This window comes from Pseudomonas sp. B329 (assembly GCF_023127835.1).
GTDB classification, from domain to species: domain Bacteria; phylum Pseudomonadota; class Gammaproteobacteria; order Pseudomonadales; family Pseudomonadaceae; genus Aquipseudomonas; species Aquipseudomonas synxantha_A.
Window position 1 is genome coordinate 1 of sequence record NZ_SPKP01000030.1, and the last position, 57671, is coordinate 57671.

General features: G+C 58.8%; 52 protein-coding genes, 1 tRNA gene and 1 pseudogene (1 of these 54 running past the window's edge). 33 read left to right on the forward strand and 21 right to left on the reverse strand.

Annotated features, from left to right (window positions below; translation table 11 throughout):
* Positions 1-87 precede the first annotated feature (87 nt).
* The 6 genes and pseudogenes from E4P00_RS16740 to E4P00_RS16765 all read right to left on the reverse strand — a co-directional run bounded on the left by E4P00_RS16740 (position 88) and on the right by E4P00_RS16765 (position 6734).
* Entirely contained in the window at positions 88-3930 is a 3843-nt protein-coding gene (locus tag E4P00_RS16740; RefSeq protein WP_216091311.1) for a hypothetical protein, read from the reverse strand.
* A gap of 109 nt (positions 3931-4039) precedes the next feature.
* Positions 4040-4462, reverse strand: a complete 423-nt coding sequence (locus tag E4P00_RS16745; protein WP_216091312.1) for a YqaA family protein — start codon at positions 4460-4462, stop codon at positions 4040-4042.
* Between the two features lie 3 nt (positions 4463-4465).
* A complete protein-coding gene (locus tag E4P00_RS16750) occupies positions 4466-4912 on the reverse strand; it encodes a DUF411 domain-containing protein (protein ID WP_032875638.1) in 447 nt (148 codons plus the stop codon).
* Between the two features lie 82 nt (positions 4913-4994).
* The gene (locus E4P00_RS16755) at positions 4995-5453 is read right to left on the reverse strand and encodes an SRPBCC family protein (protein WP_032875636.1); all 459 of its coding nucleotides are present in this window, start codon (positions 5451-5453) and stop codon (positions 4995-4997) included.
* Positions 5454-5558: 105 nt separating this feature from the next.
* Positions 5559-5789: pseudogene (locus tag E4P00_RS16760) on the reverse strand (aldo/keto reductase); the annotation flags it as partial.
* Between the two features lie 39 nt (positions 5790-5828).
* Positions 5829-6734 carry an AraC family transcriptional regulator gene (locus E4P00_RS16765; RefSeq protein WP_248132191.1) on the reverse strand — a complete coding sequence of 302 codons (906 nt, stop codon included), beginning with the start codon at positions 6732-6734 and terminating at the stop codon, positions 5829-5831.
* 103 nt (positions 6735-6837) lie between these two features.
* On the opposite strand from E4P00_RS16765, the gene E4P00_RS16770 reads away from it, so the two are divergent.
* Genes E4P00_RS16770 through E4P00_RS16790 form a run of 5 tightly spaced genes read left to right on the forward strand, consistent with a single transcriptional unit; the run spans position 6838 to position 11243 of the window.
* The gene (locus E4P00_RS16770) at positions 6838-7398 is read left to right on the forward strand and encodes a carboxymuconolactone decarboxylase family protein (RefSeq protein WP_032875627.1); all 561 of its coding nucleotides are present in this window, start codon (positions 6838-6840) and stop codon (positions 7396-7398) included.
* Between the two features lie 39 nt (positions 7399-7437).
* Positions 7438-8499, forward strand: a complete 1062-nt coding sequence (locus E4P00_RS16775) for an acyl-CoA dehydrogenase family protein (protein ID WP_248132193.1) — start codon at positions 7438-7440, stop codon at positions 8497-8499.
* Positions 8496-9299, forward strand: a complete 804-nt coding sequence (locus tag E4P00_RS16780; RefSeq protein ID WP_005788050.1) for an ABC transporter ATP-binding protein — start codon at positions 8496-8498, stop codon at positions 9297-9299. Before E4P00_RS16775 ends, E4P00_RS16780 begins: the two co-directional genes overlap by 4 nt.
* Positions 9286-10485 carry an ABC transporter substrate-binding protein gene (locus E4P00_RS16785; protein ID WP_078821286.1) on the forward strand — a complete coding sequence of 400 codons (1200 nt, stop codon included), beginning with the start codon at positions 9286-9288 and terminating at the stop codon, positions 10483-10485. Before E4P00_RS16780 ends, E4P00_RS16785 begins: the two co-directional genes overlap by 14 nt.
* A gap of 53 nt (positions 10486-10538) precedes the next feature.
* Positions 10539-11243 (forward strand): ABC transporter permease, encoded by a 705-nt coding sequence (locus E4P00_RS16790; protein ID WP_248132272.1) that lies wholly within the window; start codon positions 10539-10541, stop codon positions 11241-11243.
* Between the two features lie 47 nt (positions 11244-11290).
* On the opposite strand, the gene E4P00_RS16795 is transcribed toward E4P00_RS16790, so the two are convergent.
* Positions 11291-14755: a membrane-targeted effector domain-containing toxin gene (locus tag E4P00_RS16795; protein WP_248132195.1), complete on the reverse strand. Its 3465-nt coding sequence runs from the start codon at positions 14753-14755 to the stop codon at positions 11291-11293.
* A 316-nt stretch (positions 14756-15071) separates the two neighbouring features.
* On the opposite strand from E4P00_RS16795, the gene E4P00_RS16800 reads away from it, so the two are divergent.
* Entirely contained in the window at positions 15072-15266 is a 195-nt protein-coding gene (locus E4P00_RS16800; protein WP_005788056.1) for a hypothetical protein, read from the forward strand.
* Between the two features lie 15 nt (positions 15267-15281).
* On the opposite strand, the gene E4P00_RS16805 is transcribed toward E4P00_RS16800, so the two are convergent.
* The gene (locus E4P00_RS16805) at positions 15282-15662 is read right to left on the reverse strand and encodes a fe2+ zn2+ uptake regulation protein (RefSeq protein WP_032875618.1); all 381 of its coding nucleotides are present in this window, start codon (positions 15660-15662) and stop codon (positions 15282-15284) included.
* A gap of 237 nt (positions 15663-15899) precedes the next feature.
* On the opposite strand from E4P00_RS16805, the gene E4P00_RS16810 reads away from it, so the two are divergent.
* Both E4P00_RS16810 and E4P00_RS16815 read left to right on the forward strand, forming a co-directional pair.
* Positions 15900-18179, forward strand: a complete 2280-nt coding sequence (locus tag E4P00_RS16810) for an acylase (protein ID WP_248132197.1) — start codon at positions 15900-15902, stop codon at positions 18177-18179.
* Between the two features lie 214 nt (positions 18180-18393).
* A tRNA-Cys gene (locus E4P00_RS16815) sits at positions 18394-18467 on the forward strand.
* 277 nt (positions 18468-18744) lie between these two features.
* Here E4P00_RS16815 and E4P00_RS16820 read toward each other — a convergent pair.
* A complete protein-coding gene (locus tag E4P00_RS16820; RefSeq protein ID WP_005788061.1) occupies positions 18745-19707 on the reverse strand; it encodes a LysR family transcriptional regulator in 963 nt (320 codons plus the stop codon).
* Positions 19708-20019: 312 nt separating this feature from the next.
* On the opposite strand from E4P00_RS16820, the gene E4P00_RS16825 reads away from it, so the two are divergent.
* From E4P00_RS16825 to E4P00_RS16850, 6 genes are all read left to right on the forward strand, one after another.
* Entirely contained in the window at positions 20020-21339 is a 1320-nt protein-coding gene (locus tag E4P00_RS16825; RefSeq protein WP_078821290.1) for a serine hydrolase, read from the forward strand.
* Positions 21340-21642: 303 nt separating this feature from the next.
* Positions 21643-22395, forward strand: coding sequence for an alpha/beta hydrolase (locus tag E4P00_RS16830; protein WP_005788065.1), 753 nt, complete (start codon positions 21643-21645; stop codon positions 22393-22395).
* A 542-nt stretch (positions 22396-22937) separates the two neighbouring features.
* Positions 22938-23876: a DUF481 domain-containing protein gene (locus E4P00_RS16835; RefSeq protein ID WP_232289424.1), complete on the forward strand. Its 939-nt coding sequence runs from the start codon at positions 22938-22940 to the stop codon at positions 23874-23876.
* Positions 23877-24004: 128 nt separating this feature from the next.
* The gene (locus E4P00_RS16840) at positions 24005-24985 is read left to right on the forward strand and encodes an MBL fold metallo-hydrolase (RefSeq protein ID WP_216091438.1); all 981 of its coding nucleotides are present in this window, start codon (positions 24005-24007) and stop codon (positions 24983-24985) included.
* Between the two features lie 586 nt (positions 24986-25571).
* The gene (locus E4P00_RS16845; protein WP_248130128.1) at positions 25572-26297 is read left to right on the forward strand and encodes an META and DUF4377 domain-containing protein; all 726 of its coding nucleotides are present in this window, start codon (positions 25572-25574) and stop codon (positions 26295-26297) included.
* A 178-nt stretch (positions 26298-26475) separates the two neighbouring features.
* Entirely contained in the window at positions 26476-26658 is a 183-nt protein-coding gene (locus tag E4P00_RS16850) for a hypothetical protein (RefSeq protein WP_143508449.1), read from the forward strand.
* Between the two features lie 62 nt (positions 26659-26720).
* Here E4P00_RS16850 and E4P00_RS16855 read toward each other — a convergent pair whose 3' ends face one another.
* Positions 26721-26966: a hypothetical protein gene (locus E4P00_RS16855; RefSeq protein ID WP_032875609.1), complete on the reverse strand. Its 246-nt coding sequence runs from the start codon at positions 26964-26966 to the stop codon at positions 26721-26723.
* 552 nt (positions 26967-27518) lie between these two features.
* Here E4P00_RS16855 and E4P00_RS16860 point away from each other — a divergent pair.
* Both E4P00_RS16860 and E4P00_RS16865 read left to right on the forward strand, forming a co-directional pair.
* Entirely contained in the window at positions 27519-28502 is a 984-nt protein-coding gene (locus E4P00_RS16860) for a GlxA family transcriptional regulator (RefSeq protein ID WP_248132274.1), read from the forward strand.
* Positions 28503-28539: 37 nt separating this feature from the next.
* Positions 28540-29487 (forward strand): ADP-ribosylglycohydrolase family protein, encoded by a 948-nt coding sequence (locus tag E4P00_RS16865; protein WP_078821293.1) that lies wholly within the window; start codon positions 28540-28542, stop codon positions 29485-29487.
* Here the strand turns inward: E4P00_RS16865 and E4P00_RS16870 are convergent.
* Genes E4P00_RS16870 through E4P00_RS16890 form a run of 5 tightly spaced genes read right to left on the reverse strand, consistent with a single transcriptional unit; the run spans position 29458 to position 35886 of the window.
* Positions 29458-30705 carry an FAD-dependent oxidoreductase gene (locus E4P00_RS16870; RefSeq protein WP_078821294.1) on the reverse strand — a complete coding sequence of 416 codons (1248 nt, stop codon included), beginning with the start codon at positions 30703-30705 and terminating at the stop codon, positions 29458-29460. The two genes, E4P00_RS16865 and E4P00_RS16870, sit on opposite strands and share 30 nt — an antisense overlap.
* Positions 30706-30707: 2 nt before the next feature.
* Positions 30708-32279, reverse strand: coding sequence for an aldehyde dehydrogenase (NADP(+)) (locus tag E4P00_RS16875; RefSeq protein ID WP_248132199.1), 1572 nt, complete (start codon positions 32277-32279; stop codon positions 30708-30710).
* A gap of 60 nt (positions 32280-32339) precedes the next feature.
* On the reverse strand, positions 32340-33287 hold the full coding sequence (locus E4P00_RS16880) for a dihydrodipicolinate synthase family protein (protein WP_032875598.1): 948 nt from the start codon (positions 33285-33287) through the stop codon (positions 32340-32342).
* A gap of 35 nt (positions 33288-33322) precedes the next feature.
* Positions 33323-34249, reverse strand: coding sequence for a 4-hydroxyproline epimerase (locus tag E4P00_RS16885; RefSeq protein WP_078821296.1), 927 nt, complete (start codon positions 34247-34249; stop codon positions 33323-33325).
* An 11-nt stretch (positions 34250-34260) separates the two neighbouring features.
* Entirely contained in the window at positions 34261-35886 is a 1626-nt protein-coding gene (locus E4P00_RS16890) for an APC family permease (protein ID WP_032875592.1), read from the reverse strand.
* A 186-nt stretch (positions 35887-36072) separates the two neighbouring features.
* Here E4P00_RS16890 and E4P00_RS16895 point away from each other — a divergent pair, with 186 nt between their 5' ends.
* Positions 36073-36897: an AraC family transcriptional regulator gene (locus E4P00_RS16895; RefSeq protein ID WP_216091433.1), complete on the forward strand. Its 825-nt coding sequence runs from the start codon at positions 36073-36075 to the stop codon at positions 36895-36897.
* A gap of 149 nt (positions 36898-37046) precedes the next feature.
* Positions 37047-39110 carry a maltose alpha-D-glucosyltransferase gene (treS, locus tag E4P00_RS16900; RefSeq protein ID WP_248132201.1) on the forward strand — a complete coding sequence of 688 codons (2064 nt, stop codon included), beginning with the start codon at positions 37047-37049 and terminating at the stop codon, positions 39108-39110.
* A gap of 65 nt (positions 39111-39175) precedes the next feature.
* Here the strand turns inward: treS and E4P00_RS16905 are convergent, their stop codons facing one another.
* Positions 39176-39604 (reverse strand): glycine zipper domain-containing protein, encoded by a 429-nt coding sequence (locus E4P00_RS16905; protein WP_248132203.1) that lies wholly within the window; start codon positions 39602-39604, stop codon positions 39176-39178.
* 227 nt (positions 39605-39831) lie between these two features.
* On the opposite strand from E4P00_RS16905, the gene E4P00_RS16910 reads away from it, so the two are divergent.
* Positions 39832-40290 carry an Hsp20 family protein gene (locus E4P00_RS16910; protein WP_103734430.1) on the forward strand — a complete coding sequence of 153 codons (459 nt, stop codon included), beginning with the start codon at positions 39832-39834 and terminating at the stop codon, positions 40288-40290.
* Between the two features lie 49 nt (positions 40291-40339).
* Here E4P00_RS16910 and E4P00_RS16915 read toward each other — a convergent pair whose 3' ends face one another.
* A complete protein-coding gene (locus E4P00_RS16915; protein WP_248132205.1) occupies positions 40340-41236 on the reverse strand; it encodes a LysR family transcriptional regulator in 897 nt (298 codons plus the stop codon).
* A 285-nt stretch (positions 41237-41521) separates the two neighbouring features.
* Here E4P00_RS16915 and moaB point away from each other — a divergent pair, with 285 nt between their 5' ends.
* The gene (moaB, locus tag E4P00_RS16920) at positions 41522-42061 is read left to right on the forward strand and encodes a molybdenum cofactor biosynthesis protein B (RefSeq protein ID WP_005788101.1); all 540 of its coding nucleotides are present in this window, start codon (positions 41522-41524) and stop codon (positions 42059-42061) included.
* Entirely contained in the window at positions 42058-43263 is a 1206-nt protein-coding gene (glp, locus tag E4P00_RS16925; protein WP_248132207.1) for a gephyrin-like molybdotransferase Glp, read from the forward strand. The genes moaB and glp overlap by 4 nt, the downstream gene beginning before the upstream one ends.
* Positions 43264-43341: 78 nt before the next feature.
* On the opposite strand, the gene moaE is transcribed toward glp, so the two are convergent.
* From moaE to moaA, 4 genes are read right to left on the reverse strand one after another with little or no spacing between them, the layout of a single operon-like run.
* Positions 43342-43794, reverse strand: a complete 453-nt coding sequence (gene moaE, locus E4P00_RS16930; protein ID WP_078821300.1) for a molybdopterin synthase catalytic subunit MoaE — start codon at positions 43792-43794, stop codon at positions 43342-43344.
* 3 nt (positions 43795-43797) lie between these two features.
* Positions 43798-44049 carry a molybdopterin converting factor subunit 1 gene (gene moaD / locus E4P00_RS16935; protein WP_078821301.1) on the reverse strand — a complete coding sequence of 84 codons (252 nt, stop codon included), beginning with the start codon at positions 44047-44049 and terminating at the stop codon, positions 43798-43800.
* A complete protein-coding gene (gene moaC, locus E4P00_RS16940) occupies positions 44046-44540 on the reverse strand; it encodes a cyclic pyranopterin monophosphate synthase MoaC (RefSeq protein WP_103734433.1) in 495 nt (164 codons plus the stop codon). The genes moaD and moaC overlap by 4 nt, the downstream gene beginning before the upstream one ends.
* A gap of 46 nt (positions 44541-44586) precedes the next feature.
* Positions 44587-45585, reverse strand: coding sequence for a GTP 3',8-cyclase MoaA (moaA, locus tag E4P00_RS16945; protein ID WP_078821303.1), 999 nt, complete (start codon positions 45583-45585; stop codon positions 44587-44589).
* 411 nt (positions 45586-45996) lie between these two features.
* On the opposite strand from moaA, the gene E4P00_RS16950 reads away from it, so the two are divergent.
* The 12 genes from E4P00_RS16950 to E4P00_RS17005 form a co-directional block, all read left to right on the forward strand.
* Complete coding sequence (locus E4P00_RS16950; RefSeq protein WP_032875563.1) at positions 45997-48321, forward strand: FdhF/YdeP family oxidoreductase; 2325 nt, start codon at positions 45997-45999, stop codon at positions 48319-48321.
* Between the two features lie 132 nt (positions 48322-48453).
* The gene (locus E4P00_RS16955) at positions 48454-49875 is read left to right on the forward strand and encodes a cytochrome ubiquinol oxidase subunit I (RefSeq protein ID WP_248132208.1); all 1422 of its coding nucleotides are present in this window, start codon (positions 48454-48456) and stop codon (positions 49873-49875) included.
* Positions 49876-49890: 15 nt separating this feature from the next.
* Complete coding sequence (gene cydB / locus E4P00_RS16960) at positions 49891-50907, forward strand: cytochrome d ubiquinol oxidase subunit II (RefSeq protein ID WP_078821305.1); 1017 nt, start codon at positions 49891-49893, stop codon at positions 50905-50907.
* A complete protein-coding gene (locus tag E4P00_RS16965) occupies positions 50894-51052 on the forward strand; it encodes a DUF2474 domain-containing protein (RefSeq protein WP_103734436.1) in 159 nt (52 codons plus the stop codon). Before cydB ends, E4P00_RS16965 begins: the two co-directional genes overlap by 14 nt.
* A gap of 248 nt (positions 51053-51300) precedes the next feature.
* Positions 51301-51990, forward strand: coding sequence for an isochorismatase family protein (locus E4P00_RS16970; RefSeq protein ID WP_032875555.1), 690 nt, complete (start codon positions 51301-51303; stop codon positions 51988-51990).
* Between the two features lie 64 nt (positions 51991-52054).
* Positions 52055-52681 carry an isochorismate family cysteine hydrolase YcaC gene (gene ycaC / locus E4P00_RS16975; RefSeq protein WP_003191542.1) on the forward strand — a complete coding sequence of 209 codons (627 nt, stop codon included), beginning with the start codon at positions 52055-52057 and terminating at the stop codon, positions 52679-52681.
* A gap of 208 nt (positions 52682-52889) precedes the next feature.
* Positions 52890-53921: a phosphate ABC transporter substrate-binding protein PstS gene (gene pstS, locus E4P00_RS16980; protein ID WP_078821307.1), complete on the forward strand. Its 1032-nt coding sequence runs from the start codon at positions 52890-52892 to the stop codon at positions 53919-53921.
* Positions 53922-53996: 75 nt separating this feature from the next.
* On the forward strand, positions 53997-54965 hold the full coding sequence (pstC, locus tag E4P00_RS16985; protein WP_005788132.1) for a phosphate ABC transporter permease subunit PstC: 969 nt from the start codon (positions 53997-53999) through the stop codon (positions 54963-54965).
* Positions 54962-55855: a phosphate ABC transporter permease PstA gene (pstA, locus tag E4P00_RS16990; protein WP_005788134.1), complete on the forward strand. Its 894-nt coding sequence runs from the start codon at positions 54962-54964 to the stop codon at positions 55853-55855. The genes pstC and pstA overlap by 4 nt, the downstream gene beginning before the upstream one ends.
* 76 nt (positions 55856-55931) lie before the next feature.
* The gene (pstB, locus tag E4P00_RS16995) at positions 55932-56693 is read left to right on the forward strand and encodes a phosphate ABC transporter ATP-binding protein PstB (protein ID WP_019817112.1); all 762 of its coding nucleotides are present in this window, start codon (positions 55932-55934) and stop codon (positions 56691-56693) included.
* 55 nt (positions 56694-56748) lie between these two features.
* The gene (locus E4P00_RS17000; protein ID WP_032880962.1) at positions 56749-57447 is read left to right on the forward strand and encodes a hypothetical protein; all 699 of its coding nucleotides are present in this window, start codon (positions 56749-56751) and stop codon (positions 57445-57447) included.
* Positions 57447-57671: the 5' end (the start) of a hypothetical protein gene (locus E4P00_RS17005; RefSeq protein WP_032875543.1), read on the forward strand. 402 nt of this gene lie beyond the right edge of the window; only the first 225 of its 627 coding nucleotides appear in the window; its start codon is at positions 57447-57449; the stop codon falls past the right edge of the window. Before E4P00_RS17000 ends, E4P00_RS17005 begins: the two co-directional genes overlap by 1 nt.

Sequence of the window (57671 nt, forward strand, 5' to 3'; positions counted from 1 at the left end):
TGCCATTCACCCTGAAAAAAGGGACAGTCTACGGTTAAATAGAACTGCCCCCTCTAATTCTCCTGATATTTTTATTTTACATTGGGGCTAGTTCCCTGATGAAATTGAAGGAAGTACGGCCAAAGCGTACCTGATGTTTTCGTTAACGCCCGCGGATTGGCTGACTCCCGTATACATGTTATAGGTTTTAGACCTGCCACCCTGAACCACAGGAGTTATCCAAGCGGGTTGGATCCCGCCACTCCATCTGATAGGTACCTGGCCATACGCCGTGTAGATAGAAGGCCATTTATCTTCCGGGATTTGCGTATACGGTGGTTGGACCCTTTCACTGAAGTTGTGGTGGCCAAAGGGATATTTGTCACCGGCCAATATAACTACATACCAGCAGTTTGATACTGTGACAGGATAGCTGACCTCTTGACTCGCACTGTCCCTCACGTAGACTCGAGTGGTGCCGTTACTTTTGCTTCTGACGTTTCCATTGGCATCTACAACTGCTACTGGAGAGTTTTGTGGTCGAATTGAATAGTAATAAGGAGGCGTTCCACTTGCTGGCTGACGAGTAAGTGCGGCTCCAGGAAAATCAGCAATCTGCAATGCGCCTGTGGAGTTGAAGTGCCAGCCATTCAGGTACATGGTTGAGGTGTCAATGATAAGAGGTTTAGACTCGACGATGGTATAGGTCGTCTTTGGAAACTCAACTGCCCGGCTCTGATCGTCGATACCATTATAGGCCACGTAAAAACTCAACGTTACCTGGCTATTATTTGCCACCCTGTCCAACCAACTACGCAGCACAGCTTTATCTCTCAAACCATTGGCGGCCTCCGTGGCGCTGATCAGTTCGCCCTCCATCACCAGTAGATCTTCTATACCGTCGCTGCTGAGTATCATCCACCCTAGTTGGTCTTTGTCGCTCAAAGGCCACTTATCCACTGATGCCTTGGCGTCGCCGGTAAAACTACCCAGGTTCAGCGTGCCTCCATCAATAATACTGTTGATGAGTGGCTGCGGTAAGTCCGTGGCCGGAATCGTATTGACTTTCACCGTCTGCACCTGCGACGGGCGTGGGTCAGCCACGCCCGTGCTCACCACCGAATACTTCAAGCACACGGTACTGTTCACACTATGGTGCAAGACCTTGGCCGAGGTCAGGTTGAACACTACCGTGCCTCCATCCAGCCCATTCTGGCTGGTTGAATAAGAGGTGCCGTCGGCAAAAAACCAGTAAAGCGTGATGAAATCTTGGCTACTCATACCGTCATAGCGAACCGTTGCCGTCGTATTGTGTTGAATGGGCAGCGGGTCCACTGTCACATTCGGCCCTGTATCGGTGGTGCCATTGATAAACGGGTGGGGAAGATCTCCTGATAATGCCTGAATGGTGTACGTGCGCCGACGGAAGTGCACTGCATTGGCTTTGTTGGTGCTACGATCGAAACTGGCCCAGAAATCGATGAACAGCGGCATTCCATCCTTGAGTCTGCGCAGATCCGGCGGCGTCGGTGGCATGATGCCCTGACTCTCGCCCTCAGGCGTTACCAGGTTCTCGCTGTAGGTATCCTCAATGTAATCCGCGCCATCGTCGTAGATACCTTCATATCGCATCCACATCCGCTGAAACCGGTGAATGAACGGCCAGATATTGATCAGGGTGCGCTCCCGGCCAGTAAGCTGGGAAATTACCAATACCGGGTTATCATGCCCTTCGATGGTGGGGATCGGTAGCGTGGTCAGGGGCAGTAACAGCAGATCCAGTATGGGCGACGGTATTCTCCGCGTGCCGCGCAGCACAAAGTACTGCACGGGAATCTGGCGGCCTTCGGAAAGAATGTTGGCGCCTACTACTTCGCTCGGTACGTCAAAGTGCACTGTTCTTGAGGTGTTGCCATTCTTGGTTTCTTCATAAGTGCCAATGCCCGGTACGCCGCTGAACACTGCCAGGATCCGGTCGCTGGGTGACATGTTCAGAAACGATACTTCAATCGTCGCTCCGGTCGTTGCGGACTCCGGCCTTAGTTGGTCTGGGTCTCGTGAGGCTTCAAGCACTTCCGGCCTCAACAGCTCACCTATTGCTTTACCGACCGTCACGTCAAGCGTCTCAGAGCGCAGTGTTGTGTTGCCGCGTATGAGGGAATAGCTCAAGCGAATGGAGCCGTTGTTATTCACGTCGACATAATTTCGATCTACCGGAAACGAAATCTCTCCTCCTACCACGACGTTAATCGTGTCGCCTGTGCTGCCACCCACCCCAGAGCCTACCCAGCGCCACACGACGGTGTCACCTCGTTGGAAGGTATAGGGGAGAGTGACATTGACCTGGAAGATCACATCGGCCGGATCGAGGTTGCCATTTTCATCTACGCCCTCAATGTGCGGCGCAGGCAGGTCGGCGCGACGTTCGCCTATTTCTACTATCAGGTGCTCGGATTCGCGCACCGTCAGCACATCGGCTTCCTGTATCGTGTTCACACCGTCATTGACGCGATAAAAGACGTCGATCGGCCCGAGCCCGACGAACTGTGCGAAATTTGCCGGCGTCACAATCCGAAAGCGTGTGGGTGGTGGTGGGTCGCCGGCCTGCTGGGTTTGTTCATAAAACACTAGGCCGCCGCCGGGTCGGTGCGCCTCAAAGCGCAAGGTGACGGGATAGTTCGGACTGTATGGCACGAAGGCCGGGAAGTTGACTTTGAGGTAGGGGACGGTCGGATCGATCAAGCCGCCTTCGTTTTCCTCGATTTCAACTGCAGGCATGTTGGAAACAGTACCAAAAACTGTGACAGACAGACTTTGGGAATAGCCAATCTCAGTGCCTAGCGGGAATTGCAGCGTATAGGAGATTTGCATCGAGCCGTTGATCAGGTCTTCGAGGATGCTGTTCTCGACGGTGGTATATGCCGAACGCCCGGGCCGGGCAGCAAACGCTGGCAATGGGATGGTGACTTTCGTTTTATCTTCGCGTGTACCCACGATGGTAGCTACGATCTGAGTGCCTGCTGGCGTTGGGGAGCCATTCGGGAGCCGTGTGGGCGCAACCACTTCGAGTTCGAAGTGACTCTCTGCGTACTGGTCGAAATCGACGTTATTATTGTCTGTTCCATCCACCAAAAAGTGGGGGCGCATGAGTGCGTCTGGATCCAGGTTACTGTTCAGGTTTACGACCTGAGACCACTGCTGCACTTCCCCTGAGAAGTTCAGCACCAAGTCGTAGATCCGGAACCGGATAGTCAACAGACCGCTACCGCCCAATTCGATGACCTCCCACGGGACGAACACCTCGATAGGCGTCAGTCCCTCGGCCTGATCCGCGTCCAACTGCAGCTCTACCAAACGACCGTTCCAATACAACTCGATGGTGTCCCCTACAAATGCATCTGGGTAGTGATCAATGGTAATGAGCACACCATCACGTGCGCGCTCGGGGTCGAGTACGGCATCTGAGCCACTCAAGTCCTCTGGCAGGTGAAGGACCAGCGCCGAATGGTAGGGGAGTCCTGGGTCCTGATCCACGCCCCCTGGCCGGGTATCTTTCAGGAACCAGGTTTCTTCCTCCGATGTACTTTCAGTGCCAGACCCGTGACGCCTGACCAGGCCATAGCAGGGGTACACAATACCTAGCGGTACATGCTCGCGTAGTACCGAGAGTTGGTAGCGTCTTTGCGTTTCCTCGCCAGCAACAATTTCCCCCCAGGCGACCGGAAAACGCCGATCTCCCATATACCATTCGTAAGAATCGCCGACGTTCTTCGTGGTCCAGCTCTCGAAGGTAATCAGCAAACGGTTTTCGAGGCTGCGTATGCCAACCCCTACATCAGCCAGAAGTTCGGGAAGGGGACGTACAGTGTTGTCGTTGTAGGGCGGCGGCTCCAGGTCTGCGATGCGTGGTGGGTGCAGGATGGGTGGACTGTCTGTGCGTTTATCGGACATGGTGGTGACCCTTCAGGCTGATTTGAGAAACGTGCCAAACAGGGTCAGCAAATATGAGAGAGTGGTCACCGTCTAGCTGTGAGAAATGACAGTGGCGACGAGCGGTCAGCTACTGAATAATGAGTGTCAGCGCGCTATAACGCACGCCCTTGGCCAGGGTTACCAGCAGCAAAAAACGCCACAACGGCTCTCGCATCACCCCGGCCACCAAGGTCAGCGGGTCGCCGATGATAGGTACCCAACTGAGCAACAGCGTCCAATGCCCCCAACGCAGGTAATGCCCGCGGGCTCTATCCAGCTGTTTGGCACTCACCGGAAACCAGCGCCGTTCCTTGAAGCGCTCTACCGAACGCCCCAGCAGCCAATTGACCACCGACCCCAGCACGTTGCCCAACGTGGCGATACCCAGCAGCAGCCACAGGTTGTAATGCCCGCTGATCAGCAGGCCGACCAGCACGGCTTCAGATTGCAGGGGCAATAACGTTGCGGCGCCAAACGCCGCGACGAACAGCCCCAGGTAACCCATCAGCACCGGTCAGTGGGCCGGGTAGTCGGCCACCACCACATCCTTGCCTTCACGGGTCAGACCGATGACTTGATACGCCTCGCTACGCCCTTCCACTTCCATACCCGGCGAGCCCAAAGGCATGCCCGGTGCGGCAAGACCCAGCAGGTCATGACGCTGGCGCAAGGCCAACACCTGCTCGGCGGGTACATGGCCTTCGACGAACTTGCCGTCGATCACAGCGGTATGGCACGAACCGAGGCGCGGGGCGACGCCCAGGCGTTGCTTGACCGCGCTCATGTCTGCTTCAACGTGGTCGTTGACCTTGAAACCGTTGTTTTCCAGATGGCTGATCCATTTTTTGCAGCAACCGCAATTGGCATCGCGGTGTACATCGATGGGAATCAGCTCGGCGGCCTGGGCCAGGGGGGTGGCAAGCAGGGTGCAGAGCAAGGCCAGTCGCAATGGGTTTTTCATCAGGGGTCTCACTGAAAGCGCAGCAATAAACCGCGCATTCTCCCTGCTTTTTACACTGAGACGCGCTGGTAATGTTTCTAAATTATACGAAGCCTGGGCTTTCCAACCGCTGCTTGAGCTGGTCCAGGGCAATGGCGGAGAGTTTGATCATGCGTTTGTGCAAGGTAGCGAGTTGCAGTTCGGTTTCATACGTCAATACGCGCTTGAACCGAGTGCCACCCTGATGGGCTTGCAAAAAATAATGGATACAACCGTCCACCGCCAGTGAGGTGAACACGGTCCTGAACTCATCGGGGCAGCGGGCAATTTGCACGCGGTAGCTCATGGATACGCGAATGCCCAGCAGATCGATGTCTTCAGTAAAGCGCGAGCCGACCGGTAATGAGCCGCGGGTGCCGGTGTCGGCGCTGAGGGAGGTGGGGTGCCATTCGTGCCAGCGGTCGGGCTGGGTAACATAGTCGTAGACAATTTCGATTGGGGCCTGGATGAAGCGTTCCTGACTGATCTGCTCCAAGCGGATCGGCTGCTCAGTCGCGTGCATGGCACACCTCCTGTGTGGCGGGTTTTTACACTGGGAGCTGTCAGAATAGTCTGGCTCCCGCGCTTCGCACGGGAGTATTCAGGCCGTTGATCAGCACGCTGAAAATTAGATATCCAACAGGGCCATCACTTCCTTGGGGTAGCGCAAACCGGCGGTTGCATCGGCCGGGAAGATTGCATCCAGCCCAGCCAGTTCGTCCTTGCTGAGGGTGATCGATACCGCCGCGACATTCTCTTGCAAGTAGGTACGCCGCTTGGTCCCGGGGATTGGGATGATGTAGTCACCTTGGGCCAATACCCAGGCCAGTGCCAGTTGCTCGGCCGTCACGGATTGGTTGGTGCACTTGCGTGCTCGGCCCGGCACGGGTTTACAAGGTTAGGCTTGTGCCCTGCGATAGGCGCCAGGTTGCTGCCCGGTGACTTTATGAAAAGCCCGGGTAAATGCGGCCACCGACTGATACCCGGCTGCCAGCGAGACCTCGGCCACGGTCTGGTCCGCCTTGAGCAGCCCACAGGCATGGCGCATACGTATCACCAGCAATACCTGCCCCGGCGACTGCCCGCATAACTCCCTGAAACGCTTGAAAAACGCCGAACGGGATAACCCCGTGCACGCCGCCATGCTTTCCAGGCTCCAGGGCTCGGCCGGGCGCGCAATCAGCTGCTCCAGCAGGCCGGCAAATGCCGGTTGCCGGCCCAGCGCTGCCAGGCCGCCCAGCTCGGTGTTGTCGATGACTTGCTGGCGCAGTACATATAAAAACAACAAGTGGCAAAGACGTTCGAGCAAGGCCGAGGAGGGCGCGGGTAGGCGCTCGCACTCCTGCAGGATCAATTCGAACAGATTGCGCGCAGCGGTCAACGATGGATCACCGGCACGCAGGATGATCCAGGCGGGCAGGCTGTCGACAATCATCGCCGACAAGCCGGATTGGAAATGGAAGAAGCCGCAAACCAGGCCCACGCCATCCATGGCACTGCTGTCGAGGGGCAGCATCGGCCGGCGAGGGCACTCTTGGGCGCTTGCCGCGGTACTTTCCCCGGACAACCGATAGGCCAGGTCACGCAGTAGAAACACGGCGTCACCATTGTTCAGGTGCCGGGACGTTGGATCACCGTCGATATGCAGCCAGCAATCGCCCTGCACGATCAAATGGAAGCTTGCCTGGGCCAGGCTGTGCGTGCTGGCGTGCCAGTCACCGCAGTAGCGGCCGACGTGAAACAAATTGGTATTGAGTTCAAGGCTATCTAATAACCAATCGACAAGAGTGCTGGACGAATTCATCTAATGGAAAGACTCAAGAGCAAGTAATCGCTACTTTAGCCTATTGAGCGATTTTTTTAGAACCAACAGACTGGCGCACTCGAACCCAACAGGAGACCACTCCATGTCCCGTGTACCGTTGCTCACCCCTGACACCGCCCCGGAAGCGGCGAAACCTTTCCTGGAAAATGCGCAGAAGGCCTCGGGTTTCATTCCTAATCTGCTGGCGGTGTTGGCCAATGCACCGGCGGCGCTGGAAACCTATATCACTGTCTCCGGCTTGAATGCCAAGGCCGAACTGAGCCTGGCCGACCGCGAAGTGGTGCAGTTGATTGCTGCTACTACCCACGGGTGCGATTTCTGTGTCGCCGGCCACACCGCCGTTGCGCGCAACAAGGCCAAGCTGCCCGAGAACGTGATCGAGGCCCTGCGCCGGCTGGGTGAGCTGCCTGATACTCGCTATGAGACACTCGCCGCCTTTACCCGCGAAGTGATCGCCACTCGGGGTGATGTCAGCGATGCCGGCTTTGAGGCGTTTCTCGCGGCCGGCTATACCAAGGGCCACGCGCTGGAGGTCATCCTGGGCGTAAGCCTGGCAACCCTGTGCAATTTCGCTAACGTGTTTGCCCGTACCCCGCTGAACCCGGAACTGGCGCAGTACCGCTGGGAAAAACCGGCAAGCTGAATCGGCGTTGGTCCACCTGCTGTAAAAGGAGAGACATGAATGCTTGACCCAATCTTGAGCCGTTGGCTCGATGTTCAAGCGCAGGCCCTGGACGTGGGCAGTTGCGATCCACAGGAAGTGCTGCCACGCCTGGCAGAAGCCAATATTCTGAAAATCGGTGTGCCCACCCAACTGGGCGGGCTGGGCGGTGATGTGGCGGGTGCCGTCGAGGCCATCGCCAATGTGGCCAGCCATTCCCTGGCGGCGGCATTTGTGTGCTGGGGCCAGCGCTCGTTTATCGAGTACTTGTTGCAGAGCCCCAATCAGCGCCTGCGCGAACACCTGATGCCGGACCTGCTCAGCGGCAAGTTGGCCGGAGCCACCGGGCTGTCGAATGCGATGAAGTTCATATCGGGTATCGAGTCGTTGCAGATCAGCGCCGAGCCCAACGAGCATGGCTGGACGCTCAACGGTCGTCTGCATTGGGTGACCAACCTGCGCAAGAATGGTTTTGTCGCCGCAGCTGCTATCGAACATGCGGGCGGTGGTACGCCGTTTATCCTGGCGATCCCGGATTCAGTGGCGGGCTTGCAGCGCTCCCGCGATCTGGAGCTGCTTGGGTTGCAATCGAGCAACACCGCTGCCCTTGGCCTGGAAGGCGTGGAGCTGAGCCGTGACTGGTTGCTGCACGAGGACGCGCGCAAGTTCCTGCCGGCAGTGCGCCCGGCGTTCCTTGGTTTGCAGTGCGGCATGTCGATTGGCCTGGCCCGCCGCTCCCTGGCCGAGGTGGCCAATCATCTGGGGGCCAGCCGTACGGTGTTGCGCGAAGAGCTGGAAGCCTTGCGGGCGACGCTGGACCATCTGGTCAGCGAGCTCAAGAGCGGGTTGCTGGCTGGGCGTTTTGCTGCCGAGTCGATCCCCTTGTTCAAGCTGCGCATTGCCCTGGCAGAAACCGCCGCCAGCGCCGTGCAGCTTGAACTGCAGGCCAGTGGCGGCAAAGCCTACCTCACCGCCCACGGTAGTGGCTTTGCGCGGCGCTGGCGCGAGTCGGCATTTGTGCCGATTGTGACGCCCAGCCTGGTGCAACTGCGCACTGAGTTGCAGCGCCAGGCCAACCTATGAGCCAGGCGGTCATGACGGCCCAGGGGATTTGCCTGGGGTATGCCAGCGGCCCGGTACTGCAAGGGTTTGACTTACAGTTGCAGGCGGGCGAAGTGGTGTCGATCCTGGGGCCCAGCGGCGTGGGCAAATCCAGCCTGCTGCGTGTGCTTGCCGGCTTGCAGCTACCCCAGGCCGGTCGTGTGCATGTGTTGGGCGAACCCTTGAGCGGTCCGCACCCACGGGTGGCGGTGGCCTTTCAAGACCCCAGCCTGTTGCCCTGGTTGAACCTGGAAAAAAACGTCGCCTTCGGCCTGGACTTCGCCCGCCAGCCGCACCTGAGTGTTGAAGAGCGCCGCCGTCGTGTCGACCACGCCATCGCGGCGGTAGGCCTGGAACATGCGCGCCAGCAGTTCCCGGCGCAACTGTCCGGCGGCATGGCCCAGCGCACCGCGCTGGCCCGCTGCCTGGCCCGCCAGCCTCAAGTGCTGCTGCTGGATGAGCCCTTCGGCGCGCTGGACGAAGTGACCCGCGCCGACATGCAGCACCTGCTGCTCAAGGTCAACCGTGAGCAAGGTTCGGCGGCGGTATTGATCACCCATGACATTGACGAAGCGCTACTGCTGTCCGACCGCATCCTGCTACTGGGTAACCGCCCGGCGCGGACGTTGGGTGAATGGCATATCGACTTGCCGCAACCTCGGGACGAACAGGTCGAGGCCATCGGCGCGCTGCGTATCGATATTCTGAAAACCTTACGGCAGGCGAGCCGCCCTCAACCCAACCCCCTTGAACAACAGGAGCTTAGCCATGTGTCTGGATGACCTGACCCACTCGCGCCGTGACTTTCTCAAACTCTCGGCGGTGCTCAGTGCCGCCGGCGCCTTGCCGCTGTTGAGCAGCCTGCAGGCGCGCGCCGCCAATGAGCCCGACGCGCCGGTGCGTATCGGTTATCTGCCGATCACCGACGCTACGCCGTTGCTGGTTGCCCACAACAACGGCCTGTTCGAAGCCGAAGGCATCAAGGCCGAACGTCCGGTGCTGTTGCGCAGTTGGGCTCAGGTGATCGAGGCGTTCATCTCAGGGCAGGTCAACGTGATTCATCTGCTGTCACCGATGACCGTGTGGGCGCGCTACGGCAGCAAGGTGCCGGCCAAAGTCGTGGCCTGGAACCATGTGGGTGGCTCGGGCCTGACCGTATCGCCAGGCATAACCGATGTGAAGCAACTGGGCGGCAAGTCGGTGGCGATTCCGTTCTGGTACTCGATCCATAACGTGGTGGTGCAGCAACTGTTCCGCGACAACGGCCTCACGCCGGTGACGCGTGCGACCGGCAGTTCGATTGCCGCCAATGAAGTCAACCTGATCGTATTACCGCCGTCGGACATGCCGCCCGCACTGGCCAGCAAGCGCATCGACGGCTATATCGTCGCCGAGCCGTTCAACGCGCTGGCCGAGAACCTCAAGGTCGGCCGCGTGCAGCGCTTTACCGGTGATGTATGGCGCAACCACGCGTGCTGCGTGGTGTTCATGCACGAGCACGACCTGACCAACCGCCCGGAGTGGTCGCAGAAGGTGGTGAACGCCATCGTCAAGGCCCAGGTGTGGACCCGCGACAACCGCGAAGAGGCGGTGAAACTCTTGTCCAAGGATGGCCCGAACCGTTACACGCCACACGCCGAGCCGGTGTTGAGCAAGGTCCTGGCTCCGGCTGCCAGCGACCGTGCCGGCTATGTGAAAGACGGCGCGATCCAGCACGCCAATTGGGACGAGCACCGCATCGACTTTCAGCCTTATCCCTTCCCCAGTTACACCGAAGAACTGGTGCGCCGCCTCAAAGACACGCTGATCGAAGGCGACAAGAAGTTTCTTGCCGATCTCGATCCGGCATTCGTCGCGAAGGACCTGGTGGACGACCGTTTCGTGCGTCAAGCGATCGAAGCGGTGGGCGGCATGAAAACCTTCGGCTTGCCGGACGGCTATGAGCGGCATGAGGAGATTGGCGTTTGAACAACGGTAGAATCCTGGGCTGGTCGCTGGGGTTGAGCGGCTTGGCAGGTTTGATGTTGCTGTGGTGGCTGGGTGTGAAAGTGTTCGGCGAGGCCGATGGCCTGTCGGCGCGCTTTTCGCTGGCGGCCACCGCAAGCAGCCTGTGGGAATTGCTTGGCCGCAGTGAGCTGTACCTGCACATCGCCGTGAGCCTCAAGCGTATCTTTGTCGGGCTGTTTCTTGCGCTGTTGATCGGGGTGCCACTGGGTCTGCTGGTGGGCAGTTCGCGCAATCTGGAGGCGGCGACTACGCCGGCCTTCCAGTTTCTGCGGATGATCTCGCCCCTGTCCTGGATGCCTATCGTGGTGATGCTGATGGGGGTAGGGGACCAGCCTATCTATTTCCTTCTGGCCTTCGCCGCGGTGTGGCCGATCATGCTCAACACTGCTGCCGGCGTGCGTCAACTCGACCCGCGTTGGTTGCAGTTGAGCAAGAGCCTGAGTGCCACGCGCTGGGAGACGTTGCGTCGAGTCATCATTCCTGGTGTGGTCGGGCATGTGCTGACCGGCGTACGCCTGGCCATCGGTATCCTATGGATCGTGCTGGTGCCGTGCGAGATGCTCGGGGTCAGTGCAGGGCTGGGCTATTACATCCTCGATACCCGTGATCGCCTGGCGTATTCGGAGTTGATGGCGATGGTGGTGGTGATCGGGCTGTTGGGGTTCGCGCTGGATGCGCTGGCACGTGGGCTGCACCAGCGCTGGGTGCAGCGGGGATAAACACGCACATTCGAGCGACACACTGTCGCTCGAAGCGCAGGGCAGGGTTAAACCTGAATAACCAGGTCCCCTGGCAAGTTATCGGCTGAGAGCGGGTTTTGCAGGTTGGGCGAGGGTTTGTCGAAGACCCCAATACTGATACTGCCTGTCATCTCGGCCAGGCCTGGAACACCCTCTGTGGTGTTCATGTGTGAATGGCCGACCAAGGCAAGCCATTTTTCCGTTCCAGAGTTGGCCTGGATCACTTCGGACGCGTAGTAATTGAACTCTTCGAGGCGTTGCCTGGAGCCGAACCCTGTCTCCGTACGGCCTAGTTTTGCGTCTTTATGCCGGGTCAAATAGTAGTGATCCAGCGGCAGTACTTCGATGCCGTGCAACTCGAACTTGGCTTTGAGCTCGTCAAAGGTCGGTTGGGTACGAGGGAGGTTAGGATTGGCAAGGTTGCCGATGCCATCATCCACAATACCCTTGGGCGGTAAGTCGATGACGCCTTCGAAATAGATCTTCTTCACCCCCTCCTGTTTGAATTTCTCAACGTTGTCGAAGAGCAACTTAAAGCTGGCCATCTCTTTATGGGACTCTCCGAACACGATGCCATTGGAAACTTTCAGTGCCTCTGTGATCACTTCGGCTGCGGGCGCGGTCTTGGAGATTTTCGGCGCCACTATGCGTGGTGGCAGGGCGCCCTCTTTGATGGCGTCATAGGTCTCGTACATTTCCTCGATGAATTTTTTCAGGGTTTCATCTTTGCCGTCACCGCGCAGGAAGTGCCCTGGCTCCAGTTTCCCTTTCATGCTTTCTACATAGCTGCCTTTGGGCAGCTCCTTTCTTGTGACTTTGCTGCTGATCCTGGGACGTGTAGGTCGACCTATCGGGTCGAATCGATGCGCTTGCGGATGACTCGGGGCGTATGCCACAGGCATGTAAGTATGCGTCGGAACGAACGCCTCGAGAGGCGGGCCGTAAGGCTCCCGGGTGCCTGCATCCACGGCGTACCATTTGCCCTCATGTAGAACGGCAGAGGCTTCCAGGTTTTTGTCACCACGCTTGAACAGGCCGATAGCGACATCATCGAAGGCCGCGCCTGCCTCGATCAGGTCGCTGCCCCTGGCCATGCCTCGCAGACGCTGTATGCCGTCACCGGCTGCGCCAGCACCTGCCAGAGCCAGCTTGCCGGCGCCCACCGCCGCATCGCCTAAACCACCCAGCGGATTGAAAGCGCTCAAGACGTCGGCGCCGATTATTCGGGTGGCGCGCGCCAGTTTGCTGATGGCGTTGCCGGTTTTATGCGCGCCCTTGAGCAGTTTTGACACGGTGCCCACGCCGGCAGTGAGAAAACCGAAGACGTCAAATGCCAGATCGACAGCCGCATCTTTATAGTTGCCGTTACGCCAATTGACGATGGCCGTTCTCAGCGGAATCAGGTCGAGGATAAATTCGCCGATGGTATTGAGGGTGTCACGGGTCCTCTCCGTAGACGTCCTACCTTCTGCTTGCCGCCTGACGGCGTCACTGTCGATGCCCTGCGCGTTGACTATCATCTGGGCGATGTCGTGGATGCGTGGGTTTTTGAATGTATTGACAGGGGGTGCTTCTCGGGTCTTTTCGATACCCAGATTACTCAGGTTCTTGCTGAGTGGGAGCGCTTCGATCTTGGTGACTTCATTGGCTATGTATTCATCCGCTGCGATGCGTCCCGAAGAAGCTTTTTGGATAGTCGCGGTGACCGGGTCGAATTCGTAAACGTGTTTCTCGCCCTTGAGCTCTGCTTGCATCAAAATTCTTGGGCTGGTGTGGAACAGTTTGTTTGGCCAAAACGGAATAGGCGAGCTGCGGTAGGTGTTCTCTTGATAAAAACTAAGCTTTGCGTTGTTTAAAATGTCTCGATCTGCGACAGGCAACTGGGTAATGGCATTCATCCACGTGTAATGGTGGATTTTTTTACAATGGGTCGTTACTTCGGCGAATTGTTTATCAAATTCCTGGGGGACGTTGAAGTGTGGGCTGTGGGTGAAAAGAGCGACGGCACCCAGGTTGACGCCCTTGGTGTTATTGCGGATCACCCAGTCGTTGGTGTTGATTTTCAGCCCTTGCATGGTGAGCTCGCGCAGCGAGTAGAGAGGGCCGAAGCGTTGGCCCTTGAGCCCCATCTTGTGATAATTCAGACAAAAGAGTTTGTCATCCAGAGGAAAGTCATCACCCAAGTGCTGCTGGATTCGTTCTTGTGCCATTCTTTCTCGATTCGGCAAGGGCTTGTCGAGCAAAGCGGACGCCTCTTTCAACGCTTCATGTTGAGCATTGAAAGCTTTGCGGGCGTACTCGAAATCCTCCGCGGTGTAGTGTGCGTCGTCGAAGCGGTAAATCACGTCGTTGGCCACACACCAGTCAATCAGTGCATTTTTCTTTGCCGCTTCACTGGCTGGGTATTGCGACGGGGCTGCGCACATCACTTCGGCGAAGCTCATGTTCATCGTCCTCCCGGGCGTGTGGGCTTCGATACCGGCCACCGCGATACATAAGTTTGCCCACGCCTGGCTGTGGCAACGTACTGACGCTGGAATGTCTTTGATCAAAAACTGGGGGGCGACCCGCATCAGCAGCAACCGGGCTGCCAGCGCGGCGGTAGCAGGGGAAGTACGGCCAGTGCTGCTCAGGTGATTGGCAAGGGCCTCAACCACGGAGGCGGGCGATGAGTCCCTGTGGATTTCGACGCCCAAATCAAAGCCGGCCACTATGTTTCGATTGGATTTTTGATCCAGCGCTTCAGGGTCGAGGCTCAAATGGATGGTCGCCAGCACATAGTCATTGGCGCTGCTGCTTGTGGCAATCCCGCCCACACTGGCTTGAACCGCGGCGCCTAGCGCTGCGGCTTGCGGTGAGTCGAGCAGTTTCTCCAGCGCGGCAGCAGGGTCTTGCATCAGTTGTGGAGACAGGGTGACGGCGTTGGCAAGGTAGTCCAGGGCGCCGACGCCAGGCTTGGGCAGTGGCAAGCCTGGCAGATTCGCGCTATTCGACGCGATGACATTGTAGGCCGTGCGCTGATGTTCAATGCTCAATGGCAGTGTCCAGGCCAGAGCACCACTCAAGTTGCCCAATGGGTGCTTCTGGACGTGCTCGCAGAGGTTCTGGGCAAGCTCCTGCAGCTCTACTCGGGTCTTGGGATAGTAAGGGCTTGCTGCTTTGATGAGCGATTCGAGGCTGGCGGTGCGTGGGGACGCATCGGCGGACGCAAGCGTGAGATGGGTGGACAGGAAATACGCGGCCACGGCCTCTGGTGTTGCGTCTTCGGGCAGTTTCTCCAGCGCCGTATCGAGGGCCTTGGCAAGGTTATGCAGCTCCTGGCGGTCGCTTAATTTTTTTCTCAGTGTCTGGCGTCCATCCGGCAGCGCTGGCTCAGCGGTGGCGGTGGTATCGCCCACCTGAGCGTCAACATCTGGCGGTGTTTGAGGAAGGTCGGTAGATAGCGGCGAAAGTCGCAAATTACGAAGTGGGGCAGCATGTTGAATGTTCACAGTCACTCACCTTTCAGGCATGGAAACGTCAACGCTCCAAAAGGCTACATACCTGTAGCCTGAGCGCACTGATTCGTGTGCGCTCTGGGCATTACGGTTCCCGCATGGCTACCTGTGGTGTGTGAGAAATCAAGTCAGCAAGACGCGAGAAGATTGCCCTCTCAATGATTAAAACCGACGGCCCGTGTGAGCGCCGAACAAGCCAAAATTTTTGATCGCCTGTAACATGAGACGCAGCCGACCCGGTTCGTCCCGATTTTCGGGTATGTGCGGCGAAACACAGCGGATACATTCTTTAAGGTTCAGGAACTTCGTCATGACCCAAAAGCAACGCTTGAAATACTCGATTCTGATCGCCCTGGCCGTGCTGGCCTCGATGTTCGGCCTGTCCTACCTGCAGAACATTGGCGTGATCAGCGAAAAGACCTTCCAGTACCTGGCCATTGCGATTGCCGTGGTGGTAGTGGTGATCAACGGCATCATGCGTCGCAAGGTCAAGCCGCACTTCTGATCAGCGCGGCGTGACTCAGGCGCGACCTTCGAGCACTTTGGCAGCCTCTTCATGGAGGCTGTAGCTTTTATCGGCATTGAGGGTGATCACGCCCTCGCTGCACAGACGCTTGAGCACCTCACGCACACTGAGAAACGACAACGGGATGCCCAGCTCCAGCAAGTGGCTGTGCACGCCCCGCACCCCCAGGGTGCGCTGATTGTCGGCGGCGTTGAGGAGGGCGTCGATGACCTTCAGCCGAATCAGGCTGGTGCGCAGACCGAAACACTTGAGCAAATGGCGAATGCGCTGGTTGCCCTGCTGTTCGGGCGCCTTGCCAAAGCCTTGTGAACCGTTGCCATAGTTGGCCTCGGCTGTCGGTGAATGTCCATCCGTGGGCACTTGCGGGTTGTACATGCAAAAACTCCTTATCAGAGCCTGATCAGGAAAATGATGGTGCTCTTATTCAATAAGACGAACGAGAGAGCAAAATCATGAAGTGCCGAATGTAGAAAATTTGTCGGTATCAGGTTTGTCACACTGTCGCCGGCCTGGATAAGCCCCGTTCGTGGCTAAATTCTTCCCGGTTAATTGCGTCCTTACGGTGGGGTAGTTGTATCTACCGAGGGTATTCAATTTGACTGCGGGGTCTGCGTGATTATTTCCAACGGGTTGTTCAGGGGCTGCGTGGCAGGGGTGTTGCTGGGGCTGAGCTTTGCGGCCTCGGCGCGCGAGCATGTGGCTCAGGCGTCGGCCGATATTCGCCGTACCACTTACGGCGTGCCACATATCCGCGCCAATGACGAGCGCGGCCTGGGCTTTGGCATCGGTTACGCGTATGCCCAGGACAACCTGTGCCTGCTGGCCAATGAAGTGGTCACGGTGAACGGCGAGCGTGCGCGCTATTTCGGCCCCGAGCAGGCAACCCTGGAGGAACGCAACAACCTTGCCAGCGATGTGTTCTTTACCTGGCTCAATACACCCGGCGCGGTGCAGGCATTCTGGCGTGCGCAGACCCCGCAGATCCGCCAGCGTATCGAAGGCTACGTGGCCGGCTATAACCGCTATTTGAAGGAGCAGGGCGCGCCCGCACAATGCCAGGCGGCGTGGGTACGACCGCTGGTTAAAGAGGATCTGGTCAAACTGACGCGCCGGTTGCTGGTAGAAGGTGGCGTTGGCCAGTTCGCCGAAGCCTTGGTGGGCGCCACGCCGCCCCAAGCCATCGCCGGTGTGCAACCCGGCGCGCAGGCATTTGCACAGGACGCCGCGCATCAGCAACGCTTCAGCCTCGACCGGGGCAGTAATGCCGTCGCGGTGGGGCGTGATCGTTCTTTCAATGGCCGTGGGATGTTGCTGGCCAACCCGCATTTCCCATGGGTGGGTGGCATGCGTTTCTACGAAATGCACCTGACCATCCCTGGCCAACTGGATGTAATGGGTGCCGCACTGCCAGGGTTGCCCGTGGTGAATATTGGCTTCAACCAGCACGTGGCGTGGACGCATACCGTAGACACCTCCAAGCACTTCACCCTGTACCGGCTGACCCTGGACCCCAAGGATTCCACGCGCTATATGCTTGACGGCAAGTCCGTTGCCCTGGATAAAACCACGCTGACCGTGCAGGTCAAACAGGCCGATGGCAGCCTCAAGGACGTTGCCCACACCGTCTACAGTTCGCAGTTCGGCCCCGTGGTGCAATGGCCCGGCAAGCTGGACTGGGACAACAAATACGCCTTCAGCCTGCGCGACGCGAACCTGGGCAACGACCGCGTGCTGCAACAGTGGCATGCCATGAACCGTGCGGGCAGCATCACTGAGCTGCAAACTGCGGTGCACACCCTTCAGGGCATCCCATGGGTCAACACCCTGGCTGCCGATGATCAGGGGCAGAGCCTGTACATGAACCTGTCGGTAGTACCCAACGTCAGCGCCGCCAAACTGGCGCAATGCAGCGACCCACGGGCCGGCCTGCAAATGATCATGCTCGATGGCAGCCGCAGCGCCTGCGCCTGGGACATCGACCCCAAGGCTGCGCAAGCAGGGATCTTCCCGGCGGCGCAGTTGCCGCAGTTGCAACGCACCGACTATGTACAGCACTCCAACGACTCTGCCTGGATGGCTAACCCCGAGGCGCCGCTGAGCGGGTTCTCGCCGGTGATCAGCCAGGACAATATTGGCCTGAGTCCACGCGCACGTTTCGCCCTGCAACGCCTGCAATCCCTGGACAAACAGCCGATCAGCGTCAGCGACCTGCAAAACATGGTCATGGACAACGAGGTGTACCTGGCGGGCCAAGTCATGCCGGACCTGCTCGATTTTTGCGCCAAGCAACTTGGCACCGACGCCGCCGCGCTCCAGCCACTGTGCACCAGCTTGAAAACCTGGGATCGGCGCGCCAACCTCGACAGCGGCATCGGCCTGGTGCACTTCATCAACCTGATGCAGCACCTGCAGCAAACTCCCGATGCCTGGCGTGTCGCCTTCGACCCGGCCCACCCCCTGACCACGCCCCGCGGCCTCGCCATCGATCGCGCGCCGGTGGCCGCCGCGCTGCGTGAAGCCATGCTGGCGTCCAGCGCAGACGTCAACCAACTCGGCCTGAGCCGTTGGGGTGAGATCCAGGTCAGCGGCCAAACCCCCATCCACGGCGGCCCGCAAGAACTGGGTGTCTACAACGCCATGCAAACCGTGCCCCGCGAAGATGGCAAACGCGAGGTCGTCAGCGGCACCAGTTACCTGCAAATCGTCACCTTTGATAACAACGGCCCCAACGCAGTCGGCGTGCTGGCGTTCTCCGAATCCAGCAACCCGGCGTCCCCTTACTCAAAGGACCAGACCCAGGCCTTCTCCGAGAAAAAACTGCGCCCGTTGCCGTTCACCGACGCTCAGATCAAGGCCGATCCGCAGTACCAACTCCACACCGTGAAGGAGTAGGGCAGGCCCGCAACCCCTTGATGCCAGAGCAGAATATTTTTTGAAATCAAGGGGTTGCAGGCATAGGCAAATGAGTACATAATGGCGCCCATCGAACGCAATGAAGCATTAAAAACTTCAATGTATTCAATGAGTTAGAGTATAGGCAAGCTTCACATAGCCCACTCAAGTTTGTATGCGGTGAATGTCAGCGACAAGGACATTGATCGTTTGAGGCCGAGTAGCAAAATGGTTATGCAGCGGATTGCAAATCCGCCTACGCCGGTTCGATTCCGACCTCGGCCTCCACTCTTAGAAACCCCGTAGATTAACGTCTACGGGGTTTTTTATTGCCTGTGATTTGAGAAGTGTTCCGCAACCCTACTCATTGTTGATCGCAATGAGGGGGCAGAACAATGCCAGGGGAGGGTGTGGTTGGCCTTTTGCTCCAGCAGATTGATCCATGTCGAAAGCAGCCTCCAACTCCCCCCAGCCCTGCATACAACGGAGGGGAAAGAGAGAAAGTTCGGTTCTCATGCAGGCCAGCGCTTCGTTTGCTCAGATGGAACTCGACCGTAGTCTGAAGTTAGTCTGAGATGACCGCTGGCTGAGTTACGACAGGTCGGCGTCTTTCTGCCTCGTCGACGATCAGTGCGATGGTTTTTCTGGCGATGGGTGACAACGTGCGGCCGGCATGAAACACGATGGTTTCCGGGATATAGCGCAGATGTGTGGGGATCGCGGGCTGGATTTTTTGGATTAGATCAATCAGCACCCCACTCCCCAGATCAGGCGCTAGCCAAGATTGCCAAGTGAGCAGTAGGGCGTCGCTAGTCAGCGTGGCCTGACGCAGGCAGTTCAGCTCATTGCACACCAATGTCCACGGCAGCAGTGTCGTCGAGGGCATTCCGAACAGCGCCCGGGCGTGCACGTCGTCCGTGGTCACGGCAGCCCACGGGTAGGCGAGTAGCTGCTGATACGTCACTGGCTCGACCTGTCGAGCCAGTGGGTGCTCATGGCGACAGAAGATAGAGGCCGGTTGTGGCGGCAAACTCCGAACGTCAAAGCGTGGGTCCACCCCCTGTTCGACCCGCACGCTCGCTACGACAAACTCGATGTCTTCCCGTGCCAGTTGGTTGGCCAGGTGATGCCAGTAATTGACCTCAGGGGTCACCACCAGCTTGGGCGAACTCTTGCGCAAGGCCAGCAGCACGTTGGGAAGGGTGGTGTTGGCGGTCATCATGCCGACGCCGAAGTTGAGTTCACCTCCCTGCCCCCCGGCGATGTCGCTGGCCTCCGCGACCAGCTTGTCGGCGCACGCCAGCATCTCGCGTGCCCGAGCAATGAGCTGGTGACCGGCGAATGTCAGCGTCACTGAACGGGTGTCCCGATCAAACAGGCGTACCCTCAGGTCTTTTTCCAGCGACTGGATGCTACGGCTGAACGCCGTCTGCGAAAGATGGGCTCGCTCTGCGGCCCGGGAGAAGTGTAGTTCCTCTCCAAGCAAGACCAGGTGACGAATTCGCTTCAAGTCAATTAAGTCGCTCAATGCATCAATCACTCTTCATATTTGCATTGGACGGTTGTACCTCACTCCCAGAAACTTCGCCAGAGTTTGCGCTTGGTTGGCAGCCTGTCCGTTTGCGTTTCGATGTCCTGAAACGATGACGGCCGGCTCAACTTTAAAAAAGAGTGAGACCTTCTCGAAGATCTTCAAAGGCATTCACGATCTGCAATTGAGTACAGAGCTCCGTGGTGATCTTGCGGCCTTAGGCCTAATTGGTTGCCGTGAATGGAAAAGGCCTGCCGGCCACCCGATTGCGACGCAATCCGAGTAATCAAGCGTGCGAAGGAGACAAACATGCAAGTGAAAATAGACGCTCTGCAAACCTTGCTGGGCAGCGCGACCCTGTCATGTTCCCAGGCTCAGGCTGACGTCCAGCCGCAGTTCCTCAGTGCCGACGCCAGCGATCCACAGGTCATAGGCTGGATGCAAGGTTCACCGCCGGCGCCGGAAAAGGTCGTGGGGTTCAGCAGCATCCTGCAGTTCCCGCAGACGCGCTGGTCGTTCTCGCATCTGCGCGAGCTGTTGCCAAGCGTGCAGGTCGCGCGTGGAAAGGGAGCAGCCAGCCCGTTACCTCGCGCCGAACGCGAAGACATCGACGCCCTGGTCTTCACTCCACTGGGCAGCGACCGCACTATGACCTGGGAACAGTCATTGAAGGCCAACTACACCGATGGGATCCTGGTACTGCACCGTGGGCAGGTGGTCTATGAACGCTACTTCGGCGCGTTGACTGATCAGGGCCAGCACATTGCGATGTCGGTCACCAAATCTTTTATCGGCACCTTGGGGGCGATGCTGGTCGAGGAAGGTAGTATCGACCCACAGGCGAAGGTCAGCCACTACGTTCTGGAGTTGAAGGACAGTGCATTTGGCGATGCCACGGTACGCCAGGTAATGGATATGACAGTCGGTGTTCGCTACTCGGAAGACTACGCCGACCCCAAAGCGGAAATCTGGGAGTACTTGCGAGCCGCCCATATGACGCCGCGGCCGGAGGGGTACGCCGGCGCTACCACGGTGACCGAATACCTGATGAAACTGCGCAAAGAGGGCGAGCACGGTCAGGCCTTTGCTTACAAGACGGTCAATACTGACGTTTTGTCTTGGGTGATCCAGCGCGCAACGGGGAAACCCATCGCGGTCAATCTACAAGAGCGCATCTGGAGCAAGCTGGGCGCCGAGCAGGACGCCTACTTGATCGTCGATGAAGTGGGTACCGCGTTTACCGGTGGCGGTTTCAACACCTCGTTGCGCGACTTGGCCCGTTTCAGCGAGATGATGCGCCTGGGCGGCAAGTTTAACGGCCAGCAGATCGTGCCCAAGAGCGTGATCGCGGATATTCGCGGGGGCGCCAGCCAGCAAGACTTCGCGAAGGCGGGCTATGAGCTACTGCCAAACTGGAGTTATCGCGACATGTGGTGGGTGTCCCACGACACTCATGGCGTCTACTCGGCGCGTGGGCTTCACGGACAAAGCATGTATATCGACCCCAAGGCGAAAATGGTCATTGTGCGTTATGCCTCGCATCCCCTGGCTCGCAGTTTGAACTTCGATCCGACTACCTTGCCCGCCTATCGAGCGGTGGCCAATCACTTGATGGCCAACTCACTATAGTGCGATGAAAAGCGGTAATAGCAGGCATTGGAGAATGGGCGGCAGTGTTCCGCGATGTACCGTTCGCCAATGCTGACTCGTTGATCAGCGCAGGTCTGAACGATTACTTATTTAACTTTTATATTTATACTGGGTGATACTGTGGGCTCGCTAACTAATCCTCAAAAGCCTAGTTTTAGAAGTCGCGCACTGATAGCCTATCTTTTGTTGATCAGGCGAAAATCAGTTTATGGCTCCTTGGACAAAGTGCTCAAGAGTTTTCGAAAATCACGAGAGCAGGGTCCTGCAAGACCAACTATTAAAATGCACAAAAAAATCTCTATCGAACTCCAGATAGTTGATGGTATCGAAGTCTACAGGCTAGCCCCTAAAAATGACCAAGCAAACTCAAAACATATTTTCTATCTTCATGGTGGTGCTTACGTTTGGCCTATCACATTTTTGCACTGGCGCTTCCTTCAAACGTTAGTCGAAAGATATGGCTATATTATCATAGTGCCGCTTTATCCTCTTGCACCAGAGACTAAATGTAAAATCGTTATTTTTCGCATGTTGTCTATATATAAGCTTGCTTGCTTTAACGCTCGATGTCACGCAATGAATGTAATGGGCGATTCAGCTGGCGGCGGCCTTGCAGTTGCCCTCTGCTACGCGTTGACGGACATCGGATGTATTCAACCTACAAAACTAGTATTGATCTGCCCATGGATGGATGTCACTTTGAGTAACGAGTTGATATCAAGAACGGAGAAGTCAGATCCAATGCTCTGCGCGAGAGGTTTAAGAGCGGCCGGCATGATGTATGCGGGAGGTCTCGGCACGGACCACGACTACGTAAGCCCGATTAACGGAGATCCAGAAAATCTACCTCCGATCCTTATTTTCGCTGGCACGCGCGACATTGCTCACCACGATGCAATCAATTTCTCTGAGAAAACGTTGGCACTCGGAGGTGAGGTTCAGTTGCATATAGGGCGAGGAATGATTCACGTATGGCCAATCTTCCCGATACCTGAAGCGAAACAAGCCATGGATAAAATAGCTTGTTTCCTTTAGCGTTAGTGCGAATGCCAACTGTCGGTTAAATTTGGCGTTCATGCAGGAGGTGGGAAAGTACACGTGAAAAAGTTCATTTTATCGCGGCGTGAGTTTGGCGCTTTAATGGCGCCCGTGTAGATCGGGTTTTCACCAATCGCTGTACAGCTTCCACATGGAATACCTTATAAGATGATGACTATTCATCGTGCATCGCCGGCACCAATTTGGCAGCAATCAAAGAACGCACAGGCATTGTTCGCGTTGCCGATAAGCTTGCCTTTGAGATGCAAAGAGTGAGCGCTTTTAATAAATATCCCCCTGGCTAAATAGCTTTATTTAGACACTAAGATCTCGCGGCTAACGACGGCATTGAAATTGCGATGCTGACTTCATGCTACAGAGCGAACGGAGGGCGGTTCTTCGTAACGTAAAGCACGGTAATTGTAATATATGGTAGGTATCCCAAGCGCGGTAGGTTCGTCATGCGATTAGCGGCGGTGATGTTGTCGTGCTATGTCTGCGTGAGCGTTCTTTCACCATGCGCATCTGCGGACAATGTAATGCTGAAAAATGGTGACCATATCAGCGGAGACATTATTTTGATGGAGGGCGCAAATCTTGTTCTAAGTACGAGTTACGGAGGCGATATAACGATCAGTAAGGATCAGATTCAGACTTTGGAAAGCAAGCAGCCGCTCATGGTAAGGCAAGTGGGCCAGTTGCAAGGAACGGTTGAATCGATTCGGGCCGGTCCGCGAGGTAATGTGCAGCCTGCTGTAGGCGTTGGTTTGAATTTCGTCGACCTTAATAATATCGATCAGATTATGAAACCCCAACCCAACCTCAAGGCTGCAATCTGGAAGGGGAATATTGACCTTGCGCTTCATGCTGAAAAGGTTAAGACAGAGAAGGATAATGTTAACCTGGCAGCACAAACAAGTTTTGTCAGTGGCCCTTGGCGCCATAGCGCGATTGCTCACGTCCGCGAAGACGACGATGAGGTTGCAAGTACGGCAAACTGGAGTGCCGAGTACTCTGTGATTCGTTTCCTCACCGATAGATGGCTTTGGGAAGGCGGCTTGAGTTACAAAAAAGACCAGATCGAAAACCTACAAACTAGGCGAAAAATTGGCACCGGTCCCGGCTACCAATTCTGGGACGATCAATTAGGCAATCTTACCGTTGTTGCACTGCTAAATCGTATGCGATTCGGGTACTCAGGCGGTGGCAGTAATACGTTTTACTTCACATCTGCCCGCTGGGACTTCAAACGATATCTAGTCGGAAGAAAGTTTGAATTTTTCACATCGGGTGAGCTGGGAAGGCCGCTCAGTGATATAGCATACTATGCTTATGACTCTGAGCTAGGTTTGCGCTACAGCGTCACAGAATGGGCTTCCTTAAATTTGAAGTACGAACACGCGGTAGTCGCGGGTAAGTCCGATAATAGCAACTTGGACAGTGCTAGATATACAGCCGGTTTTGGTGTGAACTGGTGATGTATATTTTGGCTGCATCCACGATGCTGAGGCCGGGCGTACTATTTCCTAGCGGCTTAGATACAAAAATTTAGATCCGCCTATGCAGGCGAGCGATGCCTGTCCATTTCAATATCGGGAGATGAAGCGTGAGTCGTAGCAAAAAAATGTTGGGCTGTGCATTTGTTATTGCAGTGGTGGCAGGGGCGCTCTGGGGGGCATGGAAATTTTCATCACCCTCGGTTCAACCCTTTGCTTCGCTAAGACCGCAAGGCGGTCAAGGATCTCCGGACTTGACGGTGCGTTTTCTGGGGGCTGGCACATTGAGCTTCGATGATGGGGAGACAGCAATCATGGAGGACGGTTTTTTCTCACGGCCCAGTATTTTTTCGGTGCTACTGACGCCTATACAGCCTAATGAGCAGCGCATCGATGCGAGTTTGCGCAGCGCTGGCATTTCCAAGCTTGCAGCGATATTCGTCGCGCACTCGCATTACGACCATGTCCTGGACAGTGGCTTGGTGGCTCTCAAAACAGGCGCTACCGTATTGGGTACAAAATCGACTGCCAACGCCGTTCTGGGTGCCGGATTACCTCCTGAGCGTATCAAGGTGATCAAAGACGGAGATTCTTTTTTGTTTGGTCAATTTCAAATCAAAGCCTTCGAGACCCCGCATTCACCACATCCCACCTCCCCAGGCTTCATAGATCATCCGCTGCACACCCCTGTCCCGGAGGGGGATTTCAAAGTTGGCGAAAACTTCTCATACCTGATCACTCATGGCAGCCGCCGTCTTCTGGTGATCGCCAGTGGTAATTACAGTCCAGGCAAGTTCAAGGATGTCAGGGCAGATGTGGTGTTTCTCGGCATCGGAACTTTAGGTAAACAAACCCCGGAGTTTGTCGCTCAATATTGGCAAGAGACGGTTGTCCAGACGGGCGCTAAAATCGTGATCCCGATCCATTGGGATAATTTTTTTGAGCCCTTGGACCAACCGTTGACCGCTATGCCGCGCATACTGGACGCTTTCGATCAGAGCATGGCCATGTTGCTCCCCCTGGCACAACGGGACGCTGTGAAGGTGCAACTGCCTGTCGCTTTCGCCCCTATCGATCTAGATGCCCGGTAGACATCGAATAGGCCCGCCACACGGTTGGCCTACGGAAGCCACCGCCAAATTATGAGAACGCAAGGACCTAATTTTCCTGGAGAAATACGGGGGCGTCCAAAAAATAGCCCTATGTGCTCGCCCTTGTGTCGGTTGCAGGCAGCAGTAATCAGCCGATGCCGAGTTGTGGGAGAAACCCGGCGCCAGTCACCAGGATGTTGTTGCGTCCATGTTGGCGTGTGGTGAAAAGAATGGCTCCGGCGTTGATCCCAAGGCCAGCTTCCAAGAGATGGCCCAGCGATTTGTATGTATGAAGCGTGCGGGCTATACCCGGCGTGACGGTTTTGACATCTGTGCATTGCACCCCAAGGAGCCGTTGAAGGCCTGTGAGTCGGCGCAATGAGGCCACGGATTTTTATTGCCTGTGATTTGGCAGCGCTTCCAGCGCCCTTATTCAGTGCGTATGGTGGCAAGCGCAGGACTATGTCCGTACTTATCAAAGCTGACCGAGACAACCATGAAACAGAACATTCTTCTTGCAGCCGTTTGCGCTGTACTGATCCAGGGCTGTACCTCCACCTCCAAAAGCCATGAGGACTCGCCCTCCATGCTCACGACTACCTCGGCTGCTGTAGCCCAGCCAGCTTTACCTGCCTATTACTGGAACCTGGTTTCGGCCAATGATGCTTCGGGTAAACCACTCGTCGCTCTGAACAAAGGCATCGAACGCAAGCTGCGCGTTTCCTTCGGTGACAAGAATCTGAATATCAGCGGTGGCTGCAACGGCCAGTTCGGCGGCTATCAGTATCAGGATGGGGTGTTGAAAGTGCAGTCACTGGCTTCAACGCTTATGGCTTGCGACAAGAGCCTGATGGACCTTGACGCAGAGGTCGCTCGACTGTTCAAGGGCGACCTGCGCGCCGTCATCACCGGCGACAACACGGCGCCGATGCTGCAACTGACTACCGCCAACGGCTCGGTGCTCAAGCTGCAGGGCGAGGCTACGCCGCAGACGCGTTACGGGAGCAAGGGTGAGGTCAAATTCCTGGAGGTGGCCGCCAAGACCGTCAAGTGCAGTCACCCGATGATTCCTGACTATCAGTGCCTTCAAGTGCGCGAGCGACGCTATGACGACGCCGGCCTGCAACTTGCGACCCAGGATGCGTGGCATCCGCTGTATCAGTCTATCGAAGGCTTCGAGCATCATGACGGCGTGCGCACTGTACTGCGGGTCAAGCAATACGAATGGAAGAATCCGCCCGCAGACGCGCCTTCGAAGGTCTACGTACTGGATATGGTGGTCGAGCAGGACGCTTCCGGGACTAGTCAGTAACCGAGACCTAAAGCCGGTGACGTTCGGGAAAATGGCCGGTTTTCGACGAGTGACAGGTCTAGATCAACGGTTCCAGCTCGGTTGGGGTTGTCACGTGTGTGTTTGCCAACTACCCTGAAAATGTTTGAATTATTACAAGCAATTTCGGTTTGGCTTTTTTCGGTCAAACGACTTCAGGATGAGGGACGAAAAAATGTTTTCACACGAAGGCACCGCAATAGAGCTGTTGACCCTGGTTTTCGCCGTGACGGGCGTGCTGTTGATTGCCTGGTTTATTCACCATCAATACGAGCTCAGGTCACGCAAGCGTGTAAAAAAACAACAAGGTGGTAATCAGCAGCCTTCCGCGCAAAACCGCTGATTGAGCATAAATCCGGGCCAGCCATTCGCGCCGGTTTCAGTTCGATGCTCCGAGGCTCGGCGTCAGCCACTGGCCTCGGATCTATTGATTCTCTGGGCCTTGACTTCACTTGCGTAGGCTTCAAGCCTTTGCTGCTGAGCTGTGAGTAGCGCGCAGACTTTCGTTAACGTCGCTACGTTATTGGATGCGCCGCCAGCTGCCAATGCCGTCAGTTGCACCACCGACCAGCCGATAACCGCGCTGGCGTCTTCAAGGTCGTAGAACAGTTCCTGTTGCGCTGTCCTGGGGCCGTCGAGGTCGTCTATCAAAAGCGTGCACTCTGTGTGGGGTAAAAAGCTTAAGCGTGTACGACAGGGTAGTCATACCGGTACACAAGGGAAATTACAGACAAAGAAAAGCCCGCGATGGGGGGCGGGCTAAAGGGGATGTTTTCAGGAGCTGTAGGCACAATAGGCGCACGTCTGTGAAAGCTTTGTGAAACGCGCTCCTGAATTGAAATGCGTCTACACCGGCGAAATAGTCGCCAGCATCCCGATACCAATGGTCAGCACCAAAAAGCCGAACAGGAAAATTGCCATCTTGGTCATAAGGCCTCCGAAGGGAAGGGGGGACGACAGGAATGTCGGGATGGGGCTATTGTCCGCCTGGAGCGGTTTTCAATACAGGCGCAGATAGAAAAGAAAAAACCGTATCAGATTGCCCGTTAGCGCCTGCGCCGGGCCTTTTCAAGCCAACAGTTTTTATAAAGATCAGCGCCGCGCCCTGAGACAGCCACCGCATTTGCCCCTAAGATAGCGCCCACTGCATCAACAATAAGAGTGGGTCCACCCTCGATGGAAAGACGCCAGTTCAGCGGTGGCATGCAAGGCAAGAACCTGCGCTACCTCAACGATCCCTCCCGGCAAGCAGCGTTGGTGACCCGCGTCGGTTTCCTGCTACTTGAACACTTCTCTCTGCCCGCTTTCACCCAGACCCTGGACACGCTGGTGACCGCCAATCTGTTGCGCCCCGAGCTATTTGCTTCGCGCACCTTCGGTTGGGGCGAAGGCGAAGTCATCAGCGACCTGGGCCTGGTCATCCGCCCCGATGCGAGCCTGGAACCTGCGGTCTTGCCGGACTTGGACCTGCTGGTCATCTGCGGGGGCTTTCGCACCGAACTCAAGGCCAGCGAACCCTTTACCCAGCTGTTGCGCAGCGCGGCCGAGGCGGGTGTCAGCCTGGCGGGTTTGTGGAACGGTTCGTGGTTTCTCGGTCGCGCCGGCCTGTTGCAGGGCTATCGCTGCGCCATTCACCCCGAGCACCGTCCGGCGCTGGCGGAAGTATCCAAAGGCGCCCAGGTCACCAGCGAGCCCTATGTGATCGACCGTGATCGCCTCACTGCGTCCAGCCCCTCCGGTGCTTTCCACATGGCGCTGGACTGGATCAAGAGCCTGCATGGCAAAGCATTGGTCGAAGGTATCGAAGATATCCTGGCGTTCGAAGAGTCGCGCTATCGCCGTATCAAACCCACCGAAAACGTCTGTGTCAGCGCACCGCTGCGTGAAGTAGTGAAGTTGATGGACGCCAACCTCGAAGAACCCCTGGAACTCGACCAACTTGCCGTCTATGCCGGTCGCTCCCGCCGCCAACTGGAGCGCCTGTTCAAGGAGCAACTGGGAACTACGCCACAACGCTACTACATGGAACTGCGTGTGACCGAAGCGCGGCGCCTGTTGCAGCATACGGAGCTGTCACAGGTGGATGTGCTGGTGGCTTGCGGGTTTGTCTCGCCGAGCCATTTCAGCAAGTGCTACAGCGCGTATTTCGGATATCGCCCCTCCAAGGAGAAGCGGTTGGTCAGGTAACGTGGCAGGAGTTGAAGCGCCTTCTGAAGGAATGTAAATGGTCATAACGCTTATGGATCGTTATCGCGGCAGCTTGCTTGGGCTGGCGTGCGGCGACGCAGTAGGAACCACGGTTGAATTCATGCCCCGCGGCAGCTTTTCTCCCGTCACAGATATGCTTGGAGGCGGGCCGTTCAATCTCAAGCCTGGCCAATGGACGGACGACACGTCCATGGCGCTGTGTCTGGCCGAAAGCTTGTTGCACAAGGGCGGCTTCGATGCGAACGACCAGATGGGACGTTATCTGAATTGGTGGAAGTGCGGGTATCTGAGCTCTACCGGTGAGTGTTTCGATATCGGGATGACGATTCGCGATGCGTTGGCGATGTTTCAGCAAACTGGCGACGGTTTTTCGGGCTCAACGAATCCCTATTCCGCCGGTAATGGATCAATGATGCGCCTTGCGCCTGTGGTGTTGTTCTATTTCCCAGACTTGGAGAACATCCGCCGTTTCACTGCGCAAAGCTCACGCACAACCCATGCTGCCCAGGAAGCCATCGAGTGTTGCCAACTGCTGGCAGAAGCCATCGGTAACGCACTGAGCGGTGTTTCGAAAGGTGAAGTGCTGAGCTTCTCAAACACCTCTTTGTCAGCTCCAAAGGTCACGGCTATCGCACGCGGCGAATACCGCGATAAAACGCACACCGAAATCGTCGGCTCAGGTTACGCGGTGGCTTCCCTGGAGGCCGCATTCTGGTGCTTCGATCACACTGCCAGTTTCGCTGAGGCTGTGCTTGCTGCCGCAAATCTGGGGGATGACGCTGACACCACCGCCGCAATCGTAGGTCAATTGGCAGGTGCATATTATGGTGTGCACGCTATCCCTATCGGTTGGCTGGACAAGCTATGGATGCACGATGAAATCCAAGACACCGCTGATGCCTTATACAGTGCCTCGCTCATGCAGCGACAAGGCTTAGAACCGCTCCAATCGATAGGGCCGTAACTCAGCCACCCGCTCTCCCGTCGCGAGTTGCCCAACCCTTTCGGCGGTCACCGCCGCCTGTGTCAGCCCCAAATGCTGGTGCCCGAACGCAAGCAGTACTTTGCCGTCGCACACCCGGTCGATGATCGGCAGCGAGTCGGGCAGGGACGGCCGAAACCCCATCCACGGCGTGGCGCCACGGTCGCTGAGGTCGTGACGAAACAGTCCTTTGCTCAAGCGATGCAGCTGCCAGGCCCGCTGCATATTGGCCGGGCGGTCGAGGCCGGCGAATTCGACCGTGCCGGCCAGGCGCAAACCGCCGGACATGGGGGTCATGATGAACTTGCGCTCCAGCGAGGTGACGGCAAAGGGCAGGCGCTGATGCTCGTGGGGCAGCATCAGGTGATAACCGCGCTCGGTGTCCAGCGGCACCTGTTTGCCGGTCAGTGCGGCGGTGAGTTTGGCCGAGTGCGCACCGCAGGCGATGAGTACTTGGCGCGCTGTCAGTACACCTTGGTCGGTCATCAATGAAACGCCGTTGCCCTCCAGGCGTCCATCCAACACGCGCTGCTTCAGAAATTGCACACCCTCGGCCTTGGCCGCGTTCACCAGTTCGCCCACCACGGTGTACGGGTCGAGAAAGTGCCCGGTAGTGGGGAAGAACAATCCGCCTTGTATCGCGTCGCTCAGTTGTGGCGCGGCCTTGCGCACCGCATCGCCGCTCCAGAAGTTCACCGCTACGCCTTGCTGAGTCATGCGCTGCTGCAACGCATCGATGGCAGCGCGGGATTCGGCGCGCTCAAACACCAGCAGTGAACCGTCTTCACGCAACAAATGCGCTTGCCCAATGGAGTGCAGCAAGCGCTGCCACGCACCCAGGCTGCCTTCGTTCAATGCACGCAGGCCGGCCACGGTGCGCTGGTAGCTTGCCGGTCGCAGATTCAACAATAGGCGAATAAACCAGGGCAGGGCGCGGGGCAGGTAGGTCCAGTCCAGGCGCAGTGGGCCCATGGGGTCCAGCAGCATGGCCGGCAAGCGCTTGAGGATCGACAGGTCAGCAATGGGAAATACCTGCTCTGTCGCCAGGTGACCGGCATTGCCGTAGGAGGCGCCCATGCCCGGCGCCTGCGTGTCGACCACCAGCACTTGGCGGCCCTGGCGCGCCAGCTGCAAGGCACAGGCGACGCCGATGATGCCGGCGCCGACCACCACAATGTCTGCTTGATTGGGCTGAGCCATGGCTACGCCTCTCTCTGGCCGTCAAGCAGGCGCCGCAGCCCTAGCGGGTTGTCGTGCCCGAGCGCAGCGGGCAGCAGCGCATCCGGGAAATCCTGATAGCACACCGGCCGCAGGAACCTTTGGATCGCCGCCGTGCCCACCGAGGTGCTGCGCGCATCCGAGGTCGCCGGGAACGGCCCGCCATGCACCATCGCATCGCAGACTTCCACGCCGGTCGGCCAGCCGTTGACCAACAGGCGCCCGGCCTTGCGTTCCAGTACCGGCAGCAGTGCGCGGGCCTGTAGCAGATCCAGGTCATCTATATGCAAGGTCGCGGTGAGTTGACCTTCCAGGTGTTCGGATACCCGTCGCACTTGCTCGGCATCGCCGCATTCCACCACCAGCGAGGCGGCGCCGAAGACCTCGGCCTGCAGGTGTTCGTTGCTCAGGAATGCCTGGGCCTGAGTTACGAACAGATGGGCCTGGCCTTGGTTCGGCCCAGCTCCCGCCAGGCCCTTGGCGGCGACTTGGGCGTGCCGGGACAATGCACTCACGCCGGTTTCGTAGGCGCTGAAAATGCCCGGGGTGAGCATGGTCTGCGCCGGGCAACGTGGAAGCAGATCACTGGCGACCTTGATAAATCGGTCCAGGGCGCTGCCTTTCACGGCGATTACCAAGCCAGGGTTGGTGCAGAACTGGCCGGCACCTTGGGTCAGTGACGCGACGAAACCTTCGGCCAATGCCTCGGCCCGTGCTTCAAGCGCGGCAGGAAACAGGTACACAGGGTTGATCGAACTCATTTCCGCATACACCGGGATCGGCTCCGGGCGTGCCTGGGCAGCCTGGCACAGCGCGACACCACCACTGCGCGAACCGGTAAAGCCTACGGCCTTGATGCGCGGGTCGGTCACCAGTGCGATACCCACCTCGTTACCCGCGCCATAGAGCAGTGAAAATACCCCTTCGGGCAAACCACACTGTTTGACCGCCTGGGCAACGGCGCGGCCCACCAGTTCGCTGGTGCCGGGGTGGGCGCTGTGGGCCTTGACCACCACCGGGCAACCGGCTGCCAGTGCCGATGCGGTATCGCCGCCCGCCACGGAGAAGGCCAGGGGAAAGTTGCTTGCCCCAAACACTGCGACCGGGCCCAGGGCGATATGTCGCTGGCGCAGGTCGGCGCGGGGCAGCGGTTGGCGCTGGGGTTGCGCTGTATCGACTCGTACGTCGAGCCATTCACCCAGGCGTACAGTGCGGGCAAAGGCGCGCAGTTGCCCGCAGGTACGACCGCGTTCACCTTGAATGCGTGCGCGGGGCAGGCCGGTTTCGGCGCTGGCGCGTTCGATCAATTCATCGCCCAGGGCTTCGATGTTATCGGCAATGGTTTCAAGAAACCCGGCGCGGTCTGCCAAGGTGGTTTCGCGGTAAGTATCGAACGCGGCCCATGCCAGTGCGCAGGCCTGCTCGACCTGCTCGCCATCGCCGCCGGCATAGGCGGGTTCCAGTGGCGTGTCGGTGGCGGGGTTGATAGCGCGGATCGCATCGCGATGGCCGCAAAGGGATTGCTGACCAATCAGCATCTTGCCTGTCAGAGTCATGGGGCATCCTGAAAAACAGAGGGGTGTTGTAGGAGCGAGCAAGCTCGCTCCTACAGAAAATCAAGCGACGTTCTGTTCCGCCGACCAGTTGGCATACCACTGGCGGAACAGCGCGTACTGCTGCTCGGCATAGCGGCGCTGGGCAGCGCTGAGCACATCGGTTTCGTTGAAGTGCAGGGCGTACTCCTGGTCACCGTTGAGCACCATCAGGTGCTTGTAATACAGCACCAGGTCGCAGCCTTCGTCGAACGACGACAGCACCGCCAGCGCGGCTTCCAGCTCGCGCGCCTGGCGACGGGCCTTGGCATCGCCCTTGGCGGCTTTTTTGCTCAGGGCCACCAGTTGCAGGACTTCCCGTGGCAGCGCGTTGCCGATGCCGGTGATCGCGCCGGTGGCGTTGCAGTTGACGAAACCGTGCACCACCTGGGTGTCGACACCGACCATCAGGGTCACGTCATCGTCCTGGGAGGTGATGTTTTCTGCGGCGTAGCGCAGGTCGGCAGCGCCGCCGAACTCCTTGAAGCCGATCAGGTTCGGGTGCTCGCGGCGCAGTTCGAAGAACAGATCGGCGCGGGTGGCGAAGCCGTAGTAGGGACTGTTGTAGATCACCGCCGGCAGGTTGGGCGCAGCGTTGAGGATCGCCGCGAAGTGGGCCTTTTGCGCGGTGACCGAAGCCCCACGGGACAGCACGCGGGGAATCACCATCAAGCCATGGGCGCCGACCTTGGCGGCATGGGCCGCGTGGGCCACCGCCTCACGGCTGTTCACCGCGCCGGTGCCGACGATGGTCGGCACGCCGGCCGCGACCAGACGCGCCACGCCTTCCTGACGCTGAGCCTCGGTGAGCAGCGGCCAATCGCCCATGGATCCGCAATACACCACCGCACTCATGCCGATATCAATCAGCTCGCGGCCTTTGGCGACCAGTGCGTCAAAGTCCGGTTGGCGCTCGGCGGTGCAGGGGGTCATCAGGGCGGGCATGCAGCCGGTGAAGATGTTGTCGCTCATGGTGCTAACTCCATTCAGGTTAATAAATAAAAGGCTCAGATGCCCCAGGCAAACGGGTCCTGCTCGTCGATCAGCAAGGTGCTGTCGGCAGTCATGTACGCGCGGCCGGTGATGAAGGGACGCACGCGTTCGCCGTCCCATTCATAGCGGCCCTGGAACTGGCTGCCGGTGATGCTGGCTTGTACCCAGGTCTGCCCCGCAGCGAGTTTTCCATCGGCGGCCAGGCACGCGAGCTTGGCGCTGGTGCCGGTGCCGCAGGGGGAGCGGTCATAGGCTTTGCCGGGGCACATCACGAAGTTGCGGCTGTCGGCGTGGGCGTCGTCGGCGAACAGTTCGACATGGTCGATCAACGCGCCGTCTGCGCCGTGAATACCTTGGGCCTCAAGGGCCTTGAGCATCGCCCAGGTGTAGTCGGTCAAGACGTCAACGTTGCTCATCTGCAGGGCCTGGCCGTGGTCCGACACCAGAAAAAACCAGTTGCCACCCCAGGCGATGTCGCCCAGCACCACGCCATACCCAGGCACCTGCACCGGTACCTGCTGGCGGTAGCGGTAGGCGGGCACGTTGCGCAGGGTTACGCCACCGTCTTCGTGCAGCGTGGCTGCCACCGGGCCTACCGGGGTGTCGATGGTGTGGACACCTGGCGCGATAAGGCCGAGGTAATGCAGGGAGGCGACCAGGCCGATAGTGCCGTGGCCGCACATGCCGAGGTAGCCGGCATTGTTGAAGAAAATCACTCCACAGGTGGCGCCCGGCGTGACCGGCGCGCAGTACAGTGCACCGACCAGCACATCGTTGCCCCGTGGCTCCAGCAGGCAGGCGCGACGCCATTGATCGTGATGAGTGCGCAGATCTTCAAGCTGCTCGGCGACGGTGGTGCCCGCCAAAGCCGGGAAGCCGTTCATGATCAGGCGCGTGGGTTCGCCACCGGTGTGGGAATCGATTACATGCAGTCGCTTCATGGAAGGTTCCATCAGTGAGTGGCCGCCGAGAGGGGAGTGTCGTAGTGGCTGTCAGGGACCGCTTCGCTTTCATCGTCTTCGGTCTCCAGGCGTACCAGGTGGGCCGGCACACCGGTGGCGGCGCCCCAGTAGTAGATGCCCAGGGCGCAGGCCGCTACGACCAGCGTGTCAAACGGGTGGCTGATCACGCCGATACCGCCAAAGCTGCCGAGCTTGGAGAGCAAAATGGTCACGGCGTAGAAGCCGATCAACCAGGCCGAGGAGCGTACTTGCTGCTTGAGATTGAGGTGCGCGGTCGGTACCCAGCGTGCACACAGCAGGTACACCACAAACATCAGGATTTGCAGGCCCAACAGCCATGACACCGTGTTCCAGCCTGACCAGTACACGATCAGCGCGGCGATGATGAATGACAGCGGACCCAATACCGCCATGCCCTTGACCCGGAACGGCCGCGCCATGTCCGGTGCATTGCGGCGCAGAGCGGCGACGGTCACCGGGGCCACGGCGTAGCTCAGGATCAACGCGGCGGACACCACGTTGATCAGCGCTTCCCAGGAAGGGAACGGCAGGGTCCAGAACACCGACAGGCCAAAGGTCAGCCACAGCGCCGGGCGCGGGATGCCGGACTTTTCATCGATGCGCGTGAAGATCTTGAAAAAGGTGCCGGTCTGCGCCCAGCCATACACCACGCGCGGGGTGGCATTCATGTAGATATTCCCGCATCCGCTGGGGGAGATCACCGCATCGGCCACCACCAGATAAGCCAGCCAACCTACACCCAGCGCCAGAGCGATATCGCGATACGGCAGGGCCAGCTCCTTGCTGATGCCGGCCCAGCCATTGGCGAGCATTTCGGTGGGCACACCGCCGAGGAACGCGGTTTGCAGCAGCACATAGATGGCAGTCGACAACAGCACCGAGAGAATCAGCGCGATGGGAATGGTGCGCTGCGGGTTCTTCACTTCGCTGGCCACCGAAATGATCGGCGTCAGCCCCAGGTAGGCGAAGATCACGCCGCCAGCCGACACCGCCATCTCAATGCCCGAGAGGCCGAACGGTGCAAAACCATGCATCTGGAAGTTCGCCGGTTTGAAGAAGGTGAACAGCACGCCGATCACCAGCAACGGCACGATGAACTTGAACACGCTCACCAGGTTATTGGCGATGGCGAACGTCTTGACGCTGCGGTAGTTGAGGATAAAGAACAGGCATAGCAGCGCGAACTGCACCAGCCAGCCCAGGGTGGTCGGGTCGCTGGAACCAGCCTTGGTCAACTCCGGAAACCACGCTGCGGCGTATTGGCGCGAGGCAACCACTTCAATCGCCACCAGGCTGGAAAACGCGATCAGCGTAATAAAGCCCATCAGGTAGCCCAGCAACGGGCCATGGGAGTACACCGGGTAACGCACTACGCCACCGGCGCGGGGCAGGGCGGCGCCGAGTTCGCAATAGACAATGCCCAGCAACAGCACGGCGAACCCACCCAGCAACCAGGAAAAAATCCCTGCCGGGCCGGCGATGGCCGACACGTGACTGGCGGCGAATAACCAACCCGAACCGAAGATGGCTCCCAGCCCGATAAAGGTGAGGTCCATCAGTGACAGCTGTTTCTTGAACTTGCCTTGGCCTGACATAGCGGCGCCTTCTTGTGAGTTATTGGATAGGCATGCAGTGGCGCTATCGTGAACCCGCCAGCCCGGCGGCGATTGATGTTTTACGTGGGGATGAATGACGAATTCAGCACAATTTCCCGCACTCGACAGCGCCCGGCACATGGCGCAATCTGCTGGCCGTCGATCAATAAAAGGGCGGTGAAAGTCATGTTGCACAGCGCGTTTGCGAGCCTTCTCCACGGCAGCCGCCCCGACAGCATCGAGCAGCTATTGAACGGGGTAGAGCAGTTATTACCGATGTTCGACGTGCTGCCCAACGCCGCGATTTTTATCAAGGACATCGACGCCCGCTACGTGCTCGCCAACCGCACCCTGGTGCAGCGCTGCGGCCTGAGGCAGTTGCAACCGCTGCTGGGCAAGACCAGCGCCGAGGTGTTCCCTGCGCAACTGGGGCCGGGCTATACCGAGCAGGATCGGCGTGTGCTCGAACGGGGGCAGGTGTTGGAAGACCAGCTTGAATTACACCTCTACGGCACCCGCGAACCCGGCTGGTGCCTCACGCACAAATGGCCGCTGTACAACCGGCTCGGTGCAATCATTGGCTTGGCCGGGATTTCGGTAGACCTGCAATCGGCCAGCGAAACCCATCCGGCTTATCAACGCCTGGCGGCGGTGGATGAACACATCCGCACCCACTTCAACCGCCGCGTCACCTTGGGTGAGTTGACCCGTATCGCCGGGATTTCCGTGGCGCAGCTGGAGCGTTACTGCAAGCGTGTTTTCCACCTGACACCCCGGCAGATGATCCAGAAGGTACGCCTGGAACATGCCCGGCGGTTGTTGCATAGCGAGCTGCCGATTACCGAGGTGGCGCTGCAATGCGGGTACACCGACCACAGCGCGTTTACCCGCCAGTTCAAGGCATCGACCGGGTTCACCCCCAGGCAGTATCGGCAGACAACGCCAAGAGACAAGACAGACGAAAATCCAGTGTGGGAGGGGCGGTGCGACGATTCGACTTGCTCCCGATAGCTGTGGGTCAGATAAACATATGCTGACTGACACACCGCTATCCACATTTTAGATTGCTGCCGGCCCTGGCTCTATTTCAATGCAACGAATGGCGCGCAGGCCCCTCATATGCTTACGAGTAACCTTTAACGACCACAGGTACCGAGCTTATGACCGCGGCGAACAACGATCATGTGAACTGGCTGGTGCAACAATCAATGCTGCACGCGGCGCGGCAGCGAGCCAAGCTCTACTCCGGGCAAGGGCGCTTGTGGCAGCAGCCCTACGCGCATACCCGGCCGCGTGATGCATCAGCCTTGTCGTCAGTGTGGTTCACCGCCTACCCGGCGTCGATTGTCACCCGCGAAGGCGGCACGGTGCTCGAAGCGCTGGGGGATGAAACCCTCTGGCATGCCTTGTCGAAAATCGGCATTCAAGGCATTCACAACGGCCCATTGAAAAAGTCCGGTGGCTTGGCTGGCACCGAACACACCCCGACCATCGACGGCAATTTCGACCGCATCAGCTTCGACATCGACCCTCAACTGGGCACCGAGGCGCAGTTACAGGCGTTGACGCGCATGGCCGCCGCGCACAATGCGGTGATCATCGACGATGTAATCCCATCCCACACCGGCAAGGGCGCAGACTTTCGCCTCGCGGAGATGGCCTACGAGGACTACCCCGGGCTGTACCACATGGTGGAAATCCGTGAGGAAGATTGGCCGTTGCTGCCGGACGTGGTCGAGGGCCGTGATGCGCAGAACCTCAGCCCGGTGCAGGTGGACGCACTGCGCGACAAGCACTACATCGTTGGCCAGTTGCAGCGGGTGATCTTCTTCGAACCCGGGGTAAAGGAAACCGACTGGAGCGCCACGCCAGAGGTGGTCGGCGTGGATGGCAAACCACGGCGATGGGTGTACCTGCATTACTTCAAGGAAGGCCAGCCGTCGCTCAATTGGCTGGACCCCTCGTTCGCCGCGCAGCAGATGATCATCGGTGATGCGTTGCACGCCATTGATGTGACGGGCGCGAAGATCCTGCGCCTGGACGCCAACGGTTTTCTCGGCGTGGAGCGCAAGCTGGACGGTACGGCCTGGTCGGAAAGCCATCCGCTGTCGATCACCGGCAACCAGTTGCTCGGCGGCGCAATTCGCAAGGCCGGTGGTTTCAGCTTCCAGGAACTCAACCTGACTGTGGATGACATTGCCTCCATGTCCCACGGCGGCGCCGACCTGTCATACGACTTCATCACCCGGCCAGCCTACCAGCACGCGTTGCTGATGGGCGACACTGAATTCCTGCGCCTGATGCTGCGCCAGATGCACACATTGGGCATCGACCCGGGTTCGTTGATCCACGCGCTGCAGAACCACGACGAACTGACTCTGGAGTTGGTGCACTTCTGGACGCTGCACGCCCATGACACCTTCCTGTTCCAGGGCCAGACCTTTCCCGGCAACATCCTGCGCGAGCATATCCGCGAGCAGATGTACGAACGACTGACCGGTGAACATGCGCCGTACAACCTCAAGTTCGTCACCAATGGCGTGTCCTGCACCACGGTCAGCATCATCACTGCTGCCCTGGGCATTCGTGACCTTGAGGCGATTACCGCTGCGGATATCCAGCAGATTCGCCAGATCCATTTGCTGCTGGTGATGTATAACGCCATGCAGCCTGGGGTGTTCGCGTTATCCGGCTGGGACCTGGTGGGCGCGCTGCCGTTGGCGGCCGAAGACGTGGCGCACCTGATGGCCGATGGTGATACCCGCTGGATACATCGCGGCGCTTACGATCTGGTCGACCTGAACCCCGAGGCCGAGCTGTCGGCCGGGCAGATGCCGCGCTCCAAAAGCCTGTACGGCAGCCTGAACCACCAGTTGCAGGACCCGGACTCATTCGCTTCGCAATTGCAGAAAATCCTCAGCGTACGCCGCGCCTACGACATCGCCGCGAGCCGTCAGATCCTGATACCGGATGTCGAGCATCCGGGGTTGCTGGTCATGGTTCACGAACTGCCGGCGGGCAAGGGGACGCAGATTACTGCGCTGAACTTTGGTGCCACGCCGATCACCGAATCCCTGCACCTGCCTAACATCGCACCGGGGCCGGTGGTGGATATCATCAATGAGCGTGTAGAAGGGGACCTGACAGAGGAGGGCACGTTCACGATTACGCTGGATGCCTATGAAGGGCTGGCGTTGCGGGTAGTGAGCAGCACGCCGATGTAAATGGATATTGGCCCGACGTAGGAGCGAGCTTGCTCGCTCCTACACCTGGCATTATGGCAAGCCGATCAATGATGCTTATTCTTGTGCTTATGCTTGTTGCCTTTGTGCTTGGCGCCGCCTGAGCGATGATCGCTCTCGTCATCGGCCAGGTTATTACCCAGCGCGCCACCGGCTGCACCACCGACGCCTGCGCCGATGGTCGAACCGGTGGTGCCGCCCAGGCGATTGCCAATCACCGACCCGCCTGCCGAGCCCAAACCGCCGCCAATCGCCGCTTCGGTTTTATTGCCCTTTTGCGCGCCGACCGCGCCACCCGCTGCGCCACCCACACCTGCGCCGATGGCCGCACCGGTGGACCCGCCGAGCTGTTGGCCTACCACATTGCCCAACGCGCCGCCGACACCGCCGCCCAGTGCGGCAGTGCCATCTCCGGCGGCCAGGGCCCCTTGGGAAATCAGGATGCCCAATGCCAGGGCAGGGAATGTCATTTTCATTTTTTTTACCTCAAGGGCTGTCTCAGGCGCTCACGGGTTAAAGCACGCCTGGCATTCAGATTAGAGCACATGCGGTATCACTGCGGTTTTTGCGATAGTCATTGGCGCAAGAAAAAATTTCTTGCAGCCCTCTTGAATTCCGTTTCCTCGTCCATAAATTTTTGATCACGCGATGCCGAATGCGGGGCGCGTACTAAATCACTTGGAGAAACTCAGGAGATTTTAAAATGGCTACTACCCTTTCGTTGGCCCCACTGTTCCGTCAATCGGTGGGCTTTGACCGCTTCAATGACCTGTTCGAGTCGGCGCTGCGTAGCGAGGCTCCGAACTCCTATCCACCTCACAACGTGGAAAAGCACGGTGACGACGCGTACCGCATTGTCATCGCCGTCGCTGGCCTGACCGAGGAGGATCTGGATATCCAGGTCGAAAGGGGCGTCTTGACGGTTTCCGGCGGTAAACGCGAAACCGACGATAAGGTCGCTTACCTGCACCAAGGCATTGCTCAACGTGCCTTCCGGTTGTCGTTCCGCCTGGCGGACCACATCGAAGTGCGCGGCGCAGCCCTGACCAATGGTTTGCTGAGCATCGACCTGCAGCGCGAGGTGCCTGAAGAGGCCAAGCCCAAACGCATCACGATTGGTGGCGAAACCAAGCCTGAACTGCGTCAGGTAAGTGTGCAGTAACGCAAACGGCGGTAAAAAGGCGCTCTACGGAGCGCCTTTTTTGTGCGCGTCAGACCCCGGTCTTGGCCTCGAACAACTTCCTGGCTTCGGCAAAACACTTCTCGGCAATGGCCGAGCGTGGTTCGGTCTTGCGCATCACCATGCCCAGGGGCGCGAGGACGCTGGCGTCCGGCAGGTTGATGAACGCCAGGTTCTCGATCGGGCTTTCCAGGCCGCTGTCCAACGGCATGATCGCGCAGCAGAAGCCTTCGTGGATCGCCTGGAACAGTTGATAGGTGGAATCGCTTTCGAGGATGGGCTGCGGATCCAGGCCACGGCTGCGGAAACTCAGGTCGATGGATTTGCGGTAGTGCATACCGTTACTGATCATCCCCAGTGGCAGTTCGGCGGCGTCTTCCCAGCTCATTTGGGTGCCTTCGAAATGGAAGTGGCGGGTGTCGTAGAGCAGCCCGACACGGGTCTCGCCCATTTCGAAAAAATCCAGATAGTTGGGATTGACGTGGTCCAGGTAGCACACACCCAGGTCCAGCTGGTTGGTGCCCAGCGCTTCGATGATCCTGTCCGAACTCATGGATGTGAGGCTGAACTTCAGTTCCGGGAAGGTGTGGGACAAGTCCTGAATGAAACTGATCGGGTTGAAGCCGCTCAGGGGCACCAGGCCCAGGCGCAGGTTACCGACCAGTTGACCACGGCATGCGGCGGCTTCGGCAAACAGGCCGTCATGGGCGGCGAGCAGGGTCCGGGCCCAGGCCAGTACGCGCTCGCCGGCTTCGGTGAAGCCTTCAAAGCGCTGGCCGCGGGTGACCAGCTCCAGGCCCAGTTCATCTTCCAGGTTGCGCAGGCGCATCGACAGGGTCGGCTGGGTGATATGGCAGCGTGCGGCAGCCTGGCCGAAGTGCCGGGTCTGCTCCAGCGCGATCAGGAATTTGAGTTGCTTTATGTCCATTAATGCACCTGCCTGGGAATAAGTGAAAAGCCGTTCATGGCGCAAGGTGCTGGAACCCCGCGCAACCCGGCGAATGAATGAGCAGACGATCTCATTGTAACGGCAGGCACGTCCAATCACCTGTATTGACAGAGTGATTGATGCACTCGATAGCAGTCCAGGGCCGGCAGTAAAAGCCGTGATAGAAACGCTCGATAACCCGGTCAGTCGTAACGATTAGACAGCCATCGTTTCAGCGCTTTAGCCTCAGGCCATTGTTTTGATAATTGCCTGCCGGAGAATCACATGAGCGTCACGTCGGATGCATTGTTTGTACCCCTGAATATTGCCGTGTTGACGGTCAGCGATACCCGCGAATATGCCAATGACACCTCCGGGCAATTGCTGGTCAGTCGCCTGCTGGAAGCTGGGCACAGCCTGTTGGAGCGCAACCTGCTCAAGGATGACCTGTACAAAATTCGCGCCCAGGTGGCGGCCTGGATCGCCGATGAGCGCGTGCAGGTGGTGTTGATTACCGGCGGCACGGGGTTTACCGGCCGCGACAGCACCCCCGAGGCGGTGGGCTGTTTGCTGGATAAGCACATTGATGGTTTTGGTGAGCTGTTCCGTGCGATCTCGATTCTTGATATTGGTACGTCCACGGTGCAGAGCCGCGCCTTGGCCGGGTTGGCCAACGGCACGCTGGTGTGCTGCCTGCCGGGCTCGACGGGTGCTTGTCGTACTGCCTGGGAAGGTATTCTGGCCGAGCAGCTCGATGCGCGCCACCGACCATGTAACTTCGTGCCGCACCTCAAGCCGGTGGCTCTGTGCGGCACGCGAGGATGAGCCGCGCCGCGCTGATGTCGGTGGAGGAGGCCATTGCTGCGTTGTTGGCCCTGGCCGAGGAGCACCGCCTGCACGACAGCGAGCCGGTGCTGCTCAGCGATGCCCGGCAACGGGTGCTGGCCAATGACCTGGTGGCGAGCCTGGACCTGCCGCCCTGGCCCAACAGTGCCATGGACGGCTACGCCCTGAACCTCACAGACTGGCACGGCCAGCCACTGCCGGTGTCGCAGCAGATCTTCGCCGGTCAAGCGCCTGAACCGCTGCAGCCCGGTACCTGTGCGCGCATCTTCACCGGCGCACCGGTGCCGGACGGGGCCAACTGCATCGAAATGCAGGAGAACGCCGAGGTGCTGGACGATGCGCGTGTGCGCTTTACCCAGCCGCTGCGCGAGGGCCAGAATATCCGCACCCAAGGCCAGGAAAACCGCACCGGTGAGGTATTACTGCAGGCCGGCAAGCGACTCGGCCCTTTCGAGCTGGCCATTGCGGCGGCCCAGGGCTGTACCCATGTGTCGGTGGTACGCCGGCCACGGGTGGCGCTGCTGTCCACCGGCGATGAACTGGCCGAGCCGGGCACACCGCTCAAGCCTGGCTGCATCTACAACAGCAATCGCACTTTGCTCAGCCATTGGCTGGGGGCACTGGGTTGTGAGGTCATCGACGGCGGCATTCTGCCCGACCAGTCGCAACTGACTCGGCTCAAGCTGGAGCAGCTGCAACAGGCGGCCGACCTGATTCTGACCACCGGCGGCGTGTCGGCCGGCGATGCCGATTGCCTCGGCCAGGTACTGCGTGAATGCGGCAAGCCATTGTTCTGGAAACTTGCGATCAAACCGGGCAAACCCCTGACCGTCGGTTCGTTTGGCCGAGTACCGGTGATTGGCCTGCCCGGCAACCCGGCCTCGGCACTGGTGACCTTCGGCTTGCTGGCCCGGGCTTATCTACTGCGTATCCAGGGCGTCGATGATGTCACGCCGATGAGCTTTGAGGTGAATGTGGGGTTTGACTGGCCCAAGGCCGGCAGTCGCCGCGAGTACCTGCGAGCCAGGATCGAGGCGGGCAGGGCGGTGCTGTATCCGAACCAGAGTTCCGGAGTGATGCTGGGGGCGTCGTGGGCGGATGGGTTGGTTGAAATTTGCGAGGGCAGCAGGTTGCAGATGGGTGATACGGCGCGGTTTATACCGTTCTCTGAGTTGTTCTGATTCGGGCACGCTAATGCCAGTTGTAGGAGCGAGCAAGCTCGCTCCTACACAGGGCGATGTACGCTTCCACATTCAGATCTAAAGCGCCCACCGCTCCTGCGCCAGTCGATCACTTTCCCGTCCTTCTACCCAACGCTCTCCAGCTGGCGTTTGCTCCCGCTTCCAGAACGGCGCCCGAGTCTTGAGGTAGTCCATCAGGAACGCGCAGGCCTCAAAGGCCGCCTGGCGATGTTGACTGGCGACGCCGACGAAGACGATGGCCTCACCCACTTGCAACGCGCCCACACGATGAACGATGCTTACCCGCTGCAACGGCCAGCGTTCGTGGGCTTGATCAACGATCAACTGCAGTGAGCGCTCGGTCATGCCCGGGTAGTGCTCAAGGAACAACGCGCTGACCTGATCGCCCTGGTTGATATCGCGTACGTAACCGACGAACGTGGCCACGGCGCCAACGCCGGGGTCTTCGGCGTGTACGCTGCGGGTCAGTTCACCCAGGTCCAACAGTTCGGTCTGCACCTGAACCGGCATGGGTCAGCCTCCGGTCACTTGGGGGAAGAACGCAATTTCGTCGAAGTCTTCGATCAGCGCTTGCGGTGTGCAGAGTTCCTGGTTCAGCGCGCACATCAGGCTGGTTTCACCCAGCACCTGCTGCCAGGTCTCACCGCGGGCGCATAGCAATTGCCTGACGTCTGCAATGGTGCGCAGGGACTCATCCAATACGAGCTTTTCACCGCCAACGCCCAGTTGTTCACGGTAGCGCGCAAAGTAGTTGATCAGAATCATTGGGCGTCTCCTGCAATGAAGGTGCCTGACTTGCCGCCGTGTTTTTTCAGCAGCTGGATTCGGTCGATGACCATGCCCCGATCCACGGCCTTGCACATGTCATAGATCGTCAAGGCTGCCACGCTGGCGGCGGTCAGGGCTTCGAGTTCGACGCCGGTCTGGCCGTTGAGCCGGCAGGTGCTGAGGATCTGCACTCTGTCAGGCTCGATGGCGCGCAGTTCGAGGTGGATCGAACTGAGCATCAGCGGATGGCACAGCGGAATAAGCTCATGGGTTTTCTTCGCGGCCATGATCCCGGCGATACGTGCCACGGCAAACACGTCGCCCTTGGGATGGCCGTTGGCCTGGATCAGTTGCAAGGTGGCCGGCAACATGTGCACCCAAGCCTGGGCCTGGGCTTCGCGGGTGGTGGCGGCTTTGTCGGTGACGTCGACCATGCTGGCTCGGCCTGCGGCGTCCAGATGGGTCAGGGTAGGCGAGTGTTTGTGCATGGGGTACCTCGGGTCAACTGAGTACAAAGAAAGAGAAGCCGGCCAGCTAGCCGCCGGTCATGTTCATGAAACGCACCACCTGCACGTCATCGTTGAGCTCGAAGTTGTGTCGGTACGGCTTGATCTTCATCGACTCGAGAATGGCGTGCTCCAGCCGTTGCGGTTCACCCGGGTAACGGCGCAGCACCTCCTTGAGGTCGACCGAATGCTCGTTGCCCAGGCACAGCAGCAAGCGGCCTTCAACGGTCAGCCGCACGCGGTTGCAGGTGCCGCAGAAGTTGTGGCTGTGGGGGGAAATAAAGCCCAGGCGAATATGCGGTGCTTCGGCCAGGCGCCAGTAGCGTGAAGGGCCCTGGGTCGATTCGGCCGAGTCGATCAGGGTGTAGCGTTCGGCGATGCGCTCGCGCACTTGCGCGCTGGAATAGAAAGCCTCGGCACGGCTGTGTTCGCTGATCACGCCCAGGGGCATTTCCTCGATAAAGCTGATATCCACGCCGCGCTCGATGGCGAACGCTACCAGGTCGTTGATCTCGTGATCGTTGCGGCCTTTCATCACCACGCAATTGAGTTTGGTGTGTTGAAAACCCGCAGCATTCGCAGCGTCAATACCGGCGATGACTTTGGCTAGGTCGCCGGTGCGCGTCAGTTCGCGAAAGCGCTGGGGATCAAGGCTGTCGAGGCTGATATTCAGGCGCTTGAGGCCGGCGTCGAACAAGGGGGCTGCGAGCTTGCCCAACTGCGAGCCGTTGGTGGTCATGCACAGCTCGCGCAGGCCGGGGAGGGCGGCGATGCGCTGGCACAGGTCAACCACACCTGGGCGAATCAGCGGCTCGCCGCCGGTCAGGCGAATTTTGCGAGTGCCCAGGGTGACGAAGCTTTCAGCCAGTTGATACAGCTCTTCCAGTGTGAGGATGCGTTGGCGCGGCAGGAACTGCATGTCCTCGGCCATGCAATACACACAACGGAAATCGCAGCGGTCGGTCACCGACATTCTGAGATAGTCGACCCGGCGAGAAAAACTATCCATCAGGATTTTATCGGTCATGGAAACCTCCGGCTGCGACTCAATAAGAGCGTAGCCATGGCGTTGTTTTTGAGCGCTCGACAGAGATGGGAGCCTTATTTGATTCAAGCCTAAAGTTGTTTTTCAAGGGCGTCTAATCACTATTAACAACTGAGTGATCGATGAAATCTATAACGATTTTATTGGGGCTTTCCAGGTTCGTATCACTATGAAAAATAAAGATTTTAATCTTGATAGATGGTGTCGATGGCGTGGTCGTTATTTGTGATTAGACAGATGTTTTTGCAGGGCCTAGCCTGAATATGTAAACCGATTTCTAGACCGTGGAAAGATCGGTGCAAACACTGTTTGCGTTCTGCAATGCCTGAAAATAACCATCAATAAAGGCTTTAAGTTAGGCGCTGCCTATGCGTGAAGTCCTGGAGAAACATCATGAGCGAAGTTGAACGTTATAAACCGTACAAGGGGGCCGCCGCCGGTTGGGGCGCGCTGATCGCGGTGACGAAAAACTGGCTGGGCAGTGAAAACGCGCTCAAGAACATTCGTGCGATGCTCAAGACCAACCAGAACGGCGGTTTCGACTGCCCCGGTTGCGCCTGGGGCGAGTCGCCGGAAAGCGGCATGGTCAAGTTCTGCGAGAATGGCGCCAAGGCGGTCAACTGGGAAGCCACCGGGCGCCTGGTCAATCCGGCGTTCTTCAACAAATACACGGTGTCGTCGCTGGCAGCGCAAAGTGACTATTGGCTCGAATACCAGGGCCGCCTGACACACCCGATGCGCTATGACGACTCCCTGGACCGTTATGTCGAAATCACTTGGGATGATGCCTTTGCCCTGATCGCCAAGCACCTAAACGAACTGGAGTCGCCGGACCAGGCCGAGTTCTATACCTCGGGCCGCGCCAGTAACGAGGCGGCTTATTTGTATCAGCTGTTCGTTCGCGCCTACGGCACCAACAACTTTCCCGACTGTTCGAACATGTGCCACGAAGCCAGCGGCCTGGGCATGGACGACAGTGTTGGCGTGGGCAAAGGCACGGTGACCTTCGATGACCTGGAAGAAGCCGACGCGATTTTCGTCATCGGCCAGAACCCCGGCACCAACCACCCACGTATGCTCGAACCGCTGCGCGAGGCGGTAAAGCGCGGAGCCCAGGTGATCTGTTTCAACCCGCTCAAGGAGCGTGGGCTGGAGCGTTTCCAACACCCGCAGCATCCCCTGGAGATGCTCACCAACGGTTCCGAACCTACCTCGTCGGCGTACTTTCGCCCGGCCTTGGGCGGCGACATGGCGGCCTTTCGTGGTATCGCCAAGTTCCTGCTCAAATGGGAACGTGAAGCCCTGGAGAACGATGGCGAGGCAGTCTTCGACCGCGCTTTCATTGCCCAGCACACCTCGGGCCTGGAGCACTATCTGGCGCAAGTGGACGCCACCTCATGGGAGCATATCGTCGCGCAATCGGGCCTGAGCCTTGAGGATATCGAGCTGGCCGCACGCATGTACCGACGCGCCAAGCGGGTGATCATGTGCTGGGCGATGGGCGTGACCCAGCACACACACTCGGTGCTGACCGTGCAGGAAATCATCAACGTGCAACTGTTGCGCGGCAATATCGGCCGGCCAGGGGCGGGGCTATCGCCCGTGCGTGGCCACAGCAACGTGCAGGGCGACCGCACCATGGGCATCAACGAACTGGCGCCGCCGGAATTGATCAACGCATTGGAAGCACGCTTTGACTTCAAGGTCCCGCGCCGCCATGGTCACAACACGGTCATGGCGATTGCGGCCATGGAAGAAGGGCGCGCCAAGGTCTTCATCGGCCTGGGCGGCAATTTTGCCCAAGCCACGCCGGACACCCCGCGCACCCACGCGGCACTGCGCAAGTGCGACCTCACCGTGCATATCGCCACCAAGCTCAACCGTAGCCATCTGGTGACGGGGCGCGAAGCCTTGATCCTGCCGTGCCTGGGCCGCACCGATATCGACATCCAGGAACAAGGCCCGCAAGGCGTGACCGTTGAAGACACCTTCAGCATGGTGCACATCTCCCACGGCCAGCTGAAACCCAAATCGCCGCTGATGCGTTCGGAACCGGCAATCATTGCCGGGATCGCCAATGCGACCCTGGGCAATCACCCGATTGACTGGCTGTGGACGGTGGCCGACTACGGCCGCATCCGCGACTTGATTGCCGACACCATTCCCGGCTTCAAGGACTTCAACACCAAACTGCTGCACCCGGGCGGCTTTCATCTGGGCAACGACGCAGCGCGACGCATCTGGAAAACCAACAGCGGCAAAGCCCAGTTTGTCTCCAGCGTGTTGCCGGCGCACCTGGTCAGCGAAGGCGTGCGCAACCTGGACGTCAAGCCGGAGCTGATCCTGCAGACCATGCGTTCCCACGACCAGTACAACACCACCCTGTACGGGCTCGATGACCGCTATCGCGGCGTCTATGGCATGCGCGATGTGGTGTTCGTCAATGAACAGGACATCCGCAAACTGGGCTACGAGCCGGGGCAGAAAGTCGACATGGTCTCGCTGTGGGGCGATGGCCGTGAGCGTCGGGTCAGCGGCTTCACCTTGATCGCCTATGACATTCCCGCCGGGCAGGCCGCCGCCTATTACCCCGAAACCAACCCGTTGGTGCCGCTGGAAAGCTATGGCGACCGCACCTTTACCCCGACGTCGAAGTTCATCGCCATCCGGCTTGAACCCGCGCCGGTCAGCAATCTGATCCAGTCCCACGGCGCTTGAGTCGTACCGGGGCGGCCAGTATGGCGCCCTGGGTTTCCCTGATCACTGCACATCCGTTTGCCCCAGGCCACCAGGCCTGAGGCACGCCGGTCTGGGTGCGCGTGCGCATCAAGTTTCCATAAGGGTATTGCCATGTTAAATCTCGAGGCGCTGGACCTTGCGCGAATTCAATTCGCCTTCACGGTCTCGTTTCACATTATTTTCCCCGCTATCACCATCGGCCTGGCCAGTTTCCTGGCGGTGCTCGAAGGCTTGTGGCTGAGAACCAACAACGCGGTCTACAAGGACCTGTATCACTTCTGGTCGAAGATCTTCGCCGTCGACTTCGGCATGGGCGTGGTCTCGGGCCTGGTCATGGCGTACGAGTTCGGCACCAACTGGAGTCGCTTCTCGGACTTTGCCGGCAGCATCACCGGGCCGTTGCTCACCTATGAGGTGCTGACGGCGTTCTTCCTGGAAGCGGGTTTCCTTGGGGTCATGCTGTTTGGCTGGAACCGGGTGGGGCGGGGTTTGCACTTCTTTTCCACGGTGATGGTCGCCATCGGGACGTTGATCTCGACGTTCTGGATCCTGGCGTCCAACAGCTGGATGCAAACGCCCCAGGGCTTCTCCATCGTGGATGGCCGGGTGGTGCCGCTGGACTGGTTCGCCATCGTCTTCAACCCGTCGTTCCCGTTCCGCCTGGCGCATATGGCAATCGCTGCCTTTGTTGCCACGGCGTTCTTCGTCGGCTCATCGGCGGCCTGGCACTTGCTGCGTAAAAACGACACCCCGGCAGTGCGTAAAATGCTCTCGATGGCGTTGTGGATGGCGTTGATCGTGGCTCCGATCCAGGCGGTCGTCGGTGATGCGCATGGTTTGAACACCCTGGAGCACCAGCCGGCGAAAATTGCTGCGATTGAAGGGCATTGGGAAAACGTCGGTAACGGCGCGACGCCGCTGGTGCTGTTCGGTATCCCTGACATGGAGGCCGAAAAGACCCGCTACGCGATAGAAGTCCCGTACCTGGGCAGCCTGATCCTCACCCACAGCCTGGACAAACAGATCCCGGCGCTCAAGAGCTTCCCCAAGCAAGACCGGCCGAACTCGAGCATCATTTTCTTCAGTTTCCGGATCATGGCCGGGCTGGGGATGTTGATGATCCTCACTGGGATACTGGGCTTGGCGTTGCGCCGTAACGGCGCGCTGTATCGCAATCGGTTATTCCTGCGCCTGGTGCTGTTCATGGGGCCGACCGGGCTGATCGCCATGCTGGCCGGCTGGATCACCACTGAAGTAGGGCGCCAGCCGTGGGTGGTTTACGGGCTGATGCGTACCGCAGACGCGGCGTCCAATCACAGCGTCACGCAACTGAGCATCTCCCTGGCGTTGTTTGTGCTGATCTACTTCTCGGTATTTGCCGTGGGTATCGGCTACATGATGAAGCTGGTGCGCAAGGGCCCGCAGCCCCATCACGACCATCCGCCACAGGGCGGCCCCGGCCAGGAACGCACACCGCGCCGTCCTCTGTCCGCTGTCACCGAGACGCTCGCGTCCGGCGACCACACCAACTGATCAAAGGGATTGCACATGGGCATTGTAGGTATAGACCTGTCGTTGATCTGGGGCGTGATCATTGCCTTCGGGGTGATGATGTACGTGATCATGGATGGCTTCGATTTGGGCCTGGGCATCCTGTTTCCGCTGATCCCGGACGAGCAGGAGCGCGACGTGATGATGAACACCGTGGCGCCGGTATGGGACGGTAACGAGACGTGGTTGGTACTCGGCGGCGCGGCGTTGTATGGGGCGTTTCCGCTGGCGTACTCGGTGATCCTGGAGGCGTTGTACCTACCGCTGATTTTCATGCTGGCCGGGCTGATCTTTCGTGGCGTGGCGTTTGAATTCCGCTTCAAGGCCAGCCCGCAGAAGCGGCATATCTGGGACATGGCGTTTATCGGCGGCTCGTTCCTGGCGACCTTTTGCCAGGGCGTGGTGATCGGCACCTACATCGCCGGCATTGCGGTGGTCAATCGCCAGTTTGCCGGGGGCAGCCTCGACTGGCTCTCGCCATTCCCGCTGTTCTGCGGGGTTGGGTTGGTGGTGGCCTACGCGTTGCTGGGCAGCACCTGGTTGCTGGTCAAGACCGAAGGCATGCTCGAATCGCGCATGCGCCTGTTCAGCCGCTATCTGGCCTTCGCGCTGATGGCGGTGGTGGCGGTGCTGTGCGTGTGGACGCCGTGGCTGCACCCGGAAATCGCCGTGCGCTGGTTTGCCCAGGCGCACATTGTGGTGTTTGGCGGCCTGATGCTGCTGGGCGTACTGGCACTGGTGGGGCTGTTGAAAACGTTGCGCCAACACCACTCGCACTGGCCGTTCGTATTCACCCTGATGCTGGTGTTCCTGGGGTATATCGGGCTGGCCTTCAGCATCTGGCCGAACATTGTGCCGCCATCCATCAGCTTGTGGGACGCTGCGTCGCCGCCTTCGAGCCAGTTGTTCATCCTGATCGGCACGCTGTTCATCCTGCCGATCATCCTGATGTACACCTGCTGGAGCTACTACGTATTCCGCGGCAAAGTGAGGATTGGCGATGGCTACCACTAAGGGTGAAAAGCCGCGGCCTGCTGGCCGTTGGTACCAGCGGGTGTTCTGGCTGATCGCTATCTGGTTCGCCAGCGTGCTCGCCCTCGGCATCCTTGCGAGTGGCTTGCGCTGGATGATGCACATGGCTGGCATGACTAGCCATTGAGGCGAGCCTGATCCAATGTGGAAGGGGCGGCACATCGTTCCATTTTTGAGATGCAGCGGCCCGGTTCAGCCACTACCTAACCCTGAACCTGATGATTAAGGTGGCTCCATTGTTTTTTCGCAGGTGTCCTACAGGCGCAAGTCGTGGATACCGGTCGGAGCGTGTCTATACAGGAAGTGCAGACACTGCCGGGCACTGTTCCGGCACACCATTCCAGGGAGGTTTATCCAAGCAAAGAGGAAATGCAAATGACTGCATCAGGTAACGCTGCAAACTTCAATGGTCAAAAGCCGACGATTGATCCCGCCGACACGGCCATGTTGCTGATCGACCACCAGAGTGGCCTGTTCCAGATCGTCAAGGACATTGATGTTCCTCAACTGCGCGCTAACGCTATCGCGTTGGCCAAGGCCGCGACCCTGTTGAAAATCCCGGTCATCACTACCGCTTCGGTTCCACAAGGCCCCAATGGCCCGCTGATCCCGGAAATCCACGAGGCCGCGCCGCATGCCCAATACGTCGCCCGCCGTGGCGAAATCAACGCCTGGGACAACCCTGAGTTCCACGCCGCCGTCAAAGCCACCGGCAAGAAAACCCTGGTGATCGCCGGCACCCTGACCAGCGTATGCCTGGCGTTTCCGTCCATCGCGGCGGTGCATGAAGGCTACAAGGTGTTTGCGGTGGTCGACGCTTCGGGCAACCACTCCAAGCTCGCCACTGACCTGACCATCGCGCGCCTGGCCCAAGCCGGCGCAGTGCCGATCGACATCATGGGCACGCTGTCGGAGCTGCAAGGTTCCTGGAACCGCCCGGATGCCCAGGAGTGGGCGAATGTCTACACCCAGGCCATGCCGCACTACCAACTGCTGATCGAGAGCTACATCAAGGCTCAGGAAGTGGCAAACAATCACGAAGAACTAGACTCACAGCGCAAGTAAACACGCTGGGTTCTTTACCGGGCGCCCACTCGGGGCATCACCTTCATTTATCAGGAGTACCACCATGTCTACACCTTACGTTCGCTTGGACAAAGACAACGCCGCTGTGCTGTTGGTCGACCATCAGGCTGGCTTGCTGTCATTGGTCCGCGACATCGACCCGGACAAATTCAAGAACAACGTGCTGGCCCTGGCTGACCTGGCCAAGTACTTCAAGCTGCCGACCATCCTGACCACCAGTTTCGAAACCGGCCCGAACGGCCCGCTGGTACCCGAGCTCAAGGCGCTGTTCCCGGACGCCCCGTATATCGCCCGTCCTGGCCAGATCAATGCCTGGGACAACGAAGACTTCGTCAAGGCCATCAAGGCCACCGGCAAGAAGCAACTGATCATTGCCGGCGTGGTGACCGAAGTGTGCGTGGCATTCCCGGCGCTGTCGGCGCTGGCGGAAGGCTTTGAAGTGTTCGTGGTGACCGATGCCTCCGGCACCTTCAATGAGCTGACCCAGCAATCGGCCTGGGCCCGCATGTCGGCCAACGGCGCGCAACTGATGACCTGGTTTGGCCTGGCCTGTGAGCTGCACCGCGACTGGCGCAACGATATCGAAGGCTTGGGGACGTTGTTCTCCAACCACATCCCTGACTACCGCAACCTGTTCACCAGCTACAACGCGTTGACTGAAGGCAAGTAAGCCTGAGGGGGAGGCTGCCGGCTATCGGCAGCTTCTGCTCGTGCGTCCGGCAATAATCGAGTCGCAATTTGTTACTTATTGATTGTCAGAAAATTCGCCGCTGTAGTGGCAATTAGGGACAAATCCGCAGCCTGCCACTCAATTTTCATAAAAATGTAACAACCCTGCTGCACAGTTCGGGAGCCCGTCACCACAACGAGTTCTTTTAATGAAAAGCTTGATGAAGTCTGCAGCACTGGCCGTTACGGTTTCTCTTTGTGCCTCCTCCATGGCCTTCGCCGCCGAAAACGTGCGTCTCACCGGCTCCGGCGCCAGCTTCCCTGCACCGATCTACCTCACCTGGTTCAAGGACTTCAGCAAGAAGACCGCTGGCGTCACTGTGGATTATCAATCCAAGGGCAGCGGCGCAGGTGTGCAGGACTTCCTGAATAAAACCGTCGATTTCGCCGCCAGTGATTCGGCCATGAAGGATGAAGACATCGCCAAGGTGGCCGAAGGCGTGCAATTGCTGCCGATGACCGCGGGTGAAATCGTGCTGGCGTATAACCTGCCGGGCAACCCCAAGGGCCTCAAGCTGCCACGCGATGTGTATTCCAATATCTTCCTGGGCAAGATCACCAAGTGGAACGACCCACAGATAGTCGCCGCCAACCCGGACCTGAAACTGACCGACACACCGATCACCGTGGTAGTGCGTGCAGACTCCAGCGGCACCACGGCGGTGTTCACCAAGCATTTGGCGACCATCAATCCTGAATTCAAAACGGCGCTGGGGGAGGGCAACACTGTCAACTGGCCAGCCAGCGACAAATTCATCAAGTCGCCCAAGAACGATGGCGTGACCGCCACCGTACGCCAGACGCCAGGCGCGATTGGCTACATTGAGTACGGCTTCGCCAAGCTGGCCAAGGTCGACTTCGCCCAGTTGCAGAACAAGGCCGGCCAGTACGTGGTACCGAACGCCGAGAGCGGTGCCGAGGCCCTGGCAGCAGTGAAAATGCCGGAAAGCCTGGTGGCCTGGCTGCCGGATCCGGACGGTGCCAAGTCCTACCCGATCACGTCCTACACCTGGATGATCTTCCGCAAGGACAACGGTAATCCGGCCAAGGCCAAGGCCATGCGCGAAATGGTCGAGTACAGCTTGACCGAGGGGCAGAAAATCGCCGACTCGATGGGCTACATCCCGCTGCCGCAATCGGTGGTCGATCAGGTGCGTAAAGCTTCCGCCAACATCCAGTAACACCCGTGAGGTCGCTCTTGGCCTGGGCTGTCAGCCAGGCCGGGAGCGTTTCCCCCCTTGTTCCGGAATTCGCCCATGATCAAACCTTTCGTCGTTCCGGTTAACCCGGATTCTGCCTGCCAACCCCCCTCTGCAAAAGACTTCCTGGTCGATCGCACCTTCCGTGGGCTTGCGCGAATCGGGGTGGTACTGATTCTGGCGTTGGTCGCAGCCTTGGTATTCGAGGTGGGACGCAAGGCCCTTCCCGGCATGGAGAAGCATGGTTTCGACGTGCTTTTTGGCAGTGTCTGGGATGTCAACCAAGGCAAGTACGGGATCCTGCCGGCGATTTGGGGCACGCTCTATAGCGCCCTGATTGCGCTGCTGATTGCAGGGGTTTTCGGCGTCAGCATGGCGATTTTCCTGACTCAGGATTTCCTGCCGGCGAAGCTGGCGGCGGTGTTTCGCACCATCGTTGAGTTGCTCGCGGCCATCCCCAGCGTGGTGTATGGCCTGTGGGGCATCTACGTGGTGATCCCGGCGATCCGGCCACTGACCACCTGGTTGAATAGTGAACTGGGCTGGATCCCGTTTTTCGGCACCTCCTTGAGCGGGCCAGGGTTGCTGCCTGCGGCGCTGGTATTGGCGATCATGATTCTGCCGACGATTGCCGCCGTGTCCCAGGACGCCCTGACCAGCGTGCCGATGAAAACCAAGCAGGCTGCCTACGGTATGGGGACTACCCATTGGGAGGCGATTCTCAAGGTGATGGTGCCTTCTGCCGCCACTGGTATTTTCGGTTCGCTGGTGCTCGGCCTCGGCCGCGCGCTGGGTGAAACCATGGCGCTGGCAATGCTGGTGGGCAACGCCAACAACATCTCACTGTCGCTGTTTGCGCCGGCCAATACCTTGGCGGCCTTGTTGGCGCTGAACTTTCCCGAAGCCGGGCCGAATGAGATCGAGGTGTTGATGTACGCCGCGCTCGTGCTGATGTTTATCACGCTGCTGGTGAACGTCATCGGTTCCATGATCATGCTCTACGCCCAGCGCGGTACTAAACAATGACTGACCTCACGTCCCCAATCACCGCGGTGCCCAGCCTGCAGCGCAAGTTCGAAGGCCGCGCCCTGCGCAGCCTGGTGTTGACAACGCTGGTCTGGCTGGGCGCGCTGCTGGCCAGTGTGCCGCTGATTTCCGTGCTCTACATGCTGATCACCCGTGGTGGCGCACGCCTGAGCCTGGAAGTGTTTACCGAACTGCCGCCCACCGGCTTCGAAACCGGCGGCGGTTTCGGCAACGCCATGGCAGGCACCTTTGTGATGGTCGGCATTGCTGCTGCCATCGCGGTGCCGGTCGGCATCATGGCGGCGATCTTCCTGGCCGAACTGGGGCCGGATAGCAAATTGGCGAACACTGCGCGCTTTGCCGCCAAGATGCTCACGGGCCTGCCGTCGATCCTGGCCGGGGTGTTCGCCTACGCTCTGGTGGTCATGACCACCGGTACTTACTCGGCGCCGGCGGGCGGTGTAGCCCTGGCGGTACTGATGCTGCCGATCGTGGTGCTCACCGCCGAAGAGTCGATGCGCATGGTGCCCAAGATCATGAAGGACGCCGCCTACGGCATGGGCTGCACGCGCTCGCAGGTGATCTGGAAGATCATTTTGCCGACCGGCCTGCCGGCGATCCTCACCGGCGTGATGCTCGCCGTGGCCCGTGCTGCCGGTGAAACCGCGCCGCTGCTGTTTACCGCGCTGTTCAGCAACTACTGGATCTACCACGACGGCGACCTCGCGGTCATGAACCCCACGGCCTCGCTGGCGGTGCTGATCTACAACTTCTCCGGCATGCCGTTCGACAACCAGCTTGAGCTCGCCTGGGCGGCCTCGTTGGTGTTGGTGATGATTGTGCTGGTTGTCAATATTGTCAGCCGTATCTTCGGCAAGCCCAAGTATTAAGAACGGGAGCATCTGAATTTTGAACGTCTCAACTGCGCAAATAGCCGCTCCGTTTGTCACCCAGTCGCCTGTGGTCATGGACTGCAAGCTGGACAGGATTTTCTACGGCAACTTCATGGCGGTGCGTGACAGCCATGTGCCGATTGAAAAAAACAAGATCACCGGGTTTATCGGCCCGTCGGGCTGCGGCAAAAGTACTGTGCTGCGCAGCCTCAACCGCATGAACGATTTGGTGAAGGGCTTTCGCTTCGAGGGCCACGTGCATTTCCTCGGCCAGGACGTGTATGGCAAGGGCGTCGACCCGGTGGTGGTACGCCGCTATATCGGCATGGTGTTCCAGCAGCCCAACCCGTTTTCCATGAGCATCTTCGACAACGTCGCGTTCGGCCTGCGGCTGAACCGCTACAAAGGCGACCTGGGCGACCGCGTCAAGCACGCCCTGCAAGGCGCGGCGCTGTGGGATGAGGTCAAGGACAAGCTCAAGGTCAGTGGCTTGTCGCTCTCTGGTGGTCAGCAGCAGCGGTTGTGTATCGCCCGCGCCATCGCCACCGAGCCGGAAGTGCTGTTGCTCGATGAGCCGTGTTCGGCTCTCGACCCTATCGCGACCCGCCGGGTGGAGGAGCTGATGGTGGAATTGAAGAAGGACTACACCATCGCACTGGTGACCCACAACATGCAGCAGGCCATCCGGGTAGCAGACACCACGGCGTTTTTCTCGGTGGATATTTCCCAAGGCACGCGCACTGGCTACCTGGTGGAAATGGGCCCGACTGCGCAGATTTTCGGCAGCCCGCGTGAGCAGATGACCGAGGATTACATCAGCGGCAAGTTCAGCTGAGCCATCCATGTTCGATAACAGCCGCACCTGCGCCAACGTCTTCTCGGGAATGCCAATGCCTGTAACGCATCGTCTAGATTTGCCAGCGATTGAACGCGCCCTGCGTAAGGTGCAGAGCCGCTTTGCCCAGCTCAGCACGCAGTTTACCGAGCCGCGGGACCCGCTGACGGACGAGGTGTTGGAGAATGTGCTTGCAGGTTATGCGCTGGTTGACGACTACGTCGCCCAGGGCGTGGACCTGTTTGATCTGCACCACCTTGACCTGATGCTGGAGATCAACGCCACGGTGCTCTGTGGTCGAGATCCGGCACGCCGCCTGGAATACGCGCAACACCTGGCCGCAACCGAGGAGCACTTTTTCAACAACGTTGAGGGTGGCATCAAGGACTTGTTCAATTGGTACTGCGCCTACCGCAGTGAATCGGTGTGGAAGCGTGCAGCAGGTGTGTATGTACGCATCCTCAGCAAACCGCAATTGTTCATCGAAGGTAATAACCGCAGTGGCTCGCTGATCGTCAGCTACCTGCTGATGCGTGCAGGGTTGCCGCCGTTCGTGCTGACACTCGAAAACGCCGAAGGCTACTTCAACCCCTCCTCGGTGATCCGCAACTCGGCCAAACATGGGGTGAAGGCCCTGTATGAATTGCCCAAGATCAAGAAAAAGTACGCCGCGTTCCTGGAGGAACAAGCGCCTGATCCGGGTGTGTTTTTCTTGAGCGACGCACCGCAACCAATCTATCAGGGAGGCCAATGATGAGCAGGTATCAAACCTTTGCGGGCAAATGCCGAACGTCCGCCAACCTACTCGTTCAAGCCCTGTCCACGCGTCTGCTCACACGGCCACGCGTACGGATCTCGTTTGATATCGACGACACCCTGGCCTGCCAACTTGATCACTCGCCCGTGGAAAGCAGCTGGTTGCCGGCCTGCGTCCATCGCTGGTGGGGCGAGCCGCTGCGTGTCGGCACCCGCTCCCTG

Coding starts and splice junctions, on each gene's coding strand:
- E4P00_RS16740 (WP_216091311.1), bottom strand. CDS start 3,930: ATGTCCGATAAACGCACAGACAGTCCACCCATCCTGCACCCACCACGC.
- E4P00_RS16750 (WP_032875638.1), bottom strand. CDS start 4,912: ATGAAAAACCCATTGCGACTGGCCTTGCTCTGCACCCTGCTTGCCACC.
- E4P00_RS16755 (WP_032875636.1), bottom strand. CDS start 5,453: ATGCACGCGACTGAGCAGCCGATCCGCTTGGAGCAGATCAGTCAGGAA.
- E4P00_RS16765 (WP_248132191.1), bottom strand. CDS start 6,734: ATGAATTCGTCCAGCACTCTTGTCGATTGGTTATTAGATAGCCTTGAA.
- E4P00_RS16770 (WP_032875627.1), top strand. CDS start 6,838: ATGTCCCGTGTACCGTTGCTCACCCCTGACACCGCCCCGGAAGCGGCG.
- E4P00_RS16775 (WP_248132193.1), top strand. CDS start 7,438: ATGCTTGACCCAATCTTGAGCCGTTGGCTCGATGTTCAAGCGCAGGCC.
- E4P00_RS16780 (WP_005788050.1), top strand. CDS start 8,496: ATGAGCCAGGCGGTCATGACGGCCCAGGGGATTTGCCTGGGGTATGCC.
- E4P00_RS16785 (WP_078821286.1), top strand. CDS start 9,286: ATGTGTCTGGATGACCTGACCCACTCGCGCCGTGACTTTCTCAAACTC.
- E4P00_RS16790 (WP_248132272.1), top strand. CDS start 10,539: ATGTTGCTGTGGTGGCTGGGTGTGAAAGTGTTCGGCGAGGCCGATGGC.
- E4P00_RS16800 (WP_005788056.1), top strand. CDS start 15,072: ATGACCCAAAAGCAACGCTTGAAATACTCGATTCTGATCGCCCTGGCC.
- E4P00_RS16805 (WP_032875618.1), bottom strand. CDS start 15,662: ATGTACAACCCGCAAGTGCCCACGGATGGACATTCACCGACAGCCGAG.
- E4P00_RS16825 (WP_078821290.1), top strand. CDS start 20,020: ATGCAAGTGAAAATAGACGCTCTGCAAACCTTGCTGGGCAGCGCGACC.
- E4P00_RS16830 (WP_005788065.1), top strand. CDS start 21,643: ATGCACAAAAAAATCTCTATCGAACTCCAGATAGTTGATGGTATCGAA.
- E4P00_RS16835 (WP_232289424.1), top strand. CDS start 22,938: ATGCTGAAAAATGGTGACCATATCAGCGGAGACATTATTTTGATGGAG.
- E4P00_RS16845 (WP_248130128.1), top strand. CDS start 25,572: ATGCTCACGACTACCTCGGCTGCTGTAGCCCAGCCAGCTTTACCTGCC.
- E4P00_RS16850 (WP_143508449.1), top strand. CDS start 26,476: ATGAGGGACGAAAAAATGTTTTCACACGAAGGCACCGCAATAGAGCTG.
- E4P00_RS16860 (WP_248132274.1), top strand. CDS start 27,519: ATGCAAGGCAAGAACCTGCGCTACCTCAACGATCCCTCCCGGCAAGCA.
- E4P00_RS16865 (WP_078821293.1), top strand. CDS start 28,540: ATGGTCATAACGCTTATGGATCGTTATCGCGGCAGCTTGCTTGGGCTG.
- E4P00_RS16870 (WP_078821294.1), bottom strand. CDS start 30,705: ATGGCTCAGCCCAATCAAGCAGACATTGTGGTGGTCGGCGCCGGCATC.
- E4P00_RS16875 (WP_248132199.1), bottom strand. CDS start 32,279: ATGACTCTGACAGGCAAGATGCTGATTGGTCAGCAATCCCTTTGCGGC.
- E4P00_RS16880 (WP_032875598.1), bottom strand. CDS start 33,287: ATGAGCGACAACATCTTCACCGGCTGCATGCCCGCCCTGATGACCCCC.
- E4P00_RS16885 (WP_078821296.1), bottom strand. CDS start 34,249: ATGAAGCGACTGCATGTAATCGATTCCCACACCGGTGGCGAACCCACG.
- E4P00_RS16890 (WP_032875592.1), bottom strand. CDS start 35,886: ATGTCAGGCCAAGGCAAGTTCAAGAAACAGCTGTCACTGATGGACCTC.
- E4P00_RS16895 (WP_216091433.1), top strand. CDS start 36,073: ATGTTGCACAGCGCGTTTGCGAGCCTTCTCCACGGCAGCCGCCCCGAC.
- treS (WP_248132201.1), top strand. CDS start 37,047: ATGACCGCGGCGAACAACGATCATGTGAACTGGCTGGTGCAACAATCA.
- E4P00_RS16905 (WP_248132203.1), bottom strand. CDS start 39,604: ATGAAAATGACATTCCCTGCCCTGGCATTGGGCATCCTGATTTCCCAA.
- E4P00_RS16910 (WP_103734430.1), top strand. CDS start 39,832: ATGGCTACTACCCTTTCGTTGGCCCCACTGTTCCGTCAATCGGTGGGC.
- E4P00_RS16915 (WP_248132205.1), bottom strand. CDS start 41,236: ATGGACATAAAGCAACTCAAATTCCTGATCGCGCTGGAGCAGACCCGG.
- moaB (WP_005788101.1), top strand. CDS start 41,522: ATGAGCGTCACGTCGGATGCATTGTTTGTACCCCTGAATATTGCCGTG.
- glp (WP_248132207.1), top strand. CDS start 42,058: ATGAGCCGCGCCGCGCTGATGTCGGTGGAGGAGGCCATTGCTGCGTTG.
- moaE (WP_078821300.1), bottom strand. CDS start 43,794: ATGCCGGTTCAGGTGCAGACCGAACTGTTGGACCTGGGTGAACTGACC.
- moaD (WP_078821301.1), bottom strand. CDS start 44,049: ATGATTCTGATCAACTACTTTGCGCGCTACCGTGAACAACTGGGCGTT.
- moaC (WP_103734433.1), bottom strand. CDS start 44,540: ATGCACAAACACTCGCCTACCCTGACCCATCTGGACGCCGCAGGCCGA.
- moaA (WP_078821303.1), bottom strand. CDS start 45,585: ATGACCGATAAAATCCTGATGGATAGTTTTTCTCGCCGGGTCGACTAT.
- E4P00_RS16950 (WP_032875563.1), top strand. CDS start 45,997: ATGAGCGAAGTTGAACGTTATAAACCGTACAAGGGGGCCGCCGCCGGT.
- E4P00_RS16955 (WP_248132208.1), top strand. CDS start 48,454: ATGTTAAATCTCGAGGCGCTGGACCTTGCGCGAATTCAATTCGCCTTC.
- cydB (WP_078821305.1), top strand. CDS start 49,891: ATGGGCATTGTAGGTATAGACCTGTCGTTGATCTGGGGCGTGATCATT.
- E4P00_RS16965 (WP_103734436.1), top strand. CDS start 50,894: ATGGCTACCACTAAGGGTGAAAAGCCGCGGCCTGCTGGCCGTTGGTAC.
- E4P00_RS16970 (WP_032875555.1), top strand. CDS start 51,301: ATGACTGCATCAGGTAACGCTGCAAACTTCAATGGTCAAAAGCCGACG.
- ycaC (WP_003191542.1), top strand. CDS start 52,055: ATGTCTACACCTTACGTTCGCTTGGACAAAGACAACGCCGCTGTGCTG.
- pstS (WP_078821307.1), top strand. CDS start 52,890: ATGAAAAGCTTGATGAAGTCTGCAGCACTGGCCGTTACGGTTTCTCTT.
- pstC (WP_005788132.1), top strand. CDS start 53,997: ATGATCAAACCTTTCGTCGTTCCGGTTAACCCGGATTCTGCCTGCCAA.
- pstA (WP_005788134.1), top strand. CDS start 54,962: ATGACTGACCTCACGTCCCCAATCACCGCGGTGCCCAGCCTGCAGCGC.
- pstB (WP_019817112.1), top strand. CDS start 55,932: ATGGACTGCAAGCTGGACAGGATTTTCTACGGCAACTTCATGGCGGTG.
- E4P00_RS17000 (WP_032880962.1), top strand. CDS start 56,749: ATGCCTGTAACGCATCGTCTAGATTTGCCAGCGATTGAACGCGCCCTG.